Source organism: Campylobacter gracilis, assembly GCF_001190745.1.
Classification (GTDB): Bacteria; Campylobacterota; Campylobacteria; order Campylobacterales; family Campylobacteraceae; genus Campylobacter_B; species Campylobacter_B gracilis.
The window spans coordinates 963,693-1,021,363 of record NZ_CP012196.1; the positions used below are offsets into that span (position 1 = coordinate 963,693).

Sequence of the window (57,671 nt, forward strand, 5' to 3'; positions counted from 1 at the left end):
CAAATTTCAATCGCGCCAGCCAATCCCAGCGCCAAACCGGCTCCAGCTTCAAGCCTTTCGTCTATCAAATTGCCCTTGATATGGGCTACTCGACGATGACTGAGGTGCCCGATATAGCTAGAGAATTCGACGATGGCAGCGATAAAACGTGGAAGCCGAAAAATTACGACAAGACTTACAGCGGCTATATCACGATCAAAGAAGCTTTAACGCGCTCGCGCAACCTTGCTTCGATCAATCTGATGCAATCTATCGGCGTTGATCGCGCGGTAAAAAAGCTTGGCGAGTTCGGCTTTAAAAACGTCCCGCCCGCCCTGTCGGTGGCTATCGGCAGCTACGGAATTTCGCCGCTTGAATACTCGACGATGTATTCGATGTTCCCGGGGCTCGGGATCACGGCGAAATCTAAATTTATCGTTTCGATCACCGATAAGGACGGCAAAACTCGCTTTATAGAGCCTGAGCGCCGTCGCGTGCTGCGCCCTGAACAGGCATATCTGATGACTACGCTGCTAAAAAATATCGTGCAGCGCGGCACCGGTACTCGCGCGCGCGTGCAGGGCATCGACATAGCGGGCAAAACAGGCACCTCAAATGATAGCATAGATGCATGGTTTTGCGGCTTTACGCCGGATTTGCAGATCATAATCTGGTATGGCAACGACGATTATAAACCTATGCGAAAGGTCGAGGGCGGCGGTCGCACTGCAGCACCGGTGTTTGCAAAATTTTTAGATGCCTATTTAAAAGAATATCCGCAAACCAAGCGCAACTTCACCGTCCCGGACGGCGTTTTTAGCCGCCAATACAACGGGAAGGAGGAGTATTACACTAAAATTTCGCCACTCCCTAAACCTCGCGAAAGTAGTAGCGACGGATCGTTTTAAATTTGGAGCAAATCCAAATTTTAATCCGTTTTCGGAAGCCCTTACATAGATCGCGTTTATTAAGTCAATATAAATATGCGAGCTTATAGTGCGTTTAAGGTTGGATGCAATAAAATACACAATTTTATTTTTAGGGATTGAGATGCAGAATTTAGAATTTGAAAGTAAAAAGATAAGAATAGAAAATACTCGTGTAAAATTCGGCAAATTTTTTACGAAATTGTGTTTTATATATTTTTTCTATTCCCTTAGCGCCTTTATAATTCCTAAAAATATTTTAGATATTTCTCCTGTGTGCTTAAATTTCGTAAATTTTATGAAAAGTTATTTTCCAAATATCGAAATTATCGGTAGTATTAGCCCATACACCCAACTTTCGGAATTTTACGTTAGTTATTATGTGGATATACGGGATTATTATTTTTGCGGTTTCTAGCTTATATTCATTGGTTTATTATATTTACTTTTGCAGATATGATGATGATTTTATCTTGGTTGCAAAAAAGAAGCGGGAAAACGATTGCCCGTTTTTGTTGCTTCCATTTATGTTCGGTCTTGGTATTTTTATGTTTGAGGTTTATTATACCGGATATTTTGCAAGCAGCGGTATAAGCATAAGAACAAGCCATTTTATGCCGGAATTTCAAAGTAGATTTTCAATTTTTGGATATATATTTTTCTTTCAATCCGGTTTTTCTCTTTCGGGTTCCGTAATATTAATGTCTACATTCGAATTTGTTTACAAAATATATTTCTATTTAAAAGGAGTGAAAGATGCAGAGCAGAGTCAATAAAAAGAGCGGTGTATTGAATTAAAAATTTGGAGTATTATCGTATGGAATTTCAAAGTTATAAATCTGAAATGCCGCTTTTTATGATCAAAGATTATTGGACTAAAATCAGCACAGAATGTTATTTAATATTAGCTGTATTTTTAGTTATATTTCTATTTTTCTGCAGAGGAAGTGCTTGGGCATATCAATTTTTAGGAGCTGTTACTTTTTTGGTGGGAATTTTATTTATTAATAAACATAAATTTTTAAATTTCTATTCCGATAGAATAGAATATAATTCTTTATGCAAAAATTATAACGACGTATATTCGGTACATAAAAGTGTAAAGGCTTCTAATTTCGATAAAATCGCTATTTATAAATTTTCTGGACTCGTGATTGAAGACGCTTGCAAATACAATGCCAATATAACTAGGTTTAAAAAATTTCTCTTGCTAATTTTATCGTACGCTTTGCATCCGATAAATCTTCTTTGCTTCGGTGTACTTAAAATTTTAAGAAGAATAGATAGCATAAATTTAAATGTTCTAATTTTATTAGATAGTACTCATAGTAATTATTTTGCCATTCCGCTAACTATGTTAAGTGAGTATGAACGAGTAAATTTAAAAAAGTATTTAAAAGACAAACTAAATCTAAATCTTGATAACATTGAGATCAGGGATAGATTTATAGATATAAATTTTATATAAAATTTTCTAAGACCCTTTATTTCAGTATACTTTAATAAATTCCAGCTTAAGCAGATAAAATTTATCTTTTTATTGATGAGCCTCAATGCTTATAGAAATTTAAATGGGTAGAATTCTCTCCTAATTTCAGTTAAAGGAGTGAAAATGGCAGAATTTAAAAGGCTCTGGATGGCGCTTGTAGCGGTACTCATCGTGGGCTTTAGTTTCTTGGGTTTTTACGGCGGCGAGGTGTATAGGCAGTCTCCGCCGGTGGTAAAATTTACCGATGCTAGCGGAGCTGAGCTAATCAGCACCGAGCGCATTTACCGCGGACAGGAGGCCTGGCAGAGCATCGGTGGTATGCAGGTGGGCTCTATCTGGGGTCACGGCGCGTATCAGGCGCCCGATTGGAGCGCGGATTGGCTGCATAAGGAGCTAGTTGCGTTTATGGATATCAAGGCGCAGGAGCGTTTCGGCGCTAAATTTGACGCTTTGAGCGACGAGCAAAAGGCGCAGATTAAGGCGCTTACTAAAGCTGAGTACCGCACCAACACCGTAAAAGACGGCGCCGTCAAGCTAAGCGATGATCGCTTAAAGGCTATGGCGGTCGTAAAAGACGAGTACATGGGCGTTTTTGGAAACGATCCGCGCTTTAAAAAGCTTCGCGAGGATTACGCGATGAAGGAAAATACGCTCGCAAACGAGCAACACCGCGCCGAGCTCGTGGATTTCATATTTTGGACTGCGTGGGCGGTTTCTACGGATCGTCCAAGCGGAGAGGCGACCTATACCAATAACTGGCCGCACGAGCCGCTGATAGACAATGTCCCTACCACGGAAAACGTCGTTTGGACGATTGCAAGCCTTGTTATTTTGCTTACCGGCATCGGTCTTTTAGTGTGGTTTGGAAATTTCTACGGCAAAAAGGACGAGGATTTCGAGGCTCCTGCGAAGCTAAATGCCGATCCGATCGCCGCTTTAGCGCTTACGCCGTCGCAAAAGGCGCTTGGTAAATATCTTTTCGTAGCCGTTGCATTGTTTGCATTTCAGGCCTTCATCGGCGGCTTTGTTGCGCACTATACGATCGAGGGTCAGTCCTTTTTCGGGCTTGATCTTTCGCAATATATCCCTTACTCGCTAGCGCGCACCTGGCACGTGCAGGCGTCCATTTTCTGGATCGCTACGGGCTTTTTGGCGGCGGGATTGTTTCTAGCTCCGATCATCAACGGCGGCAAGGATCCGAAATTTCAAAAGCTCGGCGTGGACGTGCTTTTCTACGCGCTTCTTTTCTTGGTCGTCGGCAGCTTTGCAGGCGAATACATGGCGATTGCGGGCAAGATGGATCCAAGCAGCAGCTTCTGGATCGGACATCAAGGATATGAGTATTTAGACCTCGGTAGAATTTGGCAGCTGATACTGTTCGTGGGCCTTGTGATCTGGATGGTGCTCGTGCTGCGCGGCTTTATCGCAGGCTTTAGAGCCGAGGGCGATAAGAATTTATTGGCGATCTTTACCGCTTCGGTTATCGCCGTGGGGCTTTTTTACGGCGCGGGGCTATTTTACGGACAGCGCTCGCCGATCCCTGTGATGGAGTATTGGCGCTGGTGGGTCGTGCACCTTTGGGTCGAGGGATTTTTCGAGGTTTTCGCGACGGCGTCTTTGGCGTTCGTATTCGCGTCCTTGGGCTTAGTAAGCAAGAAATTTGCCACCTACACCTCGATTGCTAGCGCATCGATTTTCCTAATCGGCGGAATTCCGGGCACCTTCCACCACCTCTATTTTGCGGGCACCACTACGCCGATAATGGCTGTGGGTGCAAGCTTTTCGGCGCTTGAGGTCGTGCCTTTGGTGCTTTTGGGCTCAGAGGCGTTTCATTACTATAAGCTTCAATTCGCGCAGGATTGGGCTAAGCGTCTAAAATGGCCGCTTTACTGCTTCATCGCCGTAGCGTTTTGGAATATGCTGGGCGCGGGCGTTTTCGGCTTTTTGATCAACCCGCCGCTTGCGCTATTTTACATCCAGGGTTTAAACACCACCGCAGTGCACGCTCATACGGCGCTATTTGGCGTATACGGCTTTTTGGCACTCGGCTTCGTGTGGCTCGTGGCGCTGTATATTTACAAAGACAAAAACTTTGACGATACGCTGATGAAGATCGGCTTTTGGGCGCTTAACGCGGGTCTGCTTCTAATGGTGCTGATTTCGCTTCTTCCGGTTGGAATTTTGCAGGCGTTTGCGGCGATCGACGTGGGTATGTGGTATGCAAGAAGCGCGGAATTTTTGCAAAAAGACAGCCTCTACGGGCTCCGCTGGGCGCGCATCATCGGCGATACGATCTTTTTGGTAGGAAGCGTGTGCTTCTTGCTTCAAATCGTGCGAATGATATTCTCACGCGCTAAATAGAGCTTTTGCGAGCTTTTATCGCTTGCTTGCCTCGCAGGAATTTTATGTTCTTGCGAGGCTTTTTAAATTTTACTAGGCTTCGCAAGAGCTTTTTGCCGCGGAAGATATTCGCGCAAGCTTTAAGCTTAGCCACAAATCGCGCTAAATCTTTAAAATTTTAAAATTTAATCCTCTTAAATTTACCCGAGCCAAATTTTAAATTTGCTAAAATTACCGCCGAAATTTCAATCTCAAGGAGTGGAAAATGGGTGTGCGAGAGCAAATTTTAGAAGACATTAAAACGGCGATGAAAAGCGGCGATCACTTCCGCAGAGACAGCCTGCGGATGCTTAACGCCGCGCTTAAGCAGGTGGAGGTAGACGAGCGCATCAGCCTTAGCGACGAGCGCGTCTTTAGCATACTTCAAAGCGAGATCAAGCGCCGAAACGACTCTGTGGAGCAGTATCGCGCGGGCGGTCGCGACGATCTGGTGCAAAAAGAGCAGGGCGAGATCGAGATCATCGCGTCCTATCTGCCCGCGCAGCTAAGCGATGCCGAGCTTGCCGCCGCGGTTGGCTCGCTAATCGCGCAGCTCGGCGCGAGCGGCGCAAAGGATATGGGACGCGTGATGAAAGCTGCCAAGGAAGCGCTCGGCTCAAGCGTGGACGGCAAGCGGCTGAGCGAGGCGGTCAAAGCGGCACTGAAGTAGCCTGCGTTTGGGGTAAATTTAAGTCTGGCTACGGCTAAATTGTATCGACGTAAAATTTCGCTGCTGAAATTTTTTGAGATAGAGCTTTGGCTGCGGAATTCATACGCTAATTTAAAATTTTAAAGGACTATCATGAAAAAATTTATCGCGGTTTTACTAGCCGTCCTGCTTGTGGGATGCCAGTGCAAACAAAACGTAGTGCCTGGGGCAAACGAAACGCCCGAAAAAATCACGGCATTTTTCATAAACGACGGTAAAGAATACATCGTAGGCGAGAAACTCAGCTATGTGCTGACGGACGGCTCGTCGCTTAAGAATATCTCGGAATTTTACGACGGCGGATACGCCAAGGGGCTTAAGCGCGAGTTTGTGCAGATCGAAGTAACCGATGCTAAAAACGGCGAGGCGCGCGGTAGCTTCAGTGCATTTTTGAATTCCGCAGCCGGTGCAGATGTCGCCAAAATCAAGGCTCTAGCGAACCGCATCGAAATCGATGAGAAAAAAGGCGAGATAGAAGTTATTTTTAACTTCGATGCGCGCGTCGTGCAGATCAAAAATCTTAGCGAAATAATGAAGCCAAGCGATAGGTTGCGCTCCCCGATTCCGGCAAACATCGAGGTTAGACCTGAACGCTGCGAGGGCAACGCCCTATTGGATACGTTAGGCGTAATCGTGGCTATACCGGTGATAATCGTGGGCGTAGTGCTATTTCTGCCCGTCGGGGCGATGGAGGCGCTTGCGATGCAGCATAGCCCGCGATAATAAAAGTCATGAAATTGCGTATCTTGCAGTGAAACTTACAATGTAATGAGCGATGAAGCTCGGCGAAATTTGGCATAACTTAGATCGCAAATTCGATCTATTTATGATCGCATTTTATTTGGCGGCGATGTGGTACGGATTTCTTTTTAGCTTGAATCCTAAAAGCTTAGATGATCTGAAAATCGCGAATGGAATAATCATGGATGTCGGAAGCGATGATGGGCGCGAATATATGCAGATTTTTACGGACGAGCGCAAATTTATCAAAGTCTTTTTAAATGGCGATACGGATAACTTAACCTCTTTCTATAAAAATAAAATTTTGCTCAATGCAGCAATTGCCGAAGCTAATTTTAAGCGATCAGGAGCGGACGAGTGGCAAGGTGTAAATATTAAGCCTTCTATCTCGTTAATCGCATACGAATGGCTGGAAGGCAAGCGAGTTAAAGCTTGGTATCAAAGCCGTCCGTTTCAGGGTCACGGTACGGCATATCAGGTCTTATTTTTGGATTATAAAGCAAGCATAGATCCGCAGCAGCGCGAGTATCTAATAAAATTCAGATATGACAAATACGCTACTATGGATGATAAATTTACGGCTATGGTATTTGGAGCTTTGACGCTCATTTTTCTTGCGATAGCGGCAAGCAAAATTTATCGAGCGCGCCAGCTATCATAAAATTCTATGACGTTAAATTTTAAGCAGTGCGCGGAATTTGTAGCGCGCCCGTTTCGCGCCTTTGCTCATTAAGCGGCGCTTCGGCTTTACGGCGCGGCGCGCGCCGTAAATTTTACTTTGTGTCCGTAAATTTAAAGCCCGTGATCGCTTGCGGCTGATTTAAGGGAGGAATTATGCTTATTTTTACATTGTGCTTTTGCGGCTTTGCGGTGCTTTGTAACCTGATTTGCCGCGCGATGAAAAGAGGCGATGCCTCGCTGCTCGCGCGATTGAAAGCTTCAAAGCTCGCCCGCGTCTTTGCTAGAGCTTTCGTTCCTTTCGGCGAAGCGCCTTTGATTAAAATAAGGCTTTTGCAAGTAGCGGGAATTTTCGCATTCGTCGCGCTTTTTTTATCGGTAATCTTATTTTTAAACGCCCCCGAAAATAACGACATCAGCGGCGCGCAAATTCTAAGCGGCGAGCTCGTATCCTATGAGCGTCATCGCCATTACAAAAGCGATTATTGCGATATCGAAATTCGCACGAGCGAGGGCGAGCTGGAGCGGCTGCGATCGGGCATTTGCAGGGATGAAATGCAATTTCGTCGCGGCGAGCGGATAAGCATTTGGTATAAACGCGATTTGATGCATCCGGGTGAAATCAGAATTTATCAGTTAAAATTTGAAAAGGATAAGGGCTATTTGATCGAATTTAACGAGGGCAGAAGAGATACCTATCTCAAAACGGCGGCGGGCTCGCTTTTTGTGCTCGCGCTATGCCTGGCGCTGATATACGCGCTTAATACAGACGAGGCGCGAGAGGCTTATGAGCGCAAAAAGCAAAAGGGAGAAAACACGGCGCGCAGTATGGAGACTAAGTATTTCAAAAAGCGTTAGGCTCGCGGCGCACGAAATTTTAAAATGCGACTTTGAAATTTGGCTATTTTGCGAACCGATTCATAAATCGAATTTAGGCGCGCGGAATTCATCGCAGCTTTAAGGATTGCGCGTGAGATTTAAATTCGCAGCTTCAGCGTAAATTTAAGCCGTTATTAAAATGCAGACACGGCTGATATGCCCGCGCTGACAACCGCATTTTTTGATAAATTTAAGGCGCTACTCAAATACAAACCGCAGCAGGCTTTAAATTTAATAAATTCGGCTTGATAAATTTGCCTCGCGCCAAATTTTGAAATTTTGCAGTTTTCCCCGTGCTGCTTCGCTTAAATTTTAAAATTTCGGCGATTTTGCGGCGCTTAGCAAAAAAAGGCGCGGTCACAAGAGGTTCAGCTTCCGTAAAATCGGCTTTAAATTTAAAGCCCGAAATATACAAAAACAAGCCGTTTCATAGAGTGCTTGTTTCGCGGATTTGCGTTTTTAAAATTCTAAAAATTTCCGCTCGCAGCGCGCGTTTGAAATTTCAAATTCACGCTATGTTTGCCTCGGCTTGCTGCACGAAATTTAAATCGCCAAAATAAGAGCAAATGCGCTAAAATAGCCCTTTTATCAGACCCTTAACCACGTCCGATTTCTCCTTTTTCGCGTCGTTTTTGCTGCTGTTATCGTCCTTTTTCACACCGAAAAGTTTGTCGATGCCCTTGCCGATCTGCTTGTCGAGCTTGCCCTTTAGATAGTCCGATTGGATATTGTATTTCGGCTCTTTGATCGTGCCGGTGATGTTTATTTCAAGATCGGTCTTTTCGATGTTTGCTTTAACCGGTACCGAAATCGCGCCCGTTTTGCTATCCAGCGTGCCGCCCGTGACGTTTAGCTTGCTTTTTTGCGCGCTCATATCGGCGTTGAAATTTATCAAATTTTGCTTGATCGTGCCGTTTACTTTGGCGTCGTTATAGACCTCGCCGCCTAGATCGCGACCTAAAATTTTACCGATTTTATCGATCAATCCGCCGCTAGGAAGGCGTCCGTTGTTGATGATCGCATCGAATTTGCCGCTGTGCGAGCTCGTATTATACGTAAGATTTGCGTTGCCCGTGCCGTCGTAGACATGATCGATATTTAGAAGCGTCGTAAGTTCTTTGACGATGAAATTTTGAAGTTTGAAGTTCGCTTCATCGCCCGCGATCTGTCCATTCAGCTCGCCGCCCGCGACCTTGGAATTTATGGTCGCAAACAGGCTCTTGCCGTCGTGCGAAAGCTCGCCTGTAGCGGCAATCTTGCCGTTTAGTCTGCGATTTAGAAAAAACTCGAGTCGCTGCAGACTCGGGATCAGTAGCGCGTAGTTTGCTTTAAGCGCTTTGTTTTTGAGCTCGTAGGTGCCATTTAGGCTCTGAAGCTGCGCTAGATCGGAGTTCGCGCTTACGCTAAAGGTCGCGACGGAGTTTTTGATATTTGTCTGCGCCTGCGCGTCCGCTTTCAGATCGCTCGGGAAGTTCTTGCCCGTCGCGCCGTCTAAAAATTTCTTAAAAATCACGCCGTTAGCGAGCGAAATTTGCGCCATGCCGTTAATGCTGTCTTTTAAGCTTAACTTCGCATCGCCGTTTATCGTGCCCTCTCCGATCGCGCCGCCGTAAAACAGAGCCGAAAGCATGGCCAGATTTAGATTGCTCGCCTTAAGCTTTAGATCGCTCAAATTTCCGCTCGCATTCAGGTTGCCGCCCATCGCGTTTAAATTTAAGTTTAGATTTTTAAGCTCATTTTGCGCTAGAGCCGCGCTAAGCTCGCCGTTTGCCTTGCCTTGTAGCTTCACTCCCAGGACGTTTTGCAGCGCGGCTAGATCGTTTGCGTTTAGCTTCGCGGACAGCTCGCCGTTTTTATTTTTCAGATCGTATTTGGCCTCTGTATCCGCTTTAAGCGCGTCTCTAAACGCCGAAATTTGCGAGTTTGAAAGCTCAAGCGTAGAAAAATCGGTCTTTAAATTTCCGTTTGCTTTAACGTCGCCAGAAATTTTACGCCCGATAAGGCTTTCAAGCTTCGCTAGATCGGGCAAGCTTAGATTGAAATCGGAGTTTAAAGTTTTGTTTTTTAGATCAAATTCCGACTTTTCGGCGCTGATTTTGCCTAGCGTCGAATCGATCTTGCTTGCTGCTCGCAGGATGTCATTTTGCGCCGTGATGTCTGAGTTTAGCGTGATCTGCACGCCCTTTGGGATGGAGATATTCATATCTTTAAACGCAGATTCGTTTAGGACCAAATTTGAGCTCTTGATGCTCGCGTTGCCCTCTGCGCCGCCGCTGCTAGCCTTGATGTCCGAGAGAATGTCGATATTTCCTTTGGCGTAGATCGGCAGAGAGGCTACGCTAAGGGCCTTTTCGACGTTTAGGCCCTTAGCGTCGATTTGCAGATCAAGCGGGCTAAGGTCTTTTAAATTTACCAAAAATTTTACGTTGCTATCAAAAATTCGCCCGCTGCCGTTGATGCCGAATTTGTCAAGATCGCCTAAAATTTGCCCTTTGAGGCTTAGCCCTTCGCTCGTTTTTATGCCGAGCTTGGCTAGATCGTGCGCATTTGCGTCGTAACTAAGATCGAAAGAGCGCGCAAAAAGCGAGTATTTGCCCTTTACGTTTACGTTCGCAGCGTCATTTACGTTGGCGCTGATGTCCAGATCGCCGAAATTTAGATCGAATTTCTCAAGCTTCACGTCAAGGCCGCTTTTTTCTTTGATCAAATTTTCTATGTAAGGCTTGGTGAGATTGTTGCCAAAATCGCTGAAAAATAGGCAGCCCGTGCCTACGATAAGCAGGATTAAAATTCCTGCGATTATGCCGAAAATTTTCATTTCGTCCCCTTAAAATTTAAAATTTGAGGGTATTATAGCCCTTAAAATTTAACGTTTGAAATCTCGATACTTGAGTTAAAATCACTAAAGTTTTATAAAAATTTTTCATAAACTATTGACAAGATTTTAAATTTTGCATATAATCTTAGCACTCAAACACATTGAGTGCCAATTTTAGAAAATCACAAATCAAAGAAAGGACTGAAATGAAATTTCAACCACTTGGCAAGCGCGTTCTAATCGAGCGCGAGGAGGAAACTAAAAAGACCGCTTCGGGCATCATCATCCCCGACAATGCTTCAAAAGAGAAGCCTTCGACCGGCAAAATCGTAGCCGTCGGCAGCGAATGTGAAGGCGTCAAAAATGGCGATACCGTAGCGTTTGCAAAATACGCAGGCAGCGAGATTAGCTTAGATGATAAGAAATATCTTATCTTAAATTTAGAAGATGTTTTAGGCATAATTAAATAAAAAGGATTGAAAATGGCAAAAGAGATTATTTTTTCAGACGACGCAAGAAACAAGCTTTACGCGGGCGTTAGGAAGCTAAACGACGCTGTAAAAGTTACGATGGGACCTCGCGGTCGCAATGTCTTAATCCAAAAGAGCTTCGGAGCTCCTGCGATCACAAAAGACGGCGTAACCGTCGCTAAAGAGATCGAGCTAAAAGATACGCTTGAGAACATGGGCGCTTCTTTGGTGCGCGAAGTAGCGAGTAAAACCAACGATCAGGCAGGCGACGGCACTACTACAGCAACCGTGCTAGCTCACGCAATCTTTAAAGAAGGTCTACGCAACGTAACCGCGGGCGCAAATCCTATCGAGGTTAAACGCGGTATGGATAAATTTAGCGCTGCGGTTATCGAGGAGCTAAAAAAATCCTCTAAAAAAGTAAGCGGCAAAAAAGAGATCGCACAGGTTGCTACGATCTCTGCCAATAACGACAGCGCGGTGGGCGATCTGATCGCAGACGCTATGGAAAGAGTCGGTAAAGACGGCGTTATTACTGTCGAAGAGGCGAAATCTATCAACGATGAGTTAAACGTAGTCGAGGGAATGCAGTTTGACCGCGGCTATCTAAGCCCATATTTCATTACAAATGCCGAGAAAATGCTAGTCGAGCTAAGCTCGCCGCTAGTGCTTCTATTTGACAAAAAAATTACAAATTTAAAAGACCTATTACCAGTTTTGGAGCAGGTTCAAAAAAGCGGCAAACCGCTTCTAATCATCGCCGAGGATATCGAGGGCGAGGCGCTTGCGACTTTAGTCGTAAATAAACTTCGCGGCGTGCTAAACATCTCTGCGGTCAAGGCTCCGGGATTTGGCGATCGCAGAAAGGCAATGCTTGAAGATATCGCGATTTTAACGGGCGGCACCGTCATCAGTGAGGAGCTTGGCAGAACGCTAGAAAGTGCTTCTATGGCCGATCTCGGACAAGCCGAGCGCATCGTGATCGACAAAGACAACACCACTATCGTAGGTGGCGCGGGCAAGAAAAAAGATATCGACGCGCGCGTTTTGCAGATCAAAGCTCAAATCGCTGAGACTACGAGCGATTACGACAAAGAGAAGCTTCAAGAGCGCATGGCTAAGCTTAGCGGTGGCGTTGCGGTTATCAAGGTGGGCGCTGCAACCGAAACCGAGATGAAAGAGAAAAAAGACCGCGTGGACGATGCTCTAAATGCAACCAAAGCAGCCGTAGACGAGGGTATCGTAATCGGCGGCGGCGCTGCGCTAATCAGAGCTGGACTTAGCGTAAAACTAGCACTAAGCGGCGACGAGCTTATCGGTGCGGACATCGTTAAGCGCGCGCTTTTCGCTCCGCTTCGCCAGATCGCCGAGAATGCGGGATTTGACGCGGGCGTCGTAGCTAATAAGGTCGAGCAAGGCTCAGACAAAAAATTCGGCTTCAATGCTGCAAACGGCGAGTATGTCAATATGTTTGAAGCAGGCATCATCGATCCGGTCAAGGTCGAGCGCATCGCGCTTCAAAACGCGGTCTCCGTAGCAAGCCTGCTTCTAACGACCGAAGCGACCGTAAGCGAGATCAAAGAGGAGAAACCTGCAATGCCTCCAATGCCTGATATGGGCGGAATGGGTGGCATGGGCGGAATGATGTAGCCCCGTGGGAGCGTCATTCGGCGCTCCCATGCCATTACAACGGCGCTGTGAGATTTTGCAGCGCCGCGAAATGCTTTATGCGCGGCGATGTTTTAGCTATACGCCGCTAAAATGATATGTGCCGCGTTTTAGATACGTCTAAGGTGCGGCGATTTATTATGAATTAGCGATTAAGCGGTGTGATTTTTAGTCACCGTATGATCTGATAAATTTTGTATCTTACCGCAAATTTGCGGTTTTGCCGCGTTATCCTTTAATTTAAAAGCTTTATTTGAGCTTCCTTTTTACCTTAAATTCTGACTTGCCACTCAAAATTTAAGCGCAGAATTCTAAAGCTTTAAAATTTTTCAGCTCTCCTTCTTAAACGCTTACAAGATAAAATTTTTCTGTGATGCCATATTTTTAGTGTGATAAAATTCTATTGCCAAACAGAATCCTAGCTGCGGAATTTTTATAGCTTAGCCTTTATCAATGTTTTTATTTGGCGATACGGCTTGAAATTAGAGCTGAAATTTCATAGCCTCACTCATTAAATTTAACGCGGCTTAATCTAAGCTTTGCTAAATTTCGCCTAAAATCCATTGAAAGGAAAACGATGAAAAATTTAGCTCGTATCTTTTTAATCGCGTTCATTTTGGCGAGCTTCTCTAGCGCTTTTGCCGCGCAGCAAAACCATAAATATAAAATTTCATCTCAAAATTTGCGAGCCAAAGATCATCTGAGTAAAAATACCTCGGCAAAATCTCTTGCCGAGCCGCATGCTAAAAAATCTGCAAATGCTAAAAGTCTTTCAAATTCCAAGTTCACAAAAAATACGCGTGCATCTAGGAATTCCGCTAAAAATTCCACGCAAAAAAGCGCGAAAAATTTTACTAAAAATCCCGGGCAAAATTCCGCATCGCATCCTGTTGTGAGAAATAAAGCACCTAGGCGCCCGGCTAGTCAATCAGGCAGTCAGAATGGAGCTAGCAAGAGTCTAGTCGCGACATTGATGCGTTTGCCAAAGACCCGTATTTATGAGGATGAAGCGCCAAGCGCCCGTGATACGGAGCAAACTTACAGAGGCGCAGATATGCGGAGAAATGCAAGCGCGCAAACTCACGGAGGCGCAGATGAGCAGACTGGCAAAATCGTAGACGCACGAACTCGCAAATTAACGACGACTCGAATTGCACAGCCGCAAGCTCGCCATGGCTATAGTGCAACTCGTTCTGTCGCTATGGGGCATACAGCTGCATCTCATTCGAGCGCCACGAAGTATACGGCTCGTCAAAATGCTCGCGCGCCCTATCTTCCCACATCTGCTCGCTCTAGCCGTGTGATAGGGCACCCTGGCGGTAGCGCGCTTAGTAAAATACCGTCGCCGGAGCGAAGTAATGCGCTAGGACAAGGTGCTGCGATGCGTTATGATGAGCGTTGGGCGAAGCCCGCTCCACAGCCGTACGAGCCTGCGCCTGAGACCGAGAAAAAGCGAGGGCTGATATTTTCGTCGCAGTGGGGTCCTGCCGCACCGAAAAGTAAGTGGCAGCAGCACGAAGCTCCGATGGATGACGCTTCGTCGCGCAATGAGTCGGTGATGGATATGCTGCAGGACAAGATGAGCAGGGTCAAGGTAAATATGGAACTGGTGCGCTAATCTAAGCGGCGCGCCGGCGCAATTTATATGCGTAGGCAGTTTAATTTCGCTGCCTCTGTAAGATCGCGATACTGGCGCTCATTGCAAAAACACGAACGCTGATGTTTTTTCGGCTTTGCCGCCGTGCGAAACAATGCCCTAATGCTGCAATTAAAGATAAAATTTTAATATTTCATCCACGCGCTTTGAAATTTCACGGCTGCATGCCGCGCTGCTAGGATAAACCAGACTGCACTCGTTTTGCGCGAGCAGGCACTGCGACGATACTGCGGTTACAATTTCGCCGAAATTTCAAAAGCTTAATTTCGTAATTTTGCATTGTAGGACTTCGCCCGCCTGCTAAATTCGCAGAATTTTGCTTAGCTGCGTGGTTTATTAAATTTCGCTTGCCATCAAATTTTGTAGAGTTGCATTCGCCGCCGGAATTTTTAGAATTTTATTAGATGGCGGAATTTTATAGAACTCTATTTGCTCAAATTCCGCGGCGAAATGAAATTTTTTGCAAGCGCGAAAGCAAAACTTAGTGAGTGAAATTCTGTAGACGAAATTTTAGCAGCGGTCAAATGGTGCTTTGTTAATCGTTAGGTTCCATTGTTTGCGCGGACTATAATAAATTCCGCGTAAATCACGGCTTTGCTATGCTTTTTATTTTCCCTCATCGCAGCTTTTATTATAATCCTGCAGGCGAAATTCTACGGCGGCTAGCGAGCGCGAATTATTAAATTTTAACCCCGTTTTGAATAAAATAGCGCAAAAAATTTTAAAGGCTTAAATTTGAAAAATCGCTATCCGACCCGCCAAATCTCCGTGGGCTCCGTCAAAATCGGCGGCGGCGCGCCCATCTCCGTGCAGTCGATGAGCTTTTCTAAAACGAAGGACGTGGAGGGCACGCTAGAGCAGATTAACCGCCTGTATTTCGCGGGCTGCGACATCGTGCGCTGCGCCGTGCTTGATAAGCAGGACGCGGACGCACTCGCGCGTATCAAAAAAAGCTCGCCGCTTCCCATCGTAGCGGACATCCATTTTAATTTTCGCTTGGCGCTACAGGTTGCGGAATTCGTCGATGCTATCCGCATCAATCCGGGCAATATCGGCGGCAAGGAGCGTATCAAAGAGGTCGTGCGCGCGTGCAAAGCTCGCAGTCTGCCTATCCGCATCGGCGTAAATTTGGGCTCACTCGAGGAGCAATTTGAGCAAAAATACGGCCGCAGCGTGGAGGCGATGGTGCAAAGCGCGCTGTATAACGCCGCGCTGCTGCAGGATGAGGACTTTAGCGACATCGCGATCTCGCTTAAGACCTCCGACGCGCCGAGTACTGTGGCTGCGTATCGCGCGCTGCGCCCGCTATGCGAGTATCCTTTTCATCTGGGCGTGACCGAGGCGGGGACAAAATTTCACGCTAGCATCAAGAGCGCGATCGCGCTGGGTACGCTTCTGATGGAGGGGATCGGCGATACGATGCGCGTGAGCATCACGGGCGAGCTTGAGGAGGAGATCCGCGTCGCGCGCGCGATCCTGCAGGATGCGGGCGTGCAAAAAAGCGGCGTCAATATCATCTCGTGCCCTACCTGCGGGCGTTTGCAAAGCGATCTGCTAAGCGCGATCAAAATCGTCGAAGAAAAAACCGCGCATATCAAAACGCCGCTAAATATCAGCGTCATGGGCTGCGTCGTAAATGCGATCGGCGAGGCGAAGGGCGCGGACGTGGCGATCGCGTTCGGCAACGGGCGCGGCATCGTGATGCGCCACGGCGAAGTGGTCGCCAAACTCGATGAGAGTAAGCTCGTGGAGCGGTTTTTGCAGGAGGTCGAGGACGAGGTGCGGGCTCGCGAAGGGGCGTGAGAGCTGCGGCGCCTAGCGGCTTAAATCTCGCTATTATTCGTGGCTTGGATGGCTCGGCTCTGAATTTTGGCGCGCTTGGGCTAGTTGTAGTTTGCTCGGCGTTTTAAGGCGCGCTTGGGCTCATCGCGGTTTGCTAGGCTCATAGGTACAGCGCGTCTTGGCGTGAAATTTTAAAATTTCGTCTTTAAAGCGGTGCTTTTAAATTTGAGCCTTTGGAATAAGGCTTGAAATTTTGAGCTTGAAATTTTAGTACTGAAATTTCGTGTGAAATTTTTGAGTTTAAAATTTTGGCTTTGAAATTTGGGCTAAAATTTCGGCTCCAAAATTTTACCTTGAAATTTCATTTTAAAATTTCAAACTCGCGATTTGAAGTGAAATTTCATAGCACAGAATTTACCGTGCGAAATTTTAAACGGTAGAATTCCGTGCCGCAAAGCGGAATCTTGACGGATGAACTTTCGATACGCCGCGAAATTTCATCCGGCTGGATTTCGTCCTGCACCTAAATTTAAGGCGAGCGAAATTTTAAGAGTCAAAATTTCAAAGGGCGAAATTTAAAATTGACGGAATTTTAAAGGCGAAAATTCCGAGGATGAAATTTTAGATAGCAAAATTTAAAGCGGCCCAAATTATAAAATTCCGCCCGATAGAATTTTGCTAAGAGGAGAGATTTAAATTCTATAAAATTTAAAATTATCGCGCCGCAGAGATTTGCAGAGGCGAGCTTGAAATTTTATAGAATTTAAATGCGAAACGAGGGGAAGCGATGGCAACGAAGCAAAATATGCCTGCAAATTTATACGATCTGGATATGGAGCGCGCGATTTTAAGCTCGCTTTTACAAAACGAGGATGCATACGGCGAGCTGAGCGAGATAATCTCGGTCGGCGATTTTTTCTACAAGCCGCACGCCGACATCTACGAGGCGATCGTCAAGTGCTCCTCGCACAACGAGCCGATCGCGCCGAGCTTCGTTAAAAAATGGCTTGCCGAGCGCTACGACGATGGCGCATTTACCGAGGTCGTAGCCACTAGCGGCGTGGTCGACGCCCCAAAATACGCGCTCGAACTGCGCGAAAAATCGATCAAGCGCTCGCTAATCAAGGTCGCGCACGAGATCCCTTCGATGGTAAACGAAGCCGTGCGCAGCAAAGACACTGCCGATAAAATCAGCTCTAAAATTTACGAGCTCATCGATGAGGAGCGCCACGGCGGTATCAAAAAATCGCACGAGATTATCGCCGACGTAGTAGAGGAGCTGAAACGCCAAAAGGCGCTCGCAGGCTCGGAGCTCGTGGGGCTTGATACGGGCTTTCGCTTCCTAAACGACTGCACGAAGGGGCTGAAACCCGGCGAGCTCATCATCATCGCCGCCCGCCCCGGCATGGGCAAAACCGCCTTTGCGCTAAATTTGATGATGAAAACTCTGCAAAGCGGCAAAGGCGTCGTATTTTTCTCGCTCGAGATGCCCTCCGTGCAGCTGATGTATCGCATATTAAGCGCGCTTAGCTCGATCCCGCTAAGTGACATAATGAGCGCCAAGCTCAGCGACGACGACTGGACGCGGTTCAACGACGCTTGCGATGCGGTGCTGAATATGCCGCTTTTCGTCTATGACAGCGGCTACGTAAACATCCACCAAGTCCGCACCCAGCTGCGTAAGCTCAAAGCCGCGGATACCAATATTGAGCTTTGCGTGATCGATTACATCGGACTTATGACGAGCACGAGCAACTACTCTGAGCGCCACCTGCAAATCGCCGAAATTTCGCGCGGGCTCAAGCTCTTGGCGCGCGAGCTAAACATCCCGATCATCGCGCTGTCGCAGCTAAACCGCTCGCTCGAGGCGCGCTCGAACAAACGCCCGATGCTAAGCGATCTGCGCGAAAGCGGTGCGATCGAGCAGGACGCCGACATCATACTTTTCGTCTATCGCGACGAGGTTTATAAGGAGCAGATGGAGCGCGAGCGCATTTCGCGCCTGGAGGCCGAGGGCAAGGACGCGGGCGAGCCAGTGTTTAGGCGAAACGACTATCAGGAAAAAGCCGAAATCATCGTCGGCAAAAACCGCTCGGGCGAGGCGGGCAGGACGATCGAGGTGGGCTTTCAGGGCAGATTTACCCGCTTTGTCGATACGAGCTTCGGCGGCGAGCCCAGCGAGAGCGCGATCTTTAACGAAAACGACAATCTCGACTACGTCTCGCAGCTGCAAGATCAGGGCTTTGAGGAGCCTGCTACGCCGCGCCTCGATGCGGCGCAGAATTTGCAGCAAAATTTAACGCAGAATTTTAATGAAGCGCAAAATAGCGGCGTAAGCTTAAATACAAGCTCCGCTGGCGCCCGAAACCCCGGAGTAAATATCGATTTTGATGAGATGCCTAGCTTCGGCGAAAGCGGTGAGCAGGACGGCGAGGAGATAGACGGCGAGTCTAAGCTTAGCGCAGAGCAGGGCTTAGCAGAGGTGCGTCGCGCGGCACAGGACGCACCGCAAAAGCAAGAATTTAATGGGCAAAATTTAGATGATGCAATAGCGGGCGGCGTCTCGCCTCAAACAGAGCGTATGCGTGGAAATTCGGCCGAGCGGAACGTAAAGAGCGCGGAAGGCGCAAAAGACGCGCGGCAAGATACAAAAGGCGCATCGCAAGGCGTGAGTAACATACTACGCGAGGGCGGCGCACATGTTGAAGATAATGATAGTAATGAAAACGATAAGCCGCCTTTTGAAGCGCAAGAGGATGAGGCGAAATTTAAACCCGCGCGGCCTTTAAATATCGAAGAGATGGGCATTCCAAAGATCAATGAGGCAAACAGGCTCGATGACGACGACGCGCCGTTGGATCTGTGAAATAGCGCTTAGGCTAGCGCTGATCGTTAGCGCTTTTTGCTTCACGCTTTACGCGCAGGATTTGGACGATGCGGGCTTTTGCGCGCTGGCGGCGTTTTGGGTTTACGCGCTATTTCGGGTACTATTTAGCTTTTTTTACGAGGCGAAGCAGCGCGCCAATGCGGCGCTATTTCGCAGCGGCGGGACTTTGATTAAAATTTTTAGAGGCAGGCTGATAAGCGGAGTTTTAGCCTTCGCGAGCGCGATCCTCTTAAGTGCTACTTTGGCGCTAGGTCTAGCGGATCTGCGCGGCGCGGAGCTTTTCGTGACGCTAGCTGCACTGCCAGCAGGGCTTACTCTGATGCGTCTGGCGGTGCTTAAGCTCAGCCTAAAAGAGATTAAAAATCCTAGAATTTTATCGCTCAAACTTAGTATTTTGCTGCTTGCAATGCTCGCCGTAGCAGTAAATTTCGCCATAAATTTGGCCTATTTGCGGCTTGCGGACGCTGCGGATCCAGCCGCGCACTCTTTAAATTCTGCGATAAATTTTACTCCGCCTACCAGCACCGCTTCATCCGCCGAAGACTTCGCGAGGAATGACGCTTCCGCACCCATCGGAAATTTTGCAACAGATAATGCCGCCAAATCCGCTAAAAATTCCGCGGCAAATAACGCCGCCATAGTTATCGGAAATTTCGAGACGGATAATGCCGTTAAGTACGTGCAGGATGCCGTCAAAAATCCTACCGCTTCGCCCGCAAATTTTAAAGCGGGCTCCGTCAGGATAGCGCACACCTCGGCTGCAAATTCTAAGGCAAATGCCGCTGCTGCGCCGCAGACCTTTGCTAAAAATTCTACGGCTAGCCCAGCCGCAGCGCAAAATTTAGCCCAAAATCCCGCCGCACCTAGTATGGCTGCCGACAGTTCCGCTGAAAAATCCGCGACCAGCCCTGCATCGGTAGCCGAAATTTTTGAAATTTTAAAATCTACCGCGCCGCAAGCGCACTTCAAATCCGCTCTGCTAAATGAAATTTACGCTTTGAAATTTTACAAAAACTCGCTGTTTGAGCTAGCGCTGTCGCAGAGCCCTAGCGCGCTAAAAATCGTCCTTTTGTTTCTGATCTGCGCGGGAGATTTCCTCTTTTACTGCGCGATCTTGCATCTTTGCGCCTTCGTGCTTTTTATGCCGCGAGCCGCAGCTGCGCCCAAAATAGGGCGTTTCAGCGGCACTATCTTTGCGCTTTCCTACGTCACGCTGTGTTTGATCTGCGCCGCGCAGACGCGCACGGCAAGGGGTGAGGCGGAGCGCCCCAAAAGCGCGGTCGAGACGGGCGTGCAGATCGTGCTGCAAAGCGGCGAGCGGCTGATCTTAAGCGCTCGCGAGGCGGATGCGCTAAGAGGCGAGCTAAACGCCACGCGCTTTGCCGCGGAAGCAAACGCCGCGTCCGCGCTAAATAGCTACATCGATGCCGTTTACGACGAGGGCGCGAGGCTTAGCGCGCAGAGAATGGCGGATTTTAATTACTCGTTTCTGAGCGATTATCTGGTGTTGTGGCACGGCGTGTGGGACGATGATGCGGGGGCGTATCTGAATGAGAAATTTGCGAGCTTCGTGAGCGAAAGCTTCCCGAAAGATTTTGGCGAAAACATCGCTAAAATCGCTGCGGCAAACGTCAAAAATTATGAGAGCTCGCTAAATTTTACGCTTAAAAAATACGGCGCGAAAGTTGATCTCAACGTAACGCAGAGCTTCAGTCTAAAAAGCAAGGCGTATCGCGCGAGCGGGACGGGGCTGGGGGCGCTGGGCGGCGTGCTAGGCGCAAAGCTGATAAGCAAGAGCCTCGCTAAAACTGCGGCCAAGACGGGCGCGAAAACCCTTACCAAGGCGGGCGCCAGCGCGACTAGCGGTAGTGCGGGGCTCGTGTGCGGCCCGGGCGCAGTGGTGTGCGTGCCTGCGTTTGCTGTGGCTACGTGGTTTGGGCTGGATTTTGCGTTTGCCAAGGGCGACGAGGCGCTCAATCGAGAGGAGTTTGAAGCTGCGATCGTGCGCGATATGATGGCGGCGAAAGAGGAGCTAAAGCGCGCACTGGCGCAGGATTTCAATGCGACGATAGATGAAATTTCGAGTGAAATTTTAAATTTAGACGGGAAGTAGGGCGGCGAATTATGCCCGCGCAACTTAGACCCGTTGCGAGTGAAATTTTACGCGGATTATGGAGCTTTCGTGCGTAGCGGGCGGCGAAATTTTAAAATTTTATCTAAGCGCAAGCGGGTGGGATTACGGCGCGCTTATCGCGCTACCGCGCCTCTTAAATTTTTAAGAGTTAGCTAAAAATTTTTAAATATAATCGCCGCTTAAAACAAGGAGTGCTAATGAAAAAATTCTATCTTAAAATTTGGCTACTTGCATTTATAATGGCATTTGCAGCGACCCTCGCTGCGGCAAAATCGCATTTGACAAGCTTGATAAAGTTAGAGGATTTTAATAACGAAGAGCAAAGGATGCTTTTTAAATCCTGCGATTATGGCGATGGAAAATATGGATCGTGCAATAAACTCGTTGAAATTTTATCTAAAGAGTGCGAGGATGGTAATATGCGCTCATGTACTATACAGAGTGATTTTTTACAATCTTTGTTTAGAGAAGAGGAAGCTATGAAATATCTGATTAAGCTGTGCGATGCTAACCTTATCGAATATTGTATGGGGCTAGGTTGGGAAGATATAGAATTTAACGGCAATATACAAAGGGCAATTAGGAGTTTTGAAAAAGTATGCGATAGCAAGCTGAAGAATAGTGAGCTTTTTTGTAAAATGAATGAGGAATTAAAGAGCTGTTTAAAAGATAAAGAATGCAATCCGATAATAAAAGGCAAAGCTCTTTTAAAAAGAACTGTAGAGGAGCTGAAATGAGAAGTATTAGCGTTATATTCTTATTGATTATGATATTGTCGTGTCCATTATCTGCCAAATCTACGGCAGAGGAACAAAATCTTTATAACGAATGCAATAAAGGAAACGGCAAATATAGCTCGTGTACTAAACTAATAGAAATTTTATCTAAAAAATGCGATAGCGGCGATATGGAAAAATGCGATGATTTGGGCTATGTTATGGGTTTAGAGCTCGGTATGCGAGAAGCGGCTTTTGTGCCCTTGGAGAAATCTTGTAAGGCGGGTATCGCAGCCTCTTGTTTTAACCTAGGAATTCATGATATAGGTTTAAGAGGTAATGTCAAAAGAGCGGCACATAACTACGCTATAGCTTGCGAAAAATATTCAGAGCATCTAGAAAAAGAAAGAATATTTAAACTAAAATCTTGCGCGCTGAAGGTGGCTTTAGAAAACTGCTTACGAGATGAGGAGGAACACGATCCCGTAAAGTGTGCGAAAAAAGTCTTTTGGGAAATAAGTGATAAATACGACGCAAATTCAACCAAGGAGTAAAAGATGGCAAATCCAAAGAAGGGTAAAGAGCAATAATGAAAGAATTCTATCCCGTAATTTTGGCGCCTTTAATAACACAAACTGCGGCAGAGCGTAATCAAAGCGCAGCTGCTAGCAAAGAGATAAAATTTACGTCGCCTGCCGATCTAAATTTAAATTTATATCATTCGTAAGGATTAAAATGAAAGCACTATTTTTTATACTCGTATCGGCTCTGTTTTTGAAAGCCGCGAGCGTAAGCGAAATTTATTCTCTAGGGGCGCCTGCGTGCGATACTTACGATTTAAATTTAAAGAAATGCAGTAACGGCGACGGCGAAGCATGCTATTTGGTGGCTTTAATTCTAAATAATAAATCTTGCGCACGAAAAAACGACGATTTGGCATTGGAATTTTTTGAAAAATCATGCAGTTTTGGATGTGCCAAAGACTGCATTTTTATGGGGCAAGCGTATTCGCTTACTTCTTTGGACGAAAAACACGCGAAAATCAAGACATATTACGAAAGAGCTTGCGAGCTAGACGCGAAATTTTGCGACGATTACGGGCTTTTATATTTTTACGGCGAGGGCGTAAAAAAGGATGAGCTTGCGGCAAAAGAGTATTTTAAAAAATCCTGCGATGCGGGAAATCCCGCAGGATGCGGGCACTTTGCCACATCGTTAAACAGAGAGAATGAGAATATAAATAAGGTTATGAAATTTTATGAAATCGGCTGCAACGGAGAGCATTACCCTTCGTGCTACGCTTACGGACTGCTGTTGTGGGCTAAAGTAGATAAAAATAAAGGCAAAAATTTTTGCAAGAAGGCTTGCGACAAGGGTAATATAAAGGAGGCGTGCAAATGGGTGCTTGATATGAGCGAGGAAGAGGAAGAGCAAATTTTATATTTGAAGCGGTATTTAAAGCTGGGCTGCAAAGACGGCAATGCGCAAATGTGCAAGGATTTAGGAAAAATAGGGAATTAGAGCAGAATTTTAAATACTAAATTGCCCCACTTGCAAGCTCATAAAAATTCGGATTTTAAAATTTAATCTTAATTGGGCTATAATCTTAGAATTAGTATTCAAAAAGGAGTTTTTATGCAAACACAAAATAATTTTATAAACCGCGAACTAAGCTGGCTACGCTTCAATACACGCGTGCTGGAACAATGCAAAAAGGATATCCCGCTAATTGAAAAATTAAAATTTCTAGCGATTTACAGCACGAATTTAGACGAATTTTATATGATCCGCGTGGCGGGTCTGAAGCAGCTTTTTACCGCCGGCGTTATAACCAGCGGCGATGACGAGATGACGCCTCTTGAGCAGCTACGCGCGATCCGCTCCTATCTAAGAAACGAACAAACCGAGCTTGAGCAGCAGTATTTCGGCATCCAAAAGGAGCTTTGCAAAAACGGGCTTTTTATCAAAAGCTACGACGAGCTACAGCCCGAGCTAAAGCCGGTGGCGGATGAGTTTTTTTTCTCGCAGATAATGCCCGTCATCGTCCCGATCGCAGTTGATGCGACCCATCCTTTCCCGCATCTAAACAATCTCAGCTTCTCCCTTGCGGTCAAGCTCTGCGATGAGGGCGCGCCCGAGTCGGTACATTTTGGAATGATTAGAATCCCACGCGTGATCCCGCGCTTCGTGCAGGTCGCGCAAAACACCTACGTGCCGATCGGCACTATCGTAAAGCGCCACGCGGAGGAAATTTTCCCCGGCTATAAGCTCATCAGCTCCGCAGCCTTCCGCGTCACGCGAAACGCCGACATCGTGATCGAAGAGGAGGAAGCGGACGATTTTATGATGATCTTAGAAGCGGGGCTTAAGCTGCGCCGTAAAGGGGCTTTTGTGCGGCTTCAGATCGAAAAGGATGCCGATGCCGAGCTTTTAGAATTTCTAAATTCCCATCTTAAAATTTTTTACAAAGATATATATGAATGCGCCGTGCCGCTTACGCTGGACGGGCTTTGGGAGATCGCTTCCAATAAGGATTTTTCCTTTCTAGCCCATCCTCAGTATCTGCCAAAGACGCTGCCCCCCTTTAACGAAAACACCTCCGTTATGAGCGCGATGGAGAAGGAGGATATCCTGCTGATCCATCCTTACGAGAGCTTCGATCCTGTCCAAAAACTCATCAAAGAGGCCGCCAAAGATCCAAAGGTCATCTCGATCCGTATGACGCTATATCGCGTGGAGAAAAACTCCCCGATCGTCCAGAGCCTGATCGAGGCCGCAAGCGACGGTAAGCAGGTAACGGTGATGGTCGAGCTTAAGGCGAGGTTTGATGAGGAAAACAACCTGCACTGGGCGAAGGCTCTCGAAGACGCCGGCGCGCACGTCATCTACGGTATCACGGGCTTTAAAGTCCATGCCAAAGTAACCCAGATCATCAAAAAAGAGGACGGCAAGTTAAAATTTTATATCCACCTAGGCACGGGCAACTACAACGGCTCGAGCGCTAAAATTTACACCGACGTGAGCTTTTTTACCTGCGGCGACCGCTTCGATAAGGACACGACGAATTTCTTCCACATCCTCTCGGGCTACAACAAAAACCGCAAACTTGACAACCTCGCTATGTCGCCGATGCAGATCAAAGAGCGACTCCTGGCGATGATAAAAAACGAGGAGAAAAAAGGCTCTGCCGGCAGGATCATCGCTAAGATGAACGCTCTTGTCGACGGCGATATGATCAAGGCGCTGTATAAAGCAAGCGCCGCGGGCGTAAAGATCGATCTCATCGTGCGCGGCATCTGCTGCTTGCGCCCGGCGCTTAAGGGCGTTAGCGAAAATATCCGCGTGATCTCGATCGTCGGAAAATACCTGGAGCACGCTAGAATTTTTTACTTCGCGCACGCCCAGCCCAGCCTATACATCGCGAGCGCGGATTGGATGCCGCGAAATTTGGAGCGCAGACTGGAGCTGATGAGCCCGATTTACAATGAAAATCTGCAAAACAAACTCAAAGAAATTTTAAAACTTCAGCTAAGCGATAACGAGCTTGCATTCGAGCTACAAAGCAGCGGCGAGTACCGAAAGATTGTGCCGAAAAAGGGCGAAGATAAGATCGACGATCAGGAATTTTTAGAAATTTATTTCAATAAAATTTATAAAAATATCCGCAAACACGATGAAAGCGGCACGGCGCTAACTAAGCTTTTGAAAGAGAGCTAGGCGCCTAGAAATTTTGCGTCGTTTGGGCTAGCTATTCGCTAAGCCCTCGCGCAGACCGAGATCATAAAATATTAGATGCAGAATTTTGCGCCGTGAATGCGCGAGTAAATTTACAGAAATTTCAAAGGGATTAAATGAAAAGATATCTTTATCTAGCCGTTATAGCTATGTTTTGTATGGGCGGAGTCTTTGAAGACGCGGACAAGCTCTATGAGGACGGCGATTATTTTAAAGCGATAAAAATGTGGCAGCGCAGCTGCGACGGCGGAGATACGCAAAGCTGCTATATGCTCGGGAACTTATATCGATTCGGCAGGAACGTCACTCAAAACTATCAAAAAGCGGCGAATTTTTATCAAAAAGCCTGCGATGACGGAGATATGACCGGTTGCTATGAGCTTGCAGGACTATACTTTGAAGGCTATGGCGTTAGACAAGATTATCAAAAGGCGGCGAGCCTGCATCAAAAGGCTTGTGACGGCGGCAATATGTTTTCGTGCAATTTGCTTGCAATTTCATACGAATCCGGTATCGGCGTCCCAAGAGACAAGCACAAGGCTATGGTTTTGCGTCAAATGATTTGCGATAACGGTGATGCAGATATGTGCAATAACCTTGCATATTTATATAAAAACGGCGACAAGGTCAGACAGGACTTGCAAAAGGCGGAGAGCCTATATAAAAAAGCGGCTGTTTTGTACCAAAAGAAGGCTCAAATAAATCAAAAGAAATGCGATGAAGGCGACTTATATGAGTGCCAGCGCCTAGCGGATCTATATTTAGACGGCAGGGGCGTAGAGAAGGATTTCAAAAAGGCTGCGGATTTATACCAAAAGGCTTGTGATGGCGGCAGGGCGGCGGCGTGCTTGACTCTGGGAGACTTTTACAAAGCAGGTAATTACCAAAAAGCAGAAAGCCTATATCAAAGCGGGCTAAATTTGCTTAAAAATACTTGCGAGAGCGGGGATGCGGACTCGTGTAGTTATCTCGGGGATTTATACAAAAATGGATGGCAAATTAAACAAGATAGATCCTTAGCAAAAGAATTTTACGGGAAAGCATGCGATTTAGCAGAACAGATCGGCTGTGACGAATACAAGCAATTAAACGAAGCAGAACTCATCGATGATAAGCACGGCATCGCACCGAGCGCGCCTTAATCCATGAAGCTTGCATGCTTTTGCGCAAACAAGGCTACGCAATCAGCGAGCTATCAAATTTTTAGAATTTTAAAATTCTAAATTTTATAAATTATCTTAGGCGCAGCTTCTCAGAAATACTAATCTGCCATGATGCCAGCTATATACTACGCGTAGATAAAATTCCACTCACTTATGATAAAATTTTAAAATTTCTGAAGTTAAAATTTTAAAATTTACTCATTGTCTCATCGCATGCATTTAATAAAAATACTTTTAAATTTAAAGTAAAAATTTGTAATTTTAAAAAATGTAAATTTAAGAGATAAAGGCGTAAGCCAAAGAATTCTTTAAATTTAATTAAATTTTATAACTATAAATGATAAATAAATTCTTTTTAATTTAAATTTAAAGAATTTTTCACTAATATACTGCTCTTTTTAATAACGCCTATGAGAAATAGTATTATAAAAGGATCAAAATGAGCTTATTTAGGTTTTCTATTGCAGCGGCGGGAGCGCTTTGTTTATGCGTGGCCACTTTAGCTGCACAGGACGATAGCGAAGGTAACTCCCAAAATTTAGGGCAGATCAATGTTACGGGAAATGTAGAAAGCGACCCGCTTACCAAAAAAGTCGGCGAAACGAAAAAGAGCGCCAAGCAACTCGCCAAAGAGCAAGTTAGCGATAGTAGAGATATGGTTCGTCACGAAACCGGCGTTTCAGTTGTCGAAAGCGGAAGATTCGGTGCTAGTGGCTACTCGATCCGCGGAGTAGATGAAAACCGCGTAGATATAAGTATTGATGGACTTCGCCAAGCAGAAACGTTAAGCTCGCAAGGTTTTAAAGATCTATTTGAAGGATACGGAAACTTTAATAACACTAGAAACGGCGTTGAGGTTGAAAACGTAAGACAGGTAGATATCACTAAAAGTGCAGATTCGGTAAAAAGAGGCTCGGGCGCGCTAGGTGGCTCAGTAGCGTTTGAGACAAAGGATGCGAGAGATTATCTAACGGAGAAGGATTGGTATTACGGATTTAAGCGCGGGTATCAAAGTGCGGATAGACAAAACTGGCAAAGCCATGCAGCTGCAGTTCGGTTTAAGTGGTTTGATCTTTTGGCTATTCATACTGATAGAGAAGGACATGAACTAAAAAACTGGGGTTATAAAGACTATGACCCAACCGTCATCAGAAAAGTTAGGGAAAAGCCCGATCCGTATAGAATTTACAAGAAAAGCACCCTTGTCAAATTTGGTTTTCAACCCACCGATACCGATAGATTTAGCCTAGGATACGATAAGTCCAATATAAAATCAGAGGGAATAGATTGGTCGAATCAATTTGCTCTTTATAATACGCAAACTCCTTGGGGTGCTCTAACTAATGACATACGACATACCAACGATAGAAGCGAAAGAAAAAACTACTCATTTTCTTATGAAAATTTTGATGAAACGCCTTTATGGGATAGCTTAAAATTTAGCTATAACAAGCAGCATATCAAACTAAAATCGAGAACGGATGAGTATTGCGAGGGTGATAATTGCGCGGGAAATTCAAATCCGTCCGGTCTTCATATAAATGAAGACGGAAAAATGGTAGATAAATACGGAGGAGAGCTCCAACACTCTACCGAGACGTATTACGAACAGCCGTGGTGGAGTCCCGTGCCCATACCTAGAACAAGAGATATCGTAATAGATAGCAGAGGCAATAAAGTAGATGATAACGCGTACCAAGGATACACGAATGAATTAAACACGGGAGGAGTCTCCGATATTTTAGTCAATTGCGATAACTATAACTGCTCAAAGGGTATCGATCTATTTGATACAAATACGTGGAGCTATCAGCACTACGACCTTACCCCTGTACCTACCCCTAATGGCAAAGGAAACTATGCGGTAATCAATCCAAAAGATAGCTGGAACGGCGATTCTCTCTTATTGCCGAGCCAATACGGCTTTGTAGATAACAACTGGAAAGACAGGGATCTCATCACCGATACAAAACAATTAAATCTCGATCTTACCAAGGATTTTACTATCAAAAGCTCAGAGCACACCTTAAGCTACGGCGGGCTTTTTAGTAAAAGCGATAAGCGAATGGTAAACAGACAAGGATACGAGCCTACGAATAAACAGTGGTGGGCCGAAACCTTTTTCGGCGTAAGAAATACTAACCCCGACTTTCCTATGCTCGGCACTTGGTATGCGGATAAATGTAAGCTATACAACGGAAACGACTACGTATCGCTTTGCGGTCACGAAGATGATTCTTTTAGCTTCCTTATTCCGGTTGAGACCAAAACCGGAGCGCTTTATGTGGGAGATGACTTTCGTATAAACGATGTTTTAGCCTTTGATCTTAATTATAGGTATGATAAGGTTAAACACAATCCATCATATACCCCAGGCGTTACGCCTAAAATTCCGACCGATCTGTTTATCGGGATGTTCGTTCCATACACGCCGCTTCCGGGCACTCCGTCTAACGACGAGATAAAAGCTCATAGAGATGCTAACGCCGAAGCCAACGCCGTGTATTTGGCTTCGCAAAAGAGAAAGTATTCGGCAAACTCATATTCTTTATCTACGAATATCGATCCGCTCGATTTTTTTAGAATTCAGCTTAAATATGCAAACGGATTTAGGGCGCCTACTTCGGATGAAATTTACTTCACTTTCCAGCACCGTGATTTTTCGATATATCCTAATTTGGATTTGAAAAAAGAGACCGCAAAGACTAAAGAGATTGCCTTTACGCTTCATAATTCTCCAAGCTTCGTTACATTGAATTTATTCCAAACGGATTATAGGAATTTTATAGATTTACAATACAAGGGGGAATTCCAGCTTCCTTACGGAAACGGTGGAAGTACAATGCCTACTTCTGTGTATCAAAACGTAAATCGTCCAAAAGCAAGAGTAAGAGGAATAGAGATAGACTCGAGACTGGCTTTGGATCAAATTTGGCAGCCATTGCAGGGTTTTAGCATTGGATATAAGCTAAGTATCCAAAAGGGTAGAATGGACATAGGTAATGGCAAAATAGATACTCCGATGAATGCAATCCAGCCTAGAACGGCGGTTTATAGCGTAAGCTACCAAAGCCCAGGCGATAAATTCGGCGCAGATCTATTTGTAACTGCGGTAGCTGCAAAAAAAGGAGACGACACCTATAATATGTATTGGTATGAGCAAGCGCGAAGTGGCAAAATCGTAAACGGCAAACCTGTAAGCAATAGCGAAGTGGAATGGAGAAGCGGCGGATATACCACGATAGACTTCGTAACATATGTAAAGCCGATCAAATATCTAACTCTTCGTGCAGGCGCATATAATATAACCAATCGCAAATATATCACTTGGGAAAGCGCCAGATCAATAAGGCCTTTTGGAACTAGCAATCTGATAGATCAAGAAACAGGCCTTGGTATCAACCGCTTTTATTCGCCGGGAAGAAATTATAAACTCACGTGGGAGATGCAGTTTTAAAATTTAATCAAGTGTTTGACGTCTTATTAAAACAAAAGCCTTTGGAATCAAAAATTTATAGATTTATTACTAAATTTAAAAAGATGGCGATAGTAAATCATTTGGCATCGTTTAGATTTCCGAATTTTATGTAACGTGTAAATTTCAAATTTTACGTGACGCGGTAGTCCAAAGGCTTTTTTCTGCGATGACATCAGCTTTATAATTTTGCAATGACGCTCACGGTCTCTTTCAAAATCAAGATAGCGAATTCTGAAATTTAACCGCGGTCTCTATGAAGCCTTTTGGCTCGCGGAATTTCTCTGCCATTAGCGCGTAAATCCTCGATCCTCGTCACGATATTTTGCGCAATGTAGTTTTAAAAATCTTTATTTAAATAACCCAAGGCTGCTTAGCTTAACCGCCGAAAAACAAGCGAAAAAACCAAGCGCAGGCTTTAGGTAAAATTTGCGCGGAATTTAAAATATTTTAAAATTTGAGAATTTGTAGAATTAAAATTTAAAGATAAATTTTGACCGAACGAATCGGTCAAAATTTGATTAAATTTTAGCGCCGAGTGCGCAAAAAGGGGATTATTTATAAGCCTTGATCGCTTTGTCTAGGATTTTCTCCGCTTCCGCGGCGCTTGCAAAATCCTTCACTTTGACCCATTTATTCGGCTCTAAAAGCTTGTAGGTTTCGAAGAAATTTTTGATCTTATCCAGCGTCGCTTTAGGCAGATCGGAGACCCCTTTAATGCCCTCATATCGCGGATCGATCTTGCTAACCGGCACGGCAAGCAGCTTCTCGTCCATGCCGCTTTCGTCCTCCATCATCAAAACGCCGATTAGGCGGCACGGGATCACGCTGCCTGCGGCAAGCGGATATTCGTTTAGAACCAAAACATCCGCAGGATCGCCGTCGTCGGCTAAGGTATTCGGCACGAAGCCGTAGTTTGCGGGGTAAAACATCGCGCCGTATAGCACGCGATCGACGCAGAGCGCACCGCTTGCTTTGTCGATCTCGTATTTGATATTCGAGCCGTAAGGGATCTCGATTACCGCGTTGATTTTATCGGGGTTTGAGCCCACTTTTATCTTTGAAAGATCCATAGTTTTCCTTTATTTAGAATTTAAAATTTTGATATTTTTTACGTCTATCGTCGTTTTGGTAAAATCTTTGTCGATCTCGCCGCTAATTCGCACGAGCGTATTTTCATCCACGCTCACGCCGCGCCAAACGTCATCATCGATCTCAACCTCGATGCTATCGCCGTTTTGATCCACAAATCTATAATGCTCGTGTTTGAGCTGGGATTTTATCTTGCCGTCGATTACGACAAAAGAATCATCTCTTAATTTAAGCGCCTCTTTGACGCTTAACGGTTGAGTTTGCGCCGCGGAGCCGCTTGGCACAAACCCGCCCGCGCCGAATGCGACCGCACATAAAGCCATACTAAGTAAAAATTTTCTAACCATATCTATCCTTAAATTTTAATCTCTGCATTTGCAAACAGATCTGAAATTTCATTAAATTTGAAATCTGCTTGCATTTGGGCGCTCGCATTTAAATTTACACAGCGAGCTACTTAAATTTACGCTTGATCTTGGCTATCTCGCGCAACGGCAAGCTATAAATTTAAAGGCGCGCTCGCAAAAAAGGCGCATTAAAATTTAAGCGCGATTTGCGCCGCTTGCGGTACGAAAAAAGGAGCCGGAGGCGCTTAAAATTTAAGCCGCCATCCAAGCGCGCTAGCCCAGTTTTTCGATCTGCGCGGCGATTATAGCGTTTATGTCCGCTACGATCTCCTCGACCGTGCGCTCGCCGTTTACGCTGTAAAATACGCCCGCGTCGCCGTAAAATTTACGGATATCCTCGATCGGCTCTGAAAATACCGCCATGCGGTTTTTAAAGACTTCCTCGTTATCGTCCGCTCCGCGAGCACGTCCTAAAACACGCTCCTTGGCGACCTCCTCGCTAACGCACACCTCGATTACTGCGCTAAGATTTACATCATCGTCGCCTCGCAGCACCTCGTCTAGCTTATTCATCTGCTCGACGCTTCTTGGATAGCCGTCGATGATGATGAAGTCTTTAGGCGAGCTTTTAATCGCGCTAACGATAGCATTTACGACGATATCAAGCGGCACGAGATTGCCTTTAGAGATGAAGCCGTCTATCTGTTTGCCCAAAGCGCTGCCGCTTGCTACCTCGGCGCGCAGCAGATCGCCCGTGGAGTAGTGCTCGATGCTTTGATTCATCTGAGCGATCATACTCGCATCGGTCGTTTTGCCGCTTCCCGGAGCGCCGATGATTAGAAAAAGGCTTTTCATTTTTGCTCCTTCTTATGAAGCCTAAGACCTAGCTCGCGAAGCTGCTCGTCGGTCACGACGCTAGGGGCTTTGGTGAGCGGACACTGCGCGCGCTGCGTTTTAGGAAACGCGATAACCTCGCGAATACTGCTTGAGCCGGTAACCAGCATCATCAGCCTATCAAAGCCGATCGCGATACCTCCGTGCGGAGGCGCGCCGAAGCTTAGCGCATCGAGCAGGAAGCCGAATTTCTCCCTCTGCTCCGCAGGCTCGATCTTAAGCAGCCTAAAGACCTTTTCTTGAATGTCCGCCTTATGGATCCTGATACTGCCGCCGCCAAGCTCGATGCCGTTTAGCACGACGTCGTAGGCAATCGAGGTAATATCCTCCAAATCAGGCTCGTCGGGATTGTTCGGCATCGTGAAAGGATGGTGCATCGCGGAGTAGCTGCCGTCGTCGTTTTGCTCAAACATAGGGAAATTTACGACCCACAAAAACTCAAGCCTGTTCGGATCGATCAGACCGAGCTCGTTTGCGAGGAAAATTCTAAATCTACCCATATAATCAAGCACGATTTTCTTTTTGCCTGCGCCGAAAAATACGACGTCGCCGACTTTAAGCCCGCAGCGCTTGATGAGTTCGTCCAGCTCGCTTTTTTCAAAGAATTTTACTAGCGGCCCCTTTAGACCGTCCTCTTTTACTTGGATAAACGCAAGGCCTTGCGCGCCGAATTTTTTCACGTATTCCTCAAAACCTTGCATCTGGCGCTTGCTAAATTTCAGATCGCCGCCCTCGACTTTTAGCGCTTTAACGCGGTTAGCCTTGCGGTCTTTGGCTAAATTTGAAAAAATTTCGTTGCTAGATTTTTCAAAAATATCGGCTACGTCGATGAAAGGCATATCATAGCGCAGATCGGGTTTGTCGCTGCCGTAAAGCTCCATCGCGTCTTTGTACTCCATATGTCTAAAAGGGGTGACGATCTCGCGGCCGCAGGATTTAAAAATATCCTTTAAAACCTCCTCGGCTACGCGCATTACGTCGTACTGGGTATTGAAGCTCATCTCGATATCGATCTGCGTAAATTCCGGCTGGCGGTCGGCGCGGAGGTCTTCGTCGCGGAAGCAGCGCGCGATCTGGAAGTATTTATCAAAGCCCGAGCACATCAAAAGCTGTTTGAAAAGCTGCGGACTTTGCGGAAGCGCGTAGAAGCTGCCCGGATAGACGCGGCTAGGCACCAGATAATCCCTAGCGCCCTCAGGCGTCGCGCGCGTTAAGATCGGCGTTTCGACCTCCACAAAGCCCAGCCTATCAAGAGCATTTCGCGCGGCGATCGCGGCCTTGGAGCGCATCTTAAATTTATCGAAGCTTCCCTCAGCGCGCAGATCCAAAAAGCGGTATTTCAGCTTCGTTTCTTCATTGACGCTTTTATCGCCGATTACGAAAGGAAGCGGCTTGCTTGGATTTTCGATCTCTAAGCTTTCTACTACGACTTCGATGTCGCCGGTTTTTAAATTTGGATTTTCCAGCCCCTCGCCGCGAGCTCGGATCTTGCCGACGGCTTTTAGAACGAATTCGTTTCGCACGGTATTTGCTACCTCGTATGCCGAATGGCTATCTTTGGGATCACAAACTAGCTGTAGAAGCCCGCTTCGGTCGCGCAAATCTATAAAAATCACGCCGCCGTGGTCGCGGTAAGAATTTACCCAGCCGCACACGGTTACACTTTTGCCGATATCGTTTTTACTCAAATCCGTACAGTAATGACTTCGCAAAATTACTCCTTTTTAATAAAATTTCAAGAGCCGATTATAGTTAAATTTTGCTTTTACAAAGCTAATTTTTTATAAAATAGCGCCCGAAAGTAGAAAAATGGAAAGCAAAAACAAAATCCACGAAAATTTAAAATTTGCAGGGCTGATAGCCAAAAAATCGGAGGAGATCCGCCCCGTCGCGGAGGAGATTCGCGAAATTTTAAAAGCGCAAGGTATCGAGCCTTTGATGCAGCAAGATAGCGCCGAATTTTTAGGCTTCAAGCCGCATACGCTTGCAGAAATTTTAAAAAAGACCAATTTTTTAATCAGCCTCGGCGGCGACGGCACGCTTATCGGGCTTGCGAGGCTGCTAAGCGATAAAAACGCCTTTATCCTCGGTATCAACGCAGGCACTTTGGGCTTTTTAACAGACGTGCAGCCTAGCGAATTCGCAAAATTTTTAAAGGAATTTTTGCGCGGAGAATACGAGATCGAGCGCCCGTTTTTACTCGAAGTGATACTGGAAAACGGCAGCGGCAAGATCGTCCGCAAGACCGCATTTAACGACGTCGTAATCACCCGCAGCCATATCTCTTCGATGGCGAAGATCGATGCGTTTTTAAATAGAAAATATTTCAACACCTACTACGGCGACGGCGTGATCGTAAGCTCCGCTGTAGGCTCGACCGCATATAATATGAGCGCGAACGGATCTATCGTCTATCCGCTGTGCGACGTGTTTTGCGTCACGCCGATCTGCTCGCACAGCCTGACGCAGCGGCCTTTGATCCTTCCCAAAGAGTATCTCGCAAGTTTCAAAAACGTCGGAAGCTCCGAAGTTAGCGTCGTCGTCGACGGGCAAGACGTTTTTGATATGGCGGAGTTTAGCAGCGTGAGCGTTAAAATTTCACACGCCAAGACAAATTTAATAAAACGCAGAAGCTACGATTATTTCGACGTTTTAAAAGCCAAACTCAGATGGGGGCACGGCGGATGCTAGAAAGAATTTATATTAAAAATAATCTAGGTTTTTGCGAGAGCGAGCTTAGTTTTGGCCCGGGACTTAGCGTATTTACAGGCATCAGCGGCGCGGGTAAATCGGTATTAATAGGCGCTATTTTAGCGGTGTTCGGGCTTAAAGAATGCGAGGCAGAGCTCATAGAAGCGGACGTAGAGCATAAATTTGATATGGAAAATTTCGGCTTGATAAACGATACGCCAAATACCTTTCGCGTTCTAAAAGAGCGTAGCTTGCGATACTTTATAAATTCCCAATCGGTCTCAAAAAAAAATCTAAGCACGATCGCCGGCGAATACGTGAAATTTTTAGGCGCGAAAAACGCCGGCGAAATGAGTAGCGACAGCTTGCTAAAATTACTTGATTTTATCGCCGCGAAAAAAGATGCTGCGCACGCGCAAAGCCTATCGGAGCTTCAAAGCGCTTTTGTGGAATTTAGCCGTACAAAAAAGCAGCTGGATGAAATTTTGGATCAAGAGCGCAAGATTGAGGAGTTAAAGGAATTCGCTCGCTTCGAGATTGAAAAAATCGAGCGCGTATCGCCAAAGATCGGCGAATATGAGGAGCTTTTGCAGATCAAAAAAAAGCTTAGTAAAAAAGATAAGATCGAGGAGCTTTGGGCTAGGGCACAGGGCGTTTTTGAGCTAGAGCGCAGCGTCATCGAAGCGCTAAGTCTTAGCGGACTGGATAGTGCGTTTTTTGAGGATGCGATGAACGAGTTACGACTAAAGCGAGAAAGCTTGAATTTAGACGAGCTCGAAAACATCGACATAGAGAAAATTTTAGATCGCATCGAAGCTCTTAGCGCGCTAAATAGGCGCTACGGAAGCGTAGAAGAGGCTTTGGCTACGCTTGAAGCGCGCAAGAAAGAGCTTGAGCATTACGAGCAGTTAAGTTTTGAAAAAACCAAGCTACAAGCGGAATTTAAACGCCTTAGTGAAGGCACCGCTATCCTTGCCGAAAAAATTAGCGAGGCTCGCAAGGGCGCTAAAAAACGGCTCGAGGATCTGATAAATTCCTATCTAAAGCAGCTTTATATGGATGGCGTAGAGCTTAGTTTTAAGCCCGCGGTTCTTAGTGAGCGCGGCACAGACGAAATTTGCGTCAGCTTGTGCAAGACGGAATTTAAAAATTTAAGCTCAGGCGAAACGAACCGCCTACGCCTTGCTTTTATTGCCGCGAGCTTGGAGCTTACAAATAACGGCGAGGGAATTTTAATCTTAGACGAGATTGATTCAAATTTAAGTGGAAAAGAGGCGATGAGTATCGCAAACGTACTGGTAAAAATTTCAAAATTTTATCAAATTTTTGCGATTTCGCACCAACCGCAGCTTAGCTCCAAGGCTGCGTCACACTTTTTAGTAAGTAAAACGAACGGCAAATCTAGCGTGAGATTATTAAGCGAAAATGAGAAAATAACAGAGCTAGCTCGTATGATAAGTGGTGAGACTATTACTGCAGAAGCCCTGGAATTCGCTAAAAAGCTAAGGCAAAGCTGAAGGAATTTTAAGCTTAAGTTTAAATCTGAAATTTTTTGCTACAATACCGCGTTTAATTTAAATTTAAGTGTGATTTTGCAAAACGACGTAAAATCCGCTTCGAAAAATTTTATCAAGTGAGTTTTATGATTATAGATACACATTGCCATTTAGACGATGCTAGTTTCGATGCCGATTTGGACGCGGTGATTGAGCGCGCCACGATTGCAGGCGTGCGCAGCATCATCATTCCCGGTGCCGATGTAGCAGACCTAGATAAGGCATGTAAAATTTCGCATGCACGGGATAATGTGTATTTTGCCGTAGGGGTGCATCCATACGAGATAGATTCTTTCGATATGGAGGTGCTGAAGCGGTATGCTGACGATCCCAAATGTGTGGGCGTTGGCGAATGCGGTCTTGATTACTTCAGACTTAAGCAGCAAGAGAGCAAGGAAACCAAAGCCTTAGAAATCTCCCGCCAAAAAGACGCCTTCATCTCACAAATCGATCTAGCAGCACAACTTCAAAAACCACTTATAGTCCATATCCGAGAAGCAAACGAAGATAGCTTTGGAATTCTAAAAGATCGCGCCGGCGATTTATGCGGCGGTGTTTTGCACTGCTTCAATGCCAGCAAGCTTTTGCTAGGTCTTAGCGAATACGGATTTTACTTCGGTATCGGCGGAGTTTTGACATTCAAAAATGCAAAAAACTTAGCTGAGATCTTACCGCAAATTCCGCAAGAGCGCCTCTTAATCGAGACGGATGCACCCTATCTAACCCCGCATCCGCATCGCGGCGAGCGCAACGAGCCTGCATTTACGAGACTCGTGGTAGAAAAAGTCGCGGAAATTTTAAGCCTAAGCGTAGAAGAGGTCGAAGCAATAACGACTCAAAACGCCTGTAGGCTTTTTGGCGATAAAATCAAAGGAGAGATATGAAAGCCATAAAATTTATACTGCTAGCCCTGCTTTTAGTGGGCGAAGCGTTTGCGAGCCAGCCCGGTCTGATGCGCGCAAATCACGACTATATTTTAAATCAATTCGGCATCGAAAATAACGAATCGAGCAAAAACGTAGTCGCGGGCATATTCCGTGCGATCAATGCAAGCGATCGCAAGCAGTTTAAGCATATCGTGACTTCGCAGTCGCACAATGCCTACTTAGTCAAATCCGAGGTCGATAACATCGAAGCTCCGGAATTCTTATTGTATTTGGCAATGGTAGAATCTCATCTTAAAAATACGGTCACATCAGGCGCTAGCGCAGGTGGTATGTGGCAGCTGATGCCGGCGACCGCGAAAAATTTCGGTCTTAGAGTAGATAGTGCAGTAGATGAGCGTCGCGATCCCGCAGCCTCTACGGATGCTGCGTTTTCGTATATTTTGCATCTGAAGCAAAATTTTGGCAAGTGGTATTTAGCGCTAATGGCGTATAATTGCGGCGATCAAAAACTTAAAAATGCGATTGCAGCTACTGGCAGCGATGATCTGGATCGCTTGCTAAAAAGTCCCGCACTTCCTAATGAGACTAAGAATTTTATCAAGCGCATTATCAAATACGCTTACATCGCTCAAAATGAAAATATGCGTAAAATTCTGCTTTTTGAAAGCGAGCCGTGGGGGCTAAAGCGTATCGCAGTAGCTCCGGGCACAAAGCTAAGCGCGGTTGCAAAACAGATCGGAATTTCGCCGTCGCAGATGCAGGATTACAACGCGCATATTAAAAACGGAATTTCGCCGCTTAACGGCAAGTACTTCTTTTATATCCCGCAAAGCAAATATGCAGAATTTGTCGTAAATCAAGGCGCGTTTCAAGCGTATGAACCACGTCTGAAACAGCGCAAGCCAGGACGTATGTTAGCAGGTTTGGCGAACGAGCTTAGCCTCAAAGACAAAAACGAAATAGCGCTAAATAATATAAAATTCAACAAATAAGATCGGATCGTAGGTGTCGTACCAGAAAATCGCTCTTTTTAGTGCGCTTTTTGCGCTGATTCTTGCCGGTTGCTCGTTTCGCACCGCACCGCCTTCTAGATCGTCTGTGGGCGGTGCGGGCAAGATCGGCAAAAACTCTCCCGCTACTATGCGCCCTTATAAAATCAACGGCAAAACCTACTATCCCGAACAAGTAAGCGTCGGTGACACTCAAATCGGCATCGCCAGCTGGTATGGGCCGAATTTTCATGGTAAATACACCTCAAACGGCGAAATTTACGATATGAACGGCATGACCGCCGCGCACAAAACCTATCCAATGAATACTATGGTAAAGGTCACGAATCGCGACACCGGCGCTACCGCAACCGTGCGCATCAACGATCGTGGTCCATTCGTGGATGGTCGCATCATCGATCTTAGCAAAACAGCTGCTAATTTAGTAGGCGTATTTGCCAAAGGTACGGCGCCGGTAAAACTCGAAGTAGTGGGCTTTTATGGGCATACTATCGCCAAAGGCTCGCCGAAAGCAACCATTGTCGGCGGAAATTTTATGGTGCAAATCGGTGCGTTTAGAAACAGAAGCGGCGCACAAATTTATCAGCGCGATTACCACGGCACGGCGGGATATCCTGCGATCATCAAAGAATTTAGCATAGATGGCGCGCCAATTTATCGCGTCTTTTTAAGCGGATTTAAGAGTGAGGATGAGGCGAGAGATTTCGCGCATAATGGCAAGTTTACTGGAGCTTTCATCGTAAGGGAGTAGCAGTTTTATTTGACGGCTTTTACTTTCGTTTTTTTGCTTGATAAGGGCTTTGTTAAATTTATTTGTGAGCTACTTGCAGTAAAATTTCCCGTCATCTAATAGTTATCTGCTTTAGCTGCGGCGAAGTGCGAACTACTTGCAAGCTATTCGTAGCAAAAAGTGCGCCTGCCCGCTTGAGCTTTGTTTTTTAATAGGACGCCGCAGCTGATAAAATTTTATATTGCTAGGGGATAAAGCATGCAAAAATATCCGGAAGTGTATAGTTTAGAAAAGAGTTTGGCTATACTTGAAAAATATAAAGACGAGCTGAGCGCAGAACAATACGAGCAAAACAGATCTATCATCTGTAACCACGCGATAGAGGGTATGTTTGCAAACGAGCAAGATATAATCGATCTTATCAAGGTCGATAAGGGAGAAAAAACATCCGATGAGATAATAAACGAATATAAAAAAGAGTGGGGCGTTTTATAGCGCAGTAGAAAATATTTAATTTGGATGGCGAAATATCAGAGGTATTTTGACGCGGCTCATTGGTTCTTTGAATTTTAATCGTGCAGAAAAGTTACGACTTCGTGTTCTTTTGGTAAAAATTTTCTGCTATTGATACCATCATCTCCGTATTCCAATAATGCTTCATTTAAAATTTCATAAATTTCATCCATTGAAATATCTCCAATGTCAGAATTTACGCTTTGGAATATATATTTGATTTTAAATGGATTTTCCGTGAAATATTTACTCGTTGTCTCGTCATAAATTCGCCTTATATCAAGCTCGATATCTCTACCTTTATAGTGAAACAACCAAATATCCTCACCCGTATAGCCATCTCGCGGATCCGGCATAGATGCCAAACATACATGAATAAGCCAAGCATCTCTTTGCCTATCGATAACCCAATTCATCCAATCGGTATCATTATCCTGGATTGGGTATGTGTAATTGTGTTTCATCAATAACTCGTTCATATTGCTTAAAATATCATATTTCTCCAAGTCCTCTTTAGAAATATATTCTGCTACAAACGCCATCTAGCTCTCCTTGAGAAATTCTATAATTTAAAGTAGATCGCTCGTATATAGACCGAACAAAGACGAGATTTCAAATTTTAATCCTTTTACTGACGAGAACTTATCGTTAAAGCTGCCAATTTATATGCGATTATCGTCAATTTTTACTATAACCTTTCGTAAAATTCGTTATGAAATTTAAAAATTTCAAGCGCTTTGTCGCTCGCCACCTCTTTTAAATTTAGCGTCCAAAAATACGCAGAATTTCACGCCGTATAGGTAGAAAATCCAGCTTATGTAGATCCACAGAAAGAAAAATAGCGCGACCGAAAACGAGCCGTAGATGCTAAGATAGGTTTTGTTATAAAAGACGTATTGCGCAAAAACCAGTCTTGAAAGCCACCATAAAATCGATGCTACGAGCGATGAGGCAAGCACCGCTTTTGCGCGGATCTCGCGGTTGATCGCCGTAGCATAAGTAATCGCAAAGATCCCCCAAACGATTAAGTAGGGTAGAATTTTAAGCAAATTTATCCAGCTTGTAAACTCGGTTTTATTTAGTAGCTCCTGAAGCTCGCCGCTGATATAAAACGATGCTCCAAGTCCTACAGGAGCGAGTGTCATCAGCGTCCAGTAGGTGCTTAGGCTCTTAAAAAAGCTTCGCTCGGGCGAATGCGAAATGCGCGCGATAATCGCTTCAAAGTCTCCGAAAAACAGCACCGACGTAACTAACACTGCGCAAAAGCCCGTTACGCCAAGGCTTAGTCCGTTTGCCATAAATTCCTCGATATAGTGTGCCATGCTCGCTTGATTTGCAGGCAGGAAGTTTGAAAAGATAAAGCCCATAATCTTGTCGTAGTAGCCTTTGAAGCTTGGCAGCTGCATAAAAACGCTAAGCGAGACCATCAGCACCGGCAATAGCGCCAGAATCGTGTGAAAGCTAAGGCTTGATGCATGGTGCATGAGCTCGGTATCGTAGAGGCGGAAGAAATTTTTGAGTCGGTTTTGCGCTTGCTTAAGCGCCGGTATTAGTTTTTTCATACGGGCGATTTTACATTAAAATTTTAGAATTTCATATAAATTTGCGCAATTTTTCTTTTGTATCGCGGTATATCGTCTATGAAATTTAAAGCTAAAAAATGCGGTTACAAATATATAAATTTATATCTCGAATTTAGTCTAAATTTAGGAAAATTTTTCTAATATGCTAAAAAATAATATTAAATATATCCATAACGAAGGGAAAATAATGGAACGAAGGAAAACGATGAAATTTAAAATTTCATTAGCGGCATGTATGTGTCTGCTATGCAGCAGTTTAGCTGCAGCGCAAAGTGGCGGTAATTCTGCGCCTGAAAAGTCGCAGAATATGGGCGTAATCGAGGTAAATTCCGTCGGCGATAATATCAGCGAGAGCGGCATCGACGAGGGCTTTTTGAGCAAAAATGTGCAGCAAGGCATGCTTGCTGGCAAGCGCGCTTTGGATCTTCCGTATCAGATCAACACGATCAGCAAGGAGATCATGAACCACCAAGGCGTCACCGGCTACGAGGAGGCGGTCAAATACTTCCCGTCCGCGCAGATTCAGATGCGCGGCGGCGCTACGGTCGGACGCCCGCAGACGCGCGGCTTTGAAGGTAGCGTCGTAGGCAATAGTTTCTGGGACGGCTTTTATACGATTTCGACGACGGCGATTCCGATGGCGATGTTTGAGAGTTTTCAGGTACAAAACGGCGTCGCAGGCTCGCTCTACGGCGCGCAAAATCCAGTGGGCATTTTCAGCTACACGCGCAAGCGCCCGGTAAAAGATCAATACATCATCTGGAGTGATTATATGTCGCGAAGCAATCTGGGGCTTGGTCTTGATCTATCCGATAAATTTGAAAAATTCGGCTACCGCACGGTGTTTTACGGATCAAACGGCGACAGACAACCGAAGGGCTCAAATTTGCAGCGCCGCCTAGCCAGCGTCACGATGGAATTTTATCCGACGGGCGATCTTACTTTTGAAACCGCGGCTAGCTATTATGAGCACAATACCAAGGGCTTTGCGGGGCAGTTTGCTCTTGGCGTGCGAGACGGCAAGATCGTAGACGGCATGGAGCTTCCAAAGGCGGTGGATTCTTCAAAACGCGGTCTTGGTCAGAGCTTTGGAGGTATGCATCTAAAAACCACTACCGCAAGCGCAAAATTTAAATTTACGCCTACCGATAAATGGTATTTAGAGGGCGGCTTTCAGTTTCAGCGCGCCGATCGTGATACTCATGGAGTTGTAAATTATATCTTGCCTAGCACACATCCGCAATATACAAAGCCGGGCGATTATAAAACCAGACACAGCGGCGGTGCTACGGCGGCATATAGATTCGATCTGCCAAGCGGCTATCTCAAGGCTAATACGCAGTTTAACACGGGCGATATCGAGCACGATTTCAGCGTGCAGACTAACGGCTATCACTGGACGCAGGATAGATATAAAAACGCGAGCACAAACTACACCTCGCCTACCATAGGCAATATCTACGATCCTAAAATTCTAAATTACACCGGCGCTAGGCGCGGAAGTGGGCTGTATCACTATGCGGTTTTGGATATGTATAACGTCTCGGTGTTAGACGATATCACGATAAACGATAAATTTGACGTGATGCTAAGCGCATCTAAGGCGTGGATGAGGCAGGAATCCTACAATGCCCGCCAGCAAAGACTTGTTAAAGCCTATAGCGATTCGGGCTATAGTTGGGCGAGCAGCTTGATCTTCCATCCGATAGAGGATGCTAGCATCTACTACACCTATGCAGATAGCTTGCAGCAGGGCTCTACCTATGTTTATAATAGCGGTCCGCATAACGGTGAGGTTTCCTCTACGTCGCCGTATCGCTCCAAGCAGCACGAGATCGGCGCTAAGATTCGCGTAGCCGATATGATTGATTTTAGCGTGGCGTATTTTGATATACGTCGTCCGATTGCTTACTTGAATAGTTCTACGGGGATCTACGGCATAAATGGCGAGCAGCGCAACCGCGGATTTGAGTTTATGAGCGGCGGACGAATTACGCAAAATTTAAGCGTGCTGGGCGGCTTTACCTACATCGATCCTAAGATGCATAACGTAAGCATCGCGGGCGCTAATCGCAAGGTCGCAAACGGCATCCCTAAACTAAACGCAAATTTAATGCTTGATTACGTGATCCCGGGCACCGATAAGCTTGCGATCAGTACGAATTTCCACTACACTAGCAAGATGTATCTGGATGATCTAAACACTCAGCACACTCCTAGCTTTTTCGTTACCGATCTTGGTATCAGATATACGAGCGAGCGTCTTTTGGGCGATAAGACTACGCTGCGCTTCAACGTAAATAACGTATTTAACAAAAAATACTGGGCGGGAATGTATCCTGCGAGCGCCGACGGTGCGGGCGGTCTTAACGTAACTAGCGTGCTAGGCTCGGCAAACGGCGTGACGCTCGGCGAGAGCAGAAGCTTCATGCTCTCTGCGGAGATAAAATTTTAAAATCTAGCGAGTTTAAAATTTTTGCTTAAGCGGCGCGAATGATTATGGCGCCGCTTTTAAATTTATGAAATTTTATCGCTCTAAGCGGCGAGATTAAATTGAACGAGGCTTGTTTTAATTCATTTTAAAATTTAAGCCTCGGATTTTGGAATTTTAAACATTGATTTTAAAATTTCGATCTTTAAATTTTTTAGGTCGCCGTGCCTAAGCTCGCCCGCAAATTTTATCGCGCAGTTTAAAATTTAGACGTTTTTAGTTATAATCTTTGCAAAACCACGAAACGGAGAGCAATGAAACAAGTTTTAATCATCGCAAGCGGAAAGTTTGCGCGCCATTTTTTATCCAAAGTTTGTAAAATTAAAGATGTCATCAGATCATATCGCGTCATAGCTAAAAATATGGATGCCGTGCCCTCAGAGCTTGAAAACGAGTCAAATTTTTCGGTCGAAATTTTTGATCCTACTAGCATTGAGCGGTTGCGCGTGGTGCTAGCAGAAGAGGAATTTGACCGCTGCATAGTGATAATGGAGGATGAATTTGACACTAAAGTAACACTTGAAAATTTAAAGACGCTCGCTTCGGATTTAGAGCTTTATGTGGCTGATTTTTGGGGACTTTTGCGCGAAAATAAAAATGAAGCTCACGTAAAAATCGTAAATACCCTTGCGCTAAATTCCTCGCGCTTCATCGGTTTTTTACCCGATAGCCCCGTTTTTGCTGATAATATCGGGCTTGGACGCGGAGAGATAATGGAGGTAAAAGTGCCCGTAGGAAGCTCGTTTGCGTATAAAAAAATCAGCACGCTTTCTAATGCCAAATATCAAATTCCGATGATCTACCGCCACAATAATTACATCGTAACGACACCCGGCTCGCGGATATATCCGAATGATACGATCTTGGTCGTTGGTGAGCCGAGCGCGCTGCGAGTGGTGTTTGCTGAAGTAAAAAAGCAAAGCGGGCAATTTCCATCGCCGTTTGGGCTAAATATTTTCGCGCTAATCGATATGAAAAAAATGAGCGACGACGAGATAGCTAGGACGGTTAGGGCGCTTGAGTTTTTGGATTTACATATTAGAAATCATAAAATTTATCTGCGAATTTTAAATCCTCTGCTAAACGACGCTTTTAGCGAGCTTAAAGCGCTGTGTGAGCGGGATAAATTTGAAATTCTCATCAATTACTCGGGCGAATTAAATTTAAAGCGCGATGTGAGCGAAAATAAAGCGGGCTTGGTAGTTTGCTCAAGCGGAGTTTTCGAAGCGAAAAAAGCAGCACTTAAAGCGCTTGAAATTCCCGTGCTAAGCCTTGGAGAGGGCGAGCTAAAAGATGTGCGTAAAAGTGTCGTACTAAGTGCCGGCGAGCGGCTTCGTGAGGAATCAAGTATCGTCTTTGACATAAGCTCGCAGCTAGGGCTAGACGTGTATTTGTATATTTTCGGCGAGAGCGAAAGGGGCGAGTTTGCGCAAAGCTACGTAAGCTTATCGAAGCTTTTTAAGCAGAGTTTATTCGTGATTTCTTGCGAGCGGCAAAACCCGATTTTAGCGCTAGGCAGCGAGCGAGATCTGTTGCAGTTCGTGCCATTTAATGATAGAATTTTGGCGCGCAAGCTCACATCGATTTTCAATCAGGATTTGGATCAGATGTATTTTAAGCTAGGCAAAAATCATCAAATTTTCGTTCCGAGCGATTACGGGTATGAAAAGTAATCGAAATTTATGTTACAATTACCCAAAAATCAAAGGTAGCGTATGAAAATCGATCTTAATTTAGGCAAAAAATACAGCGTTTTTATCGACGAATTGCAAGAGATTAAACTCAAAGGCAAGGTAGCGATCATCACAAACCCCAAAGTAGGGGGGCTGTGGCTTGATTTCTTACTGCAGCGGCTAGATTGCGAGCAAAAATTTATCATCACGATCCCAGACGGCGAAGAGTATAAAAATACCGCGAGCGTGGAGCAAATTTTAGAGCAGCTTTTCAGCTCCAAGCTTGATCGCAAAAGCACGCTCATTGCTCTTGGCGGCGGCGTCATCAGCGATATAACGGGCTTTTGCGCGAGCATTTATGAGCGCGGCATCGATTTTATCAATATACCTACGACCTTGCTAGCGCAAGTGGATGCAAGCGTCGGCGGCAAGACGGGCGTGAATAATCGCTTCGGCAAAAATTTAATCGGCTCCTTTTATCAGCCGCGCGTGGTTTATTGCGAGAGTAAATTTTTATCGACGCTTCCTGCGCGAGAGTTTGCCGCAGGCGTCGCAGAGGCGGTAAAGATGGCTGTATGCTTTGATGGCGAGCTGTTTAAATTTTTCGAGACGCACGATCTAAAAAGCGCCGATGAAATTTCGCATATAATCGCTCGCTGTGTGGAGATTAAAGCAAGCGTCGTAGAGCGTGACGAGCGCGAAAGCGGCGTGCGCGCAGTGCTAAACTACGGACACACCTTTGCTCACGCTATTGAAAAAATTACTAATTATAAAAAATTTTTGCACGGCGAGGCTGTGGCGATCGGCATGGTGATGGCAAATACGCTAGCGCGTCGCCTCGGCAAACTAAGCGGCGAACAGGAGGAGCGAATCCGCAAAGTGCTTCAAAAATTCGCACTTCCGATAAAATTTCACGTAGAGGATGCAGCGGAATTTTACGAGCTGTTTTTTCTCGATAAAAAGAGCGAAAACGGCAAGATAAAATTTATCCTGCCTGACGGCATCGGTAAATTCTACGCTTCCAAAGAGATCGCAAAAGATGAAGTAATCGCAGCGCTGAAAGAGTTTGAATGAGAGCGCTTGCAGCTATTTTTTTGATTTTTAATCTTGCATTTTGCGAGGCAAATTCTACGCTCTCCGCCGCGCACACGCGCTTAGAATCCAACGCTAGCTCTGCCGCTAGTGAGAAGAAAGATGAAAATTCTAAGCTATCCGCGTCGCTAAAAGATCAGATCCGTGTTATTGACGATGAGATCAAAAACAATATCTGGATCTCGCGCTTTTCAAATTTCATCGGCTATCAAAATTTACAAAAGCAATCCAGCCAGCTCGAAGCGGAGCTAAAAAAGAGCGCCGGCACCGATAAGATCGCAGAGATTCAAAAAAGACTTCGCGCCGTAAAAGAGCAGCTCATACTGCTAAAAGAGTATGAAAAATCTCCGTTTTTAGATATCATCGCGATGCCTGAAACTCCCGAGCCTGCGCGCATTACAAATCCTTTTTCGATAATTTCCGGTTTTTCTACGATTAGAAATTTGCAAGCTCAAAAGATGGAGCAGAAAAACGCCATCGAAAATATTAAAGCTTTAATCGATAAACTTGAAGCAAAAAGGGCGCTATATGAGCGTTTGATGCAGATTGATACGGACGCAAGCGCTGCGGCGGAGCTTAAAAGCTTAGATTACGAGCTCGGAGAGTTCAGCTCCGCGTACGAGATCGCGCAGACCACATACGACGTTTATGAAAAGAAGATCAACTCCCAAATCGCCGTGCAGACCGCCGATATAAAAGCGCAGGTCAAGCGTGCGGGAAACATCGCCGTATGGATACTCGTAGTCATCGCGCTGTCCTTTTTCTGTAAGGTGGTGGCGAAAAAATATATCAAAAACGACGAGAATTTCTACATTGTAAATAAAATCATCAACGTTTTAAATTTCACGCTGATCGCGCTGATACTGCTCTTTTCTTACATCGAGAATATGACGCATTTCGTGACGGTTCTGGGCTTTGCCTCTGCCGGTCTTGCGATTGCGATGAAAGATATGTTTATGAGCTCCTTAGGCTGGCTTACGATCGTGCTCGGCGGCAGCTTTCGCGTGGGCGATCGCATCAGGGTGCATAAAAACGGCGAGACCTACGTGGGCGATATCATCGATATTTCAGTGCTTAGAATGACGCTTTTTGAGGACGTTACGCTTACTACGTGGAAGGAGAATAAGCGAGCCGGCAGGGTTATTTTCATACCGAATAATTATATTTTTACCGATCTTATCTCAAACTACACCCACAGCGGGCTTAAGACCGTCTGGGACGGCATTAGCATACTTTTAACATTTGATAGCAACCATAAAAAGGCGATGTATCTCATAAAAAACATCGTGCGGAAGTATTCCAAGGGCTACACCGACATTGCTAAAAAGCAGATGGGCAAGCTTCGCTCGCAATACAGTATCAAAAATCCAAACGTCGAGCCTAGAATTTTCAGCTTTTTTGAGCCATACGGCATTGAAATTTCGGTTTGGTATATGACGAACTCTTACGCGACGCTCGGGCTTCGCAGCAACATCTCGGCTGAAATTTTAGATGCGCTAAGAAGCGAGCCCGACATCAAGATCGCTTATCCTGCATACACGCTTTTTAACGGCAAAAACTACATGGCGGCGGGCGAAAATTTTGCGGCGCAAGATCTCGGCTTCGAGCAGCAAGGCTCACAAAATTTAAACGCAGCGGCACAGGGCGCGGGTTTTGCCACAGGAAGCGGATCCGGGAGCGAAATTTGAAAATTTATTTTAAAACGTTTGGATGTCGCACAAATATCTACGACACGCAGCTTATCAAAAGCAACCTCAAATCGGGCGAGATCACGCACGACGAGCAGGGCGCGGACGTCGTCGTGATAAACTCCTGCACCGTTACGAACGGCGCCGACGCAGACGTGCGAAACTACGTAAATAAGATGAACCGCCTCGGCAAAAAAATATTGCTAACCGGCTGCGGCGCGGTATCGCGCGGCGAGGAGCTGTATAAAAACGGCGCGGTATTCGGGGTGTTTGGGATGTCGCAAAAGGAAAAGATCGACGAGTTTTTGGGCTCGGAGTCGAAATTTTACGATATTGGCGATCTAAGTAGCGTCGAAAAAAATCTGGTAAGCGACTACGAGGATCACACCAAGGCCTTTATTAAAATTCAAGAGGGGTGCGATTTTAACTGCAGCTATTGCATAATCCCCTCGGTGCGCGGCCGCTCGCGAAGCAGCTCTGAAGACGCGATCTTAAAAGAGGCGGTGAGCCTTGTCGCAAACGGCTTTAGCGAGATCGTGCTAACCGGCACCAACATCGGAAGTTACGGCAAAGCCGCGGGCACGAGCCTGGGCGCGCTGCTTCAAAAGCTGGGCGGGATACGCGGAATTCGCCGCATTCGCCTAGGCAGCATCGAGCCCTCGCAGATAGATGCAAGCTTTCGCGAAATTTTATCCGAGCCGTGGCTGGAGCGGCATCTGCACATCGCGCTTCAGCACACTTCGCAAAAGATGCTTAGCATAATGCGCCGCCGAAATTCCGCGCTAAGGGATTTGGAGCTTTTTTGCGAGCTTGCGGAGCGAGGGTTTGCGCTGGGGACGGACTTTATCGTCGCGCATCCGGGCGAAAGCGAAGAGCTTTGGCTCGAAGCGGTAGAAAATTTCAAAAAATTTCCGCTCACGCATCTGCACGCTTTCATCTTTTCGCCGCGGCAAGGGACCGCTTCGGCGTCGCTAAAAGGCCGCATAGACGGCAAAACGGCGAAGGCGCGGCTGAAGATGCTGCAAAACATAACGGCGCTGAATAATTATAAATTTCGCCTTTCGCACAAGGTGCCCTTAAATGTGCTGATCGAGCGGAAAAACGGAGAGTTTTATGAAGGATATGATCAATTTTATGATAAAATTTGGATCGAAAGCGATGAGGATTTGTCGAAAAAATGGATGGAGATAAGAGATTATGAGGTTAAATTTGATGGAAATTTTGCATAAAATCAAAAAAAGCAAGCTAAATATAATTCTGATTTTTTTAGTGCTGCTTATCGTTTTGCTCTCGATCGTTTATTTTAAAGACGATTCGCGATACATCACCGAGCGCGAATTTAGCGAGCTGGTACGAAAAGATCAGATCAAGCGCGCGCATATCGAGGACGGCAATTTAAATTTTACCTACGACGGCAAACGCTATAAAATTTTAACCGATATCGTTAATTTAAAAGAGCTGTCCAACCACGCTTTGATTACGAAGGAAGAGGATAGCGGAAGCGGCGGTATTAGCGCGACGCTCGTGATTTTTACATTCGCATTTTTTCTTTTCGTGTATTATTTTGAAACCGTTTTGGCTAGACGCCGCAGGATGGACGGCGCCGCGCGTCAGAGCGCTAGCGCAGGCGGCGATCTCGGCGATCTCTCGCCAAGCGTTAGCGACGTGAGATTTAGCGACGTCGCGGGCATCAGCGAGGTTAAGGACGAGCTAATCGAGATCGTGGATTTTTTAAAAAATCCCGCAAAATACCGAAATTTCGGTATCAAACTGCCGAAAGGAATTTTAATGATCGGCGAGCCGGGCGTCGGCAAGACCCTTATCGCAAAAGCCGTGGCGGGCGAGGCGGACGTGCCGTTTTTTTACCAAAGTGGCGCAAGCTTCGCCGAGGTCTTTGTGGGCGTCGGTGCTAGGCGGGTTCGCGAGCTGTTTGCGAAGGCCAAATCCTGCGCGCCCGCGATTATTTTTATCGACGAGATCGACGCAGTCGGCGGCAAGCGCGGTATCGGACGCAACGATGAGCGAGAAGCGACGCTAAATCAGCTGCTGACCGAGATGGACGGATTTGAGGAAAATAGCGGCGTGATGGTAATCGGCGCGACCAACAAAATAAATATGATCGACGACGCGCTGCTGCGCTCGGGGCGCTTTGATAGGCGCGTTTTCATCGGGCTTCCAAACTACAAAGACCGCATCGAAATTTTAAAAATTTATTTAGAGGGCAAAAGATGCAGCGCGAATATCAACAAAGTAAGCCGCCTCTGCGTGGGCTTTAGCGGCGCTGGAGTAGCGACGCTGGTAAATGAAGCCGCAATCAACGCTCTTAAGCGCGGCAGCGATACGATCGAGCTTAGCGATTTTGAAAACGTGCGAATGAGAGTCTTTTACGGCGTGCAAAAAAGCAGAATTCTCACCGAATACGAAAAGGAGATCCAGGCGTTCTATCAGGGTGCAAAGGCGCTTAGCGCATATTGGTATTCGTTTGATTTCGAAAAGATCGAGCTTTTAAACGATAAATTTTTAAACGAGGATTTCGAGATCGAATCCAAAACCCAAATTTTAAATCAAATCAAAGTGCTTTTAAGCGGCATGGCAGCGCTACAGATCCATAAAAACGACGCTTTTTCAAATTCCGCTAGCGACGTAAAGCAGGCTATCGCGCTGGCGCAAAAGATGGTTTTCGAGCTCGCGATGGGCGATAGTTTCACCCCTAGCGCGCAGAGCGTGAATAAAATTTTACAAGATTGCTACGACGAGGTAAGCGAGATAATCCGTACAATGCAGGATAAGCTAAATCAAATTTCAAAGCAAATTTTCGTTTATGAGTTCATAACTTTCGAGGATGTTCAAAAGATTTGCGAATCTGATGGTGTGGAGCAAGAAGGCGTCTCCGCGCAAGAGCAAGATTTGCAAAAGTCCAAAGAAGATAGCGAAAGCTCTGAAGAAAAGCCGCAAGACGGCACGCTAAATTTCGATTAAATTTTAAAATTCCAATAAAGGAGAGGAAAATGGTAAAAATAGGTGTTTTAACGATAAGTGATCGCGCTAGCGGTGGCGTTTACGAGGATTTAGGAGGCAAAGAGATAATTGCCGTGATGGATGATTGGCTAACTTGCGAGAAGCAGTATTTTTATGAAATCGTCCCCGATGAGCTAGAGCTGATCAAAGATAAGCTGATTTATCTTTGCGACGAAGCGGGTTGTGATTTGGTGCTAACTACGGGCGGTACGGGTCCTGCTCCACGCGATGTAACGCCTGAAGCGACCGAAGCGGTAAGTGAGAAATTAATGCCAGGCTTTGGCGAGCTGATGCGCGCAGAGAGCCAAAAGATCGTGCCTACGGCAATTTTATCTCGCCAGATAGCAGCGATCCGCAAAAAATCTCTGATTATAAACTTACCGGGCAATCCAAAAGCGATTAAAGAGTGCCTTCTGCCGGTATTTCCTGCTGTGCCGTATTGCATTGATCTAATGGGAGGGAATTACATAACAGCGGATGAAAATAAGATAAAAATATTTCGTCCTAAACGCAAATAATTCGCAAAATTTAGCAGGAATTAAATGATTTATGATATTATTTGGGCGCAAATTTAAGGAAAAATATGAAAATAAATCACAACGATATTTTGGAATTTCATAAATATTTTAGCAAAATCAGCCACAGCAAAGGTCGCATCCGTATCCGTGTAAGTCCTAAAATTAGGGAGTTACGAGATAGCGTGAGCGAGGAGAGCCTGAAGGCTAAAATAGCTGCAATTCGCGGGATAAAAGAGTATAAATTTAACTCTCTAATCGGCTCGCTGACGATTCATTACGACGAAAATATTTTCCCAATGCACCTTTGGGAGCAGTTTTTAAGCGGCATCAGTTCGCCGGAGCTAGTAGCGCTTGTAAATTCCAATATAGAGGCGATTTCTTGAACGAAGAAGCATTGCGTAGCACCAAAAAATCGCACAGAATTTCTAATAAATCTCGGGATTTAAATGAGGCGCAAATTGCAGATATCGCTCTTTTGCTCGAAAAAGAGGCGCAAATTTTACAGTTTTATTCGCTGGGCGCAGTTAAATTTCAAGATAAAAAGTTAGGAGAAATTCTATCTTTACGAGCTGGATTACTTGAGCGGATGCTAGACTTTGCTAATTCTTGCAGGCTTGGTGCTATGCCTCCTGAAAATGGCAGTGAGGCACTGGCTGCAAAAGGTATGAATGAGTTTTTGGCTTCGGCGCTTTTGATAGAAAAAAGCTCTATGATGTTTTATGTCGATCTAATTAATTCGTGCAAGAACGCGGAATTTAAAGAGCTGCTGTATAAGGCGCAGGCGGTTTCGTATAATGAAATTTTGCCGATTTTAAAGGAACTAAATTCTAAATGCGAGGTTGATTCAAATTCTTTGAATTTAACTGATTTGTTAAATGAAATTTTAAAAAATCCGCAGGAATTAGAGCGGATATTTCAAAAATACGATTTACAAAATATCTTAAATAGCGCATTTTATAATTTAATTAAAGGAATTTTGCATAAAAATTAAATTAGGATTGCAAAAATCTAAAAAAGTCGCTATAATATCAAAATCTATGTAAAGTTGATAAAACGACTTTATAATCTTAACACGAGGAGAATGAAATGCCGATCCCATTTCTAGCAGGTTTTGCGCTTGGTTGCGCGGCGGTTTACGCTTATAACAATCGAGATAAAATCAAAGAAGGTGCGAATAAAATCGTAAGTAGCAAAAGCGTCGAGGAACTAAAAAATAGCGTCAAAGGCGGAGCGGAAAAATTAAGCAAAAAATCAAAAGAAATTTTTGCGGAGGCTAAAGAAGGCTTAGACGATGTTGCTGAGGCGGTAAAAAGTAAAAGAAAGTCTGGTGGCAAAAAAGCTGCGACAAGTAGCGCCAGCACTGAGGCTAGCGCTGCAAAAAAAACTAGAAAAAAACCGGGACCAAAACCGGGATTTAAAAGAACTAAAAAATCCACCGCGAGCGCTAAGACTGGCGAAACGCCGGTAGGTGAGACGTCCGCAGCATCTACTACTCCGCTTAATATCCCGCAGATCGTAAAAATGGACGATAATTCTTCGGCTAAATTTACGTCCGCAGACGACAAATCAGAAAAATAGAGGCCTAAATGAATAGATCACTTACGACACAGCGTTCGCCGCTAGATCACGTTTTAAGCGGCGCTATAGCGGGAGCGATCGGCGGTTGCGCCGTAGAGCTCGTTAAAGCAAAAGAAGGCAAGAGCAAATCTAAAGCGATTCGCGATGCGCTAGATATTGCGCTAAGCGGCGGTATCATCGGCGGCGGAGCGATTTACAGTGCAAATAAGCTCGTACAAGGCGAGTATCTACGCGCAGCGGCAGGCGTCGCAGTATGCGTAGGCGCGCTTGTCGCGGGTAGAAATTTTATTCTTAAGGTAGGCAATGAGTAATCCCTATATCACAAAAAAAGATTTGAAAGAAATTCTAGACGATTACGATTTTGGTGACAACAAATATGCTAGCAGCTCTGCGGGTAGCTTTGCCGGTGACGAAAAGCTCGGCGGTTGGGCTAAATGGATAAACGAGCGGGTAAATTCTGCACCTTTTAATAGTTCTGCTTCCAGCAATAACTCGGATAGTAAAGATTCCGCCGCTCAAAGCTCAAGCGACGTAAATTCTACTCAAAGCTCGCAGAATTCCACTTTCGGTGGAATTTTTAATTCCTTGGGTGGCAGGCAAAACGCGAACGGTTTATTTGGTAGCAACTCATTTATCACAGGCATCGCTCTGGGTGCTGTGGCGACTTATTTTCTCACCGACGAAAATGCGCAAAAAAAGCTTTTTAAGCTCATTGCAAAGGGCACCGAGATGTTTCAGATGGGCATCGAAGAGATGAAGGAGCGATTCGAAGACGCCAAGGCAGAGATGCAAGAGTAGTCGATGCAAAATTTTAAAATTTTACATGAGACTAAATCTAGGCTGCGCATAAAGGTCGCGGGCTTTAAAGGGCTTGATACGAGTGCACTACAAAAAGCAGCTGCGAGGCTTGAGGGCGTAACGGAAGCTAGATTTAACGCTAAAATCGGCTCTTTGATCCTTAAGCTCGACGCAGGCATAGATAGGGTAGGAATTCTAAAGCAGCTTGAAGTTTTAAATTTAAGTGAGCTAAAATCAATTATCCCCGCTAACCATAAAAATTTACCGAGCAAAAACGAATTTATCTTAGCGCTTCTTGCGTTGGGCGGAAATTTAATCTTTCGCACTTCGCCTTTAGCGCGCGCATTTAGCATCGTGGCGTGCATGCCTATCTTAAAAGAGGGCATTAAAGAAAGCTTTCGTCACGGGCTTACTTCAAAGGGCTTGGAGGCTGCTGCTGTGGGGATTTCGCTCGCTCGCGGCGATATCTTTGCCGCAAATAGTACCAACGCTATGCTCGCTCTTGGCGAATACATGGAGGAGAGCACCGTTTATAAAAGCGACGATCTGATCCGCGAGCTCGCCCGCCCGGATATCGCCGAGGCGTGGGTCGAGATAGATCAAAACGGCAAAAAGACCGAGGTCAAAATCGCAACTTCTAAGCTAAAGGTAGGCGACATCGTGGTCGTGGGCGCAGGCGATGTCATAGCCGTGGACGGACATGTCGTAAGCGGCGAAGCGATGATAAATCAAGCCAATATGACGGGCGAATCGGTCGCGGTGAAAAAATCTCGCGGCGATAGTGTGCTAAGCGGCACGATCGTAGAGGAAGGCAGGATCCGTATCTGGGCGGAAAATGTCGGAGAAAATACCTCCACGCAGCGCATAAAGCACTACATCACGGCATCTCTCAACGAGCGCTCCAGCATCGGCATGCATACGACTCACTTAGCCGACAAGCTCGTGCCGGTAACCTTCGGGCTTGCGGGCGTGTCCTATCTGATAAATCGAAATTTTATGAGCGTAGCTTCGGTGCTGCAGGCGGATTACTCTTGCGCGCTTAAGCTGCCTACGCCGGTTGCTTTTAAGTCGAGCATTTCAAAGGCGGGTAAGAACGGGATTTTGATCAAAGGCGCTAAGGCTCTTGAGTCGCTTGCGAGCGCCGACACCTTCGTATTTGATAAGACGGGCACGCTTACGTACGGCAACCTGGAGGTCGCCGAGATCATATCATTTGACGGGCGCTTTAGTAAAAACGATATTTTAAATTTAACCGCGAGCGCCGAGGAGCATTACTTTCACCCCGTAGCCGAGGCGATCGTGGATGCGGCTAAAAAGCACGGCTTTATCCACAAACACCACGACGAGGTGGAATTCGTCGTCGCTCACGGCGTTAAAACAAGCATCGAGGGCAAAAAGCTTATCATCGGCTCGCGCCACTTCCTGGAGGATGACGAGATGATCTCGTTTGCGGCGCATGAGCAGACCATCGATCTTGCGATGCAAAAGGGGCTCGCGCTGCTTTACATCGCATTTGACGGCAGACTTTTGGGGCTCATCGGACTTAGAGACGAGGTGCGCGCAAACGCCCGCGCCGTCATTACTAGGCTCCGCGAGTTGGGCGCCAAACAGATCGTCATGCTAAGCGGCGACGTGAGCTCAAAAGCCCGCACCGTAGCCAAAAAACTCGGCGTAGATCGCTATTACGGCGAGCTGCTGCCGACGCAAAAGACCGAAATTTTAAAGCAGTTAAAAGCCGAGGGGCGGAAAGTAGTCTTCGTAGGCGACGGTATAAACGATGCGCCGAGCCTGATGAAGGCGGACATTGGCATCAGCATGCTAAACGGCGCCGAGATCGCCAAGGCTTCCGCACAGATCGGGCTTTTGAAAAACGATATCGAGGGCGTCGCACAGGTAAAGGCGCTAGCCAACGACACGCTGCGGCTCGTAAATCGAAATTTCAACGCCACCGTGGGGATCAATTCGATCATTTTATTTTTGGCGACCTTCGGCGCGCTAAGTCCCGTAGCTACGGCGCTGCTGCATAACGGCACGACGATAGGACTGCTACTGAATTCTATCAAAGGGGTAAAATTTGAGCATTGAAGATAAAATTTTTGATCTAAATTTTCAGCGCAAAGCGGCTAAAGTGACGCTTGGAGTAAGTATGGGCATCACGGCTCTAACCGCGCTGAATATGAACTCGCGCATGTCGCAGCTGCATAAAATTTCGGGTGCAGTGATGCTGGCAAGCGCGATCTGGCACGCTAGCCTTTACGGCTCGCCGTACAGCGAGTTTTTGCAAAATAGAAAAGCAAAAGCGCTGGCGCTGAGAAATGAGGATTTAGATTTCATCACCAGCAATATGACGGATGTCGTAAATGTGGCAAGCGATGAAAATATGTCGTCAGACCTTGGCACGACAAAGATCGCACCGAAAAAACGTCACCGCACACGTAGAAATACGAAAAATTAGATATAGAAAAATTCGGTAAAAAGAGTATTAAATTATAAATTTAAGGAAAATGTAATGGCTGGGTTCCATCCCCCAATAAAAATAGCGGAGGCGATACGAGAAATCGAGACGGATAGATATCTTATTCCGGCATTTCAGAGGGAATACGTTTGGTCCGGGAAGCAAGTAGAAAGATTATTTGATTCTATTATGCGAGGCTATCCTATTGGCTCTATGCTTTTTTGGAAGGTTAGAAGCGAAAGCGCAGGGCAATGGAAATTCTATAGCTTTCTTAGATATTTTAGAGAATGGTTTCATACTCATAACGAATACAAGCCTACCAAGAGTATCAACGAATTTTCCGCTATACTAGACGGACAGCAAAGATTAACTTCGCTATATTTAGCGCTTTGTGGCGAATACCATACGCATATACCGTATAGAAAATGGGAAAATACAGACGATAAATTTAAAATTTGCGAGTTTTATTTTAACCTAACTGCAAATCAAGAACCCAAAAAAGACAACGTAGAATATGAATTTTTATGGTTGGAAAAAGCTGAAACCGGCAGCAAAACCATTTATACGGATAAATTTGGGCAAAAATGGTTTAGATGCAAGGACATATATCCTCGCGAACATGGTAAATCAAAGGCTTTAAAAATACAGCAAGAAAATCCCTTATCTCCTTTATCTAATGACGAATTTGAGAAGTTAAATCTTTTTGAAAATATAATTTTTTCAGAAAATATTATCAATTTCTATCAAGAAGACGATCCAAATCCTGAAAAAG

Annotated in this window: 47 protein-coding genes and 1 pseudogene (2 of these 48 cut by a window edge); 41 read left to right on the forward strand and 7 right to left on the reverse strand. The window is 45.7% G+C overall.

Annotated features, from left to right (window positions below):
- The 7 genes from CGRAC_RS04950 to CGRAC_RS04990 all read left to right on the forward strand — a co-directional run.
- Positions 1–887, forward strand: the end of a protein-coding gene (locus tag CGRAC_RS04950; protein ID WP_005871733.1) for a transglycosylase domain-containing protein. Its footprint begins 1,024 nt before the window's first position; the window shows 887 of its 1,911 coding nt (coding positions 1,025–1,911); its start codon lies beyond the left edge, outside the window; it ends in the stop codon at positions 885–887.
- A gap of 835 nt (positions 888–1,722) precedes the next feature.
- A complete protein-coding gene (locus tag CGRAC_RS04965) occupies positions 1,723–2,373 on the forward strand; it encodes a hypothetical protein (protein ID WP_005871727.1) in 651 nt (216 codons plus the stop codon).
- A 144-nt stretch (positions 2,374–2,517) separates the two neighbouring features.
- Positions 2,518–4,755, forward strand: a complete 2,238-nt coding sequence (locus CGRAC_RS04970; RefSeq protein WP_005871725.1) for a nitric-oxide reductase large subunit — start codon at positions 2,518–2,520, stop codon at positions 4,753–4,755.
- Between the two features lie 244 nt (positions 4,756–4,999).
- Positions 5,000–5,443 carry a GatB/YqeY domain-containing protein gene (locus CGRAC_RS04975; RefSeq protein WP_005871723.1) on the forward strand — a complete coding sequence of 148 codons (444 nt, stop codon included), beginning with the start codon at positions 5,000–5,002 and terminating at the stop codon, positions 5,441–5,443.
- Positions 5,444–5,575: 132 nt separating this feature from the next.
- The gene (locus CGRAC_RS04980; RefSeq protein WP_005871722.1) at positions 5,576–6,205 is read left to right on the forward strand and encodes a hypothetical protein; all 630 of its coding nucleotides are present in this window, start codon (positions 5,576–5,578) and stop codon (positions 6,203–6,205) included.
- A 52-nt stretch (positions 6,206–6,257) separates the two neighbouring features.
- A complete protein-coding gene (locus CGRAC_RS04985; protein ID WP_005871721.1) occupies positions 6,258–6,884 on the forward strand; it encodes a hypothetical protein in 627 nt (208 codons plus the stop codon).
- A gap of 173 nt (positions 6,885–7,057) precedes the next feature.
- On the forward strand, positions 7,058–7,759 hold the full coding sequence (locus CGRAC_RS04990; protein WP_005871717.1) for a hypothetical protein: 702 nt from the start codon (positions 7,058–7,060) through the stop codon (positions 7,757–7,759).
- Positions 7,760–8,351: 592 nt separating this feature from the next.
- Here the strand turns inward: CGRAC_RS04990 and CGRAC_RS05000 are convergent.
- Positions 8,352–10,598 (reverse strand): translocation/assembly module TamB domain-containing protein, encoded by a 2,247-nt coding sequence (locus tag CGRAC_RS05000; RefSeq protein WP_005871711.1) that lies wholly within the window; start codon positions 10,596–10,598, stop codon positions 8,352–8,354.
- A 206-nt stretch (positions 10,599–10,804) separates the two neighbouring features.
- Between CGRAC_RS05000 and groES the strand changes: the two genes are divergently transcribed.
- From groES to CGRAC_RS05060, 13 genes and pseudogenes are all read left to right on the forward strand, one after another.
- Positions 10,805–11,068, forward strand: coding sequence for a co-chaperone GroES (groES, locus tag CGRAC_RS05005; protein ID WP_005871710.1), 264 nt, complete (start codon positions 10,805–10,807; stop codon positions 11,066–11,068).
- A 12-nt stretch (positions 11,069–11,080) separates the two neighbouring features.
- Positions 11,081–12,718: a chaperonin GroEL gene (gene groL, locus CGRAC_RS05010; RefSeq protein WP_005871709.1), complete on the forward strand. Its 1,638-nt coding sequence runs from the start codon at positions 11,081–11,083 to the stop codon at positions 12,716–12,718.
- A gap of 595 nt (positions 12,719–13,313) precedes the next feature.
- On the forward strand, positions 13,314–14,354 hold the full coding sequence (locus CGRAC_RS05015) for a hypothetical protein (protein ID WP_005871708.1): 1,041 nt from the start codon (positions 13,314–13,316) through the stop codon (positions 14,352–14,354).
- Between the two features lie 774 nt (positions 14,355–15,128).
- Entirely contained in the window at positions 15,129–16,196 is a 1,068-nt protein-coding gene (gene ispG, locus CGRAC_RS05020; RefSeq protein ID WP_005871706.1) for a flavodoxin-dependent (E)-4-hydroxy-3-methylbut-2-enyl-diphosphate synthase, read from the forward strand.
- Between the two features lie 784 nt (positions 16,197–16,980).
- Positions 16,981–18,357 (forward strand): annotated as a pseudogene (locus tag CGRAC_RS05025) (replicative DNA helicase); the annotation flags it as partial.
- Between the two features lie 655 nt (positions 18,358–19,012).
- Positions 19,013–21,175, forward strand: coding sequence for a hypothetical protein (locus CGRAC_RS05030; RefSeq protein WP_005871699.1), 2,163 nt, complete (start codon positions 19,013–19,015; stop codon positions 21,173–21,175).
- Between the two features lie 218 nt (positions 21,176–21,393).
- Positions 21,394–21,933, forward strand: a complete 540-nt coding sequence (locus CGRAC_RS05035) for a hypothetical protein (RefSeq protein WP_005871697.1) — start codon at positions 21,394–21,396, stop codon at positions 21,931–21,933.
- Positions 21,930–22,466 carry an SEL1-like repeat protein gene (locus CGRAC_RS05040; protein ID WP_005871696.1) on the forward strand — a complete coding sequence of 179 codons (537 nt, stop codon included), beginning with the start codon at positions 21,930–21,932 and terminating at the stop codon, positions 22,464–22,466. Before CGRAC_RS05035 ends, CGRAC_RS05040 begins: the two co-directional genes overlap by 4 nt.
- 35 nt (positions 22,467–22,501) lie before the next feature.
- Positions 22,502–22,639 (forward strand): hypothetical protein, encoded by a 138-nt coding sequence (locus tag CGRAC_RS11850; protein WP_005871695.1) that lies wholly within the window; start codon positions 22,502–22,504, stop codon positions 22,637–22,639.
- 8 nt (positions 22,640–22,647) lie between these two features.
- Positions 22,648–23,433: a tetratricopeptide repeat protein gene (locus CGRAC_RS05045; RefSeq protein ID WP_005871694.1), complete on the forward strand. Its 786-nt coding sequence runs from the start codon at positions 22,648–22,650 to the stop codon at positions 23,431–23,433.
- Between the two features lie 114 nt (positions 23,434–23,547).
- On the forward strand, positions 23,548–25,629 hold the full coding sequence (locus CGRAC_RS05050; protein WP_005871692.1) for an RNA degradosome polyphosphate kinase: 2,082 nt from the start codon (positions 23,548–23,550) through the stop codon (positions 25,627–25,629).
- Between the two features lie 134 nt (positions 25,630–25,763).
- A complete protein-coding gene (locus CGRAC_RS05055; RefSeq protein WP_005871691.1) occupies positions 25,764–26,789 on the forward strand; it encodes an SEL1-like repeat protein in 1,026 nt (341 codons plus the stop codon).
- A gap of 460 nt (positions 26,790–27,249) precedes the next feature.
- Positions 27,250–30,267, forward strand: coding sequence for a TonB-dependent receptor domain-containing protein (locus CGRAC_RS05060; RefSeq protein ID WP_005871690.1), 3,018 nt, complete (start codon positions 27,250–27,252; stop codon positions 30,265–30,267).
- A 572-nt stretch (positions 30,268–30,839) separates the two neighbouring features.
- On the opposite strand, the gene ppa is transcribed toward CGRAC_RS05060, so the two are convergent.
- The 4 genes from ppa to aspS all read right to left on the reverse strand — a co-directional run bounded on the left by ppa (position 30,840) and on the right by aspS (position 34,330).
- Positions 30,840–31,358: an inorganic diphosphatase gene (gene ppa / locus CGRAC_RS05065; protein ID WP_005871687.1), complete on the reverse strand. Its 519-nt coding sequence runs from the start codon at positions 31,356–31,358 to the stop codon at positions 30,840–30,842.
- A 9-nt stretch (positions 31,359–31,367) separates the two neighbouring features.
- Entirely contained in the window at positions 31,368–31,724 is a 357-nt protein-coding gene (locus CGRAC_RS05070; protein ID WP_005871685.1) for a NirD/YgiW/YdeI family stress tolerance protein, read from the reverse strand.
- Positions 31,725–31,997: 273 nt separating this feature from the next.
- On the reverse strand, positions 31,998–32,579 hold the full coding sequence (locus tag CGRAC_RS05075; protein ID WP_005871684.1) for an adenylate kinase: 582 nt from the start codon (positions 32,577–32,579) through the stop codon (positions 31,998–32,000).
- The gene (gene aspS / locus CGRAC_RS05080; RefSeq protein WP_005871683.1) at positions 32,576–34,330 is read right to left on the reverse strand and encodes an aspartate--tRNA ligase; all 1,755 of its coding nucleotides are present in this window, start codon (positions 34,328–34,330) and stop codon (positions 32,576–32,578) included. The genes CGRAC_RS05075 and aspS overlap by 4 nt, the downstream gene beginning before the upstream one ends.
- 97 nt (positions 34,331–34,427) lie before the next feature.
- Here aspS and CGRAC_RS05085 point away from each other — a divergent pair, with 97 nt between their 5' ends.
- The 6 genes from CGRAC_RS05085 (at position 34,428) to CGRAC_RS05110 (ending at position 39,987) form a co-directional block, all read left to right on the forward strand.
- A complete protein-coding gene (locus CGRAC_RS05085) occupies positions 34,428–35,309 on the forward strand; it encodes an NAD(+) kinase (protein WP_005871682.1) in 882 nt (293 codons plus the stop codon).
- On the forward strand, positions 35,303–36,826 hold the full coding sequence (locus tag CGRAC_RS05090) for an AAA family ATPase (RefSeq protein ID WP_005871681.1): 1,524 nt from the start codon (positions 35,303–35,305) through the stop codon (positions 36,824–36,826). The genes CGRAC_RS05085 and CGRAC_RS05090 overlap by 7 nt, the downstream gene beginning before the upstream one ends.
- A 125-nt stretch (positions 36,827–36,951) precedes the next feature.
- The gene (locus CGRAC_RS05095; RefSeq protein WP_005871678.1) at positions 36,952–37,749 is read left to right on the forward strand and encodes a TatD family hydrolase; all 798 of its coding nucleotides are present in this window, start codon (positions 36,952–36,954) and stop codon (positions 37,747–37,749) included.
- Complete coding sequence (locus tag CGRAC_RS05100; RefSeq protein WP_005871677.1) at positions 37,746–38,744, forward strand: lytic transglycosylase domain-containing protein; 999 nt, start codon at positions 37,746–37,748, stop codon at positions 38,742–38,744. The genes CGRAC_RS05095 and CGRAC_RS05100 overlap by 4 nt, the downstream gene beginning before the upstream one ends.
- 13 nt (positions 38,745–38,757) lie before the next feature.
- Positions 38,758–39,513 (forward strand): septal ring lytic transglycosylase RlpA family protein, encoded by a 756-nt coding sequence (locus CGRAC_RS05105; protein WP_005871673.1) that lies wholly within the window; start codon positions 38,758–38,760, stop codon positions 39,511–39,513.
- 237 nt (positions 39,514–39,750) lie between these two features.
- Positions 39,751–39,987, forward strand: coding sequence for a hypothetical protein (locus tag CGRAC_RS05110; protein ID WP_005871672.1), 237 nt, complete (start codon positions 39,751–39,753; stop codon positions 39,985–39,987).
- Between the two features lie 74 nt (positions 39,988–40,061).
- Here CGRAC_RS05110 and CGRAC_RS05115 read toward each other — a convergent pair whose 3' ends face one another.
- Together CGRAC_RS05115 and CGRAC_RS05120 are read right to left on the reverse strand one after the other, a co-directional pair.
- Complete coding sequence (locus CGRAC_RS05115; protein ID WP_005871670.1) at positions 40,062–40,547, reverse strand: hypothetical protein; 486 nt, start codon at positions 40,545–40,547, stop codon at positions 40,062–40,064.
- A gap of 186 nt (positions 40,548–40,733) precedes the next feature.
- Positions 40,734–41,567, reverse strand: coding sequence for a YihY family inner membrane protein (locus tag CGRAC_RS05120; protein WP_005871668.1), 834 nt, complete (start codon positions 41,565–41,567; stop codon positions 40,734–40,736).
- Positions 41,568–41,793: 226 nt separating this feature from the next.
- Between CGRAC_RS05120 and CGRAC_RS05125 the strand changes: the two genes are divergently transcribed.
- The 15 genes from CGRAC_RS05125 to CGRAC_RS05195 all read left to right on the forward strand — a co-directional run.
- A complete protein-coding gene (locus CGRAC_RS05125; RefSeq protein ID WP_005871666.1) occupies positions 41,794–44,043 on the forward strand; it encodes a TonB-dependent receptor in 2,250 nt (749 codons plus the stop codon).
- 290 nt (positions 44,044–44,333) lie between these two features.
- Entirely contained in the window at positions 44,334–45,752 is a 1,419-nt protein-coding gene (locus CGRAC_RS05130) for a TrkA C-terminal domain-containing protein (RefSeq protein WP_005871664.1), read from the forward strand.
- 42 nt (positions 45,753–45,794) lie between these two features.
- On the forward strand, positions 45,795–46,826 hold the full coding sequence (gene aroB, locus CGRAC_RS05135; protein WP_005871662.1) for a 3-dehydroquinate synthase: 1,032 nt from the start codon (positions 45,795–45,797) through the stop codon (positions 46,824–46,826).
- Positions 46,823–48,532, forward strand: coding sequence for a mechanosensitive ion channel family protein (locus CGRAC_RS05140; RefSeq protein WP_005871660.1), 1,710 nt, complete (start codon positions 46,823–46,825; stop codon positions 48,530–48,532). The genes aroB and CGRAC_RS05140 overlap by 4 nt, the downstream gene beginning before the upstream one ends.
- Positions 48,529–49,761, forward strand: coding sequence for a tRNA (N(6)-L-threonylcarbamoyladenosine(37)-C(2))-methylthiotransferase MtaB (gene mtaB, locus CGRAC_RS05145; protein WP_005871658.1), 1,233 nt, complete (start codon positions 48,529–48,531; stop codon positions 49,759–49,761). Before CGRAC_RS05140 ends, mtaB begins: the two co-directional genes overlap by 4 nt.
- Positions 49,730–51,511 carry an AAA family ATPase gene (locus CGRAC_RS05150; protein WP_082170449.1) on the forward strand — a complete coding sequence of 594 codons (1,782 nt, stop codon included), beginning with the start codon at positions 49,730–49,732 and terminating at the stop codon, positions 51,509–51,511. The genes mtaB and CGRAC_RS05150 overlap by 32 nt, the downstream gene beginning before the upstream one ends.
- 29 nt (positions 51,512–51,540) lie before the next feature.
- Positions 51,541–52,068 (forward strand): molybdopterin adenylyltransferase, encoded by a 528-nt coding sequence (gene mog, locus CGRAC_RS05155; RefSeq protein WP_005871651.1) that lies wholly within the window; start codon positions 51,541–51,543, stop codon positions 52,066–52,068.
- 65 nt (positions 52,069–52,133) lie between these two features.
- Entirely contained in the window at positions 52,134–52,451 is a 318-nt protein-coding gene (locus CGRAC_RS05160; RefSeq protein WP_040304047.1) for an HMA2 domain-containing protein, read from the forward strand.
- Positions 52,448–53,059: a hypothetical protein gene (locus CGRAC_RS05165; RefSeq protein ID WP_005871648.1), complete on the forward strand. Its 612-nt coding sequence runs from the start codon at positions 52,448–52,450 to the stop codon at positions 53,057–53,059. Before CGRAC_RS05160 ends, CGRAC_RS05165 begins: the two co-directional genes overlap by 4 nt.
- A gap of 95 nt (positions 53,060–53,154) precedes the next feature.
- Positions 53,155–53,646: a hypothetical protein gene (locus CGRAC_RS05170; RefSeq protein ID WP_050346319.1), complete on the forward strand. Its 492-nt coding sequence runs from the start codon at positions 53,155–53,157 to the stop codon at positions 53,644–53,646.
- A gap of 8 nt (positions 53,647–53,654) precedes the next feature.
- On the forward strand, positions 53,655–53,957 hold the full coding sequence (locus CGRAC_RS05175; RefSeq protein WP_005871644.1) for a hypothetical protein: 303 nt from the start codon (positions 53,655–53,657) through the stop codon (positions 53,955–53,957).
- Positions 53,950–54,444 carry a hypothetical protein gene (locus CGRAC_RS05180; protein WP_005871643.1) on the forward strand — a complete coding sequence of 165 codons (495 nt, stop codon included), beginning with the start codon at positions 53,950–53,952 and terminating at the stop codon, positions 54,442–54,444. Before CGRAC_RS05175 ends, CGRAC_RS05180 begins: the two co-directional genes overlap by 8 nt.
- A 3-nt stretch (positions 54,445–54,447) precedes the next feature.
- Complete coding sequence (locus CGRAC_RS05185; protein WP_005871640.1) at positions 54,448–56,529, forward strand: heavy metal translocating P-type ATPase; 2,082 nt, start codon at positions 54,448–54,450, stop codon at positions 56,527–56,529.
- Positions 56,519–56,899: a hypothetical protein gene (locus CGRAC_RS12295; protein ID WP_005871638.1), complete on the forward strand. Its 381-nt coding sequence runs from the start codon at positions 56,519–56,521 to the stop codon at positions 56,897–56,899. The genes CGRAC_RS05185 and CGRAC_RS12295 overlap by 11 nt, the downstream gene beginning before the upstream one ends.
- Before the next feature lie 54 nt (positions 56,900–56,953).
- A protein-coding gene (locus tag CGRAC_RS05195) for a DUF262 domain-containing protein (protein WP_005871636.1) crosses the window boundary here: on the forward strand, positions 56,954–57,671 show its 5' portion. Its footprint extends 1,043 nt past the window's final position; the window shows 718 of its 1,761 coding nt (coding positions 1–718); its start codon is at positions 56,954–56,956; its stop codon lies off the right edge, out of view.

Bases quoted from the DNA above. Each gene is read 5' to 3' on its own strand.
- CGRAC_RS05180 (WP_005871643.1), top strand. From the start codon at position 53,950: ATGAGTAATCCCTATATCACAAAAAAAGATTTGAAAGAAATTCTAGAC.
- aroB (WP_005871662.1), top strand. From the start codon at position 45,795: ATGAAAATCGATCTTAATTTAGGCAAAAAATACAGCGTTTTTATCGAC.
- groL (WP_005871709.1), top strand. From the start codon at position 11,081: ATGGCAAAAGAGATTATTTTTTCAGACGACGCAAGAAACAAGCTTTAC.
- CGRAC_RS05110 (WP_005871672.1), top strand. From the start codon at position 39,751: ATGCAAAAATATCCGGAAGTGTATAGTTTAGAAAAGAGTTTGGCTATA.
- CGRAC_RS04990 (WP_005871717.1), top strand. From the start codon at position 7,058: ATGCTTATTTTTACATTGTGCTTTTGCGGCTTTGCGGTGCTTTGTAAC.
- CGRAC_RS05170 (WP_050346319.1), top strand. From the start codon at position 53,155: ATGCCGATCCCATTTCTAGCAGGTTTTGCGCTTGGTTGCGCGGCGGTT.
- CGRAC_RS05000 (WP_005871711.1), bottom strand. From the start codon at position 10,598: ATGAAAATTTTCGGCATAATCGCAGGAATTTTAATCCTGCTTATCGTA.
- CGRAC_RS05075 (WP_005871684.1), bottom strand. From the start codon at position 32,579: ATGAAAAGCCTTTTTCTAATCATCGGCGCTCCGGGAAGCGGCAAAACG.
- CGRAC_RS05015 (WP_005871708.1), top strand. From the start codon at position 13,314: ATGAAAAATTTAGCTCGTATCTTTTTAATCGCGTTCATTTTGGCGAGC.
- CGRAC_RS04965 (WP_005871727.1), top strand. From the start codon at position 1,723: ATGGAATTTCAAAGTTATAAATCTGAAATGCCGCTTTTTATGATCAAA.
- CGRAC_RS05115 (WP_005871670.1), bottom strand. From the start codon at position 40,547: ATGGCGTTTGTAGCAGAATATATTTCTAAAGAGGACTTGGAGAAATAT.
- CGRAC_RS05045 (WP_005871694.1), top strand. From the start codon at position 22,648: ATGAAAGCACTATTTTTTATACTCGTATCGGCTCTGTTTTTGAAAGCC.
- groES (WP_005871710.1), top strand. From the start codon at position 10,805: ATGAAATTTCAACCACTTGGCAAGCGCGTTCTAATCGAGCGCGAGGAG.
- CGRAC_RS04985 (WP_005871721.1), top strand. From the start codon at position 6,258: ATGAAGCTCGGCGAAATTTGGCATAACTTAGATCGCAAATTCGATCTA.
- CGRAC_RS05035 (WP_005871697.1), top strand. From the start codon at position 21,394: ATGAAAAAATTCTATCTTAAAATTTGGCTACTTGCATTTATAATGGCA.
- mog (WP_005871651.1), top strand. From the start codon at position 51,541: ATGGTAAAAATAGGTGTTTTAACGATAAGTGATCGCGCTAGCGGTGGC.
- CGRAC_RS05150 (WP_082170449.1), top strand. From the start codon at position 49,730: ATGAGGTTAAATTTGATGGAAATTTTGCATAAAATCAAAAAAAGCAAG.
- CGRAC_RS05160 (WP_040304047.1), top strand. From the start codon at position 52,134: ATGAAAATAAATCACAACGATATTTTGGAATTTCATAAATATTTTAGC.
- CGRAC_RS05055 (WP_005871691.1), top strand. From the start codon at position 25,764: ATGAAAAGATATCTTTATCTAGCCGTTATAGCTATGTTTTGTATGGGC.
- CGRAC_RS05085 (WP_005871682.1), top strand. From the start codon at position 34,428: ATGGAAAGCAAAAACAAAATCCACGAAAATTTAAAATTTGCAGGGCTG.
- CGRAC_RS05060 (WP_005871690.1), top strand. From the start codon at position 27,250: ATGAGCTTATTTAGGTTTTCTATTGCAGCGGCGGGAGCGCTTTGTTTA.
- CGRAC_RS05175 (WP_005871644.1), top strand. From the start codon at position 53,655: ATGAATAGATCACTTACGACACAGCGTTCGCCGCTAGATCACGTTTTA.
- CGRAC_RS04975 (WP_005871723.1), top strand. From the start codon at position 5,000: ATGGGTGTGCGAGAGCAAATTTTAGAAGACATTAAAACGGCGATGAAA.
- CGRAC_RS05070 (WP_005871685.1), bottom strand. From the start codon at position 31,724: ATGGTTAGAAAATTTTTACTTAGTATGGCTTTATGTGCGGTCGCATTC.
- CGRAC_RS05095 (WP_005871678.1), top strand. From the start codon at position 36,952: ATGATTATAGATACACATTGCCATTTAGACGATGCTAGTTTCGATGCC.
- CGRAC_RS05040 (WP_005871696.1), top strand. From the start codon at position 21,930: ATGAGAAGTATTAGCGTTATATTCTTATTGATTATGATATTGTCGTGT.
- CGRAC_RS05125 (WP_005871666.1), top strand. From the start codon at position 41,794: ATGAAATTTAAAATTTCATTAGCGGCATGTATGTGTCTGCTATGCAGC.
- CGRAC_RS05030 (WP_005871699.1), top strand. From the start codon at position 19,013: ATGACGACGACGCGCCGTTGGATCTGTGAAATAGCGCTTAGGCTAGCG.
- ppa (WP_005871687.1), bottom strand. From the start codon at position 31,358: ATGGATCTTTCAAAGATAAAAGTGGGCTCAAACCCCGATAAAATCAAC.
- CGRAC_RS05090 (WP_005871681.1), top strand. From the start codon at position 35,303: ATGCTAGAAAGAATTTATATTAAAAATAATCTAGGTTTTTGCGAGAGC.
- CGRAC_RS05140 (WP_005871660.1), top strand. From the start codon at position 46,823: ATGAGAGCGCTTGCAGCTATTTTTTTGATTTTTAATCTTGCATTTTGC.
- CGRAC_RS05185 (WP_005871640.1), top strand. From the start codon at position 54,448: ATGCAAAATTTTAAAATTTTACATGAGACTAAATCTAGGCTGCGCATA.
- CGRAC_RS05050 (WP_005871692.1), top strand. From the start codon at position 23,548: ATGCAAACACAAAATAATTTTATAAACCGCGAACTAAGCTGGCTACGC.
- CGRAC_RS04970 (WP_005871725.1), top strand. From the start codon at position 2,518: ATGGCAGAATTTAAAAGGCTCTGGATGGCGCTTGTAGCGGTACTCATC.
- CGRAC_RS04980 (WP_005871722.1), top strand. From the start codon at position 5,576: ATGAAAAAATTTATCGCGGTTTTACTAGCCGTCCTGCTTGTGGGATGC.
- CGRAC_RS05120 (WP_005871668.1), bottom strand. From the start codon at position 41,567: ATGAAAAAACTAATACCGGCGCTTAAGCAAGCGCAAAACCGACTCAAA.
- CGRAC_RS11850 (WP_005871695.1), top strand. From the start codon at position 22,502: ATGAAAGAATTCTATCCCGTAATTTTGGCGCCTTTAATAACACAAACT.
- CGRAC_RS05130 (WP_005871664.1), top strand. From the start codon at position 44,334: ATGAAACAAGTTTTAATCATCGCAAGCGGAAAGTTTGCGCGCCATTTT.
- CGRAC_RS05100 (WP_005871677.1), top strand. From the start codon at position 37,746: ATGAAAGCCATAAAATTTATACTGCTAGCCCTGCTTTTAGTGGGCGAA.